The organism is Methylobacterium sp. UNC300MFChir4.1 (genome assembly GCF_900110155.1).
Lineage (GTDB): Bacteria > Pseudomonadota > Alphaproteobacteria > Rhizobiales > Beijerinckiaceae > Methylobacterium.
The window spans coordinates 1-56306 of sequence record NZ_FOCS01000026.1 but is presented as its reverse complement, the minus strand read 5'-3'; the positions used below and the strand labels follow the sequence as shown (position 1 = coordinate 56306).

Annotated in this window: 49 protein-coding genes and 2 riboswitches (1 of these 51 running past the window's edge); of the genes, 27 read left to right on the top strand and 22 right to left on the bottom strand. The window is 73.4% G+C overall.

Going from position 1 to position 56306, the window contains the following annotated elements; all coding sequences use genetic code 11:
- Positions 1-1185, top strand: partial view of an efflux RND transporter periplasmic adaptor subunit gene (locus BMY19_RS25490; protein ID WP_100253332.1) — the 3' portion only. The gene continues 84 nt to the left of window position 1, outside the view; only the last 1185 of its 1269 coding nucleotides appear in the window; its start codon lies beyond the left edge, outside the window; the stop codon is at positions 1183-1185.
- 137 nt (positions 1186-1322) lie between these two features.
- Positions 1323-3752: a membrane-bound PQQ-dependent dehydrogenase, glucose/quinate/shikimate family gene (locus BMY19_RS25485; protein WP_100253331.1), complete on the top strand. Its 2430-nt coding sequence runs from the start codon at positions 1323-1325 to the stop codon at positions 3750-3752.
- A gap of 90 nt (positions 3753-3842) precedes the next feature.
- Here the strand turns inward: BMY19_RS25485 and BMY19_RS25480 are convergent, their stop codons facing one another.
- The 6 genes from BMY19_RS25480 to BMY19_RS25455 form a co-directional block, all read right to left on the bottom strand.
- Positions 3843-4778, bottom strand: a complete 936-nt coding sequence (locus tag BMY19_RS25480; protein WP_100253330.1) for a dihydrodipicolinate synthase family protein — start codon at positions 4776-4778, stop codon at positions 3843-3845.
- 115 nt (positions 4779-4893) lie between these two features.
- Positions 4894-7158 carry a xanthine dehydrogenase family protein molybdopterin-binding subunit gene (locus tag BMY19_RS25475; RefSeq protein WP_100253329.1) on the bottom strand — a complete coding sequence of 755 codons (2265 nt, stop codon included), beginning with the start codon at positions 7156-7158 and terminating at the stop codon, positions 4894-4896.
- 174 nt (positions 7159-7332) lie between these two features.
- Positions 7333-8376 (bottom strand): FAD binding domain-containing protein, encoded by a 1044-nt coding sequence (locus BMY19_RS25470; protein ID WP_100253328.1) that lies wholly within the window; start codon positions 8374-8376, stop codon positions 7333-7335.
- Positions 8373-8867: a (2Fe-2S)-binding protein gene (locus tag BMY19_RS25465; RefSeq protein WP_020095535.1), complete on the bottom strand. Its 495-nt coding sequence runs from the start codon at positions 8865-8867 to the stop codon at positions 8373-8375. Before BMY19_RS25465 ends, BMY19_RS25470 begins: the two co-directional genes overlap by 4 nt.
- Positions 8868-8983: 116 nt before the next feature.
- Positions 8984-9214, bottom strand: a complete 231-nt coding sequence (locus tag BMY19_RS25460; protein ID WP_100253327.1) for a hypervirulence associated TUDOR domain-containing protein — start codon at positions 9212-9214, stop codon at positions 8984-8986.
- A gap of 103 nt (positions 9215-9317) precedes the next feature.
- On the bottom strand, positions 9318-9581 hold the full coding sequence (locus tag BMY19_RS25455) for a hypothetical protein (RefSeq protein WP_020095533.1): 264 nt from the start codon (positions 9579-9581) through the stop codon (positions 9318-9320).
- A gap of 207 nt (positions 9582-9788) precedes the next feature.
- On the opposite strand from BMY19_RS25455, the gene BMY19_RS25450 reads away from it, so the two are divergent.
- The 3 genes from BMY19_RS25450 to BMY19_RS25440 all read left to right on the top strand — a co-directional run bounded on the left by BMY19_RS25450 (position 9789) and on the right by BMY19_RS25440 (position 13310).
- Positions 9789-11045: a sensor histidine kinase gene (locus tag BMY19_RS25450; RefSeq protein WP_100253326.1), complete on the top strand. Its 1257-nt coding sequence runs from the start codon at positions 9789-9791 to the stop codon at positions 11043-11045.
- A 97-nt stretch (positions 11046-11142) separates the two neighbouring features.
- Entirely contained in the window at positions 11143-12276 is a 1134-nt protein-coding gene (locus tag BMY19_RS25445; RefSeq protein ID WP_100253325.1) for a hypothetical protein, read from the top strand.
- A gap of 89 nt (positions 12277-12365) precedes the next feature.
- Complete coding sequence (locus BMY19_RS25440; RefSeq protein ID WP_100253324.1) at positions 12366-13310, top strand: alpha/beta hydrolase; 945 nt, start codon at positions 12366-12368, stop codon at positions 13308-13310.
- An 801-nt stretch (positions 13311-14111) separates the two neighbouring features.
- On the opposite strand, the gene BMY19_RS25435 is transcribed toward BMY19_RS25440, so the two are convergent.
- The 6 genes from BMY19_RS25435 to BMY19_RS25410 form a co-directional block, all read right to left on the bottom strand.
- A complete protein-coding gene (locus BMY19_RS25435; protein ID WP_100253323.1) occupies positions 14112-15836 on the bottom strand; it encodes a DEAD/DEAH box helicase in 1725 nt (574 codons plus the stop codon).
- A 9-nt stretch (positions 15837-15845) separates the two neighbouring features.
- Positions 15846-16634, bottom strand: coding sequence for a precorrin-6A synthase (deacetylating) (gene cobF, locus BMY19_RS25430; RefSeq protein ID WP_100253322.1), 789 nt, complete (start codon positions 16632-16634; stop codon positions 15846-15848).
- A gap of 43 nt (positions 16635-16677) precedes the next feature.
- On the bottom strand, positions 16678-17616 hold the full coding sequence (locus BMY19_RS25425) for an ornithine cyclodeaminase family protein (RefSeq protein WP_100253321.1): 939 nt from the start codon (positions 17614-17616) through the stop codon (positions 16678-16680).
- A gap of 125 nt (positions 17617-17741) precedes the next feature.
- Complete coding sequence (locus BMY19_RS25420) at positions 17742-18863, bottom strand: DSD1 family PLP-dependent enzyme (protein WP_056529946.1); 1122 nt, start codon at positions 18861-18863, stop codon at positions 17742-17744.
- Between the two features lie 47 nt (positions 18864-18910).
- Positions 18911-20050: a pyridoxal-phosphate dependent enzyme gene (locus BMY19_RS25415; protein ID WP_100253320.1), complete on the bottom strand. Its 1140-nt coding sequence runs from the start codon at positions 20048-20050 to the stop codon at positions 18911-18913.
- A gap of 154 nt (positions 20051-20204) precedes the next feature.
- Positions 20205-21467 (bottom strand): D-amino acid dehydrogenase, encoded by a 1263-nt coding sequence (locus BMY19_RS25410; protein WP_100253319.1) that lies wholly within the window; start codon positions 21465-21467, stop codon positions 20205-20207.
- Between the two features lie 67 nt (positions 21468-21534).
- Positions 21535-21644: riboswitch (glycine riboswitch) on the bottom strand.
- Positions 21645-21647: 3 nt separating this feature from the next.
- A riboswitch (glycine riboswitch) is annotated at positions 21648-21750 on the bottom strand.
- A 218-nt stretch (positions 21751-21968) separates the two neighbouring features.
- On the opposite strand from BMY19_RS25410, the gene BMY19_RS25405 reads away from it, so the two are divergent.
- From BMY19_RS25405 to BMY19_RS25395, 3 genes are all read left to right on the top strand, one after another.
- Positions 21969-22304 carry a hypothetical protein gene (locus tag BMY19_RS25405; protein WP_056529955.1) on the top strand — a complete coding sequence of 112 codons (336 nt, stop codon included), beginning with the start codon at positions 21969-21971 and terminating at the stop codon, positions 22302-22304.
- Positions 22305-22492: 188 nt separating this feature from the next.
- On the top strand, positions 22493-22750 hold the full coding sequence (locus tag BMY19_RS25400; RefSeq protein WP_100253336.1) for a hypothetical protein: 258 nt from the start codon (positions 22493-22495) through the stop codon (positions 22748-22750).
- Between the two features lie 97 nt (positions 22751-22847).
- Positions 22848-23453 (top strand): glutathione S-transferase, encoded by a 606-nt coding sequence (locus BMY19_RS25395; RefSeq protein WP_091981296.1) that lies wholly within the window; start codon positions 22848-22850, stop codon positions 23451-23453.
- A gap of 70 nt (positions 23454-23523) precedes the next feature.
- Here the strand turns inward: BMY19_RS25395 and BMY19_RS25390 are convergent, their stop codons facing one another.
- Positions 23524-23997, bottom strand: a complete 474-nt coding sequence (locus tag BMY19_RS25390; RefSeq protein ID WP_042673314.1) for a DoxX family membrane protein — start codon at positions 23995-23997, stop codon at positions 23524-23526.
- Between the two features lie 470 nt (positions 23998-24467).
- Between BMY19_RS25390 and BMY19_RS25385 the strand changes: the two genes are divergently transcribed.
- A complete protein-coding gene (locus tag BMY19_RS25385; protein WP_100253318.1) occupies positions 24468-25265 on the top strand; it encodes a glycosyltransferase family 2 protein in 798 nt (265 codons plus the stop codon).
- 77 nt (positions 25266-25342) lie between these two features.
- Here BMY19_RS25385 and argE read toward each other — a convergent pair whose 3' ends face one another.
- Entirely contained in the window at positions 25343-26575 is a 1233-nt protein-coding gene (gene argE / locus BMY19_RS25380) for an acetylornithine deacetylase (RefSeq protein WP_100253317.1), read from the bottom strand.
- A 295-nt stretch (positions 26576-26870) separates the two neighbouring features.
- Here argE and BMY19_RS25375 point away from each other — a divergent pair, with 295 nt between their 5' ends.
- The 7 genes from BMY19_RS25375 (at position 26871) to BMY19_RS25345 (ending at position 34115) form a co-directional block, all read left to right on the top strand.
- Positions 26871-27206, top strand: a complete 336-nt coding sequence (locus BMY19_RS25375) for a hypothetical protein (protein ID WP_100253316.1) — start codon at positions 26871-26873, stop codon at positions 27204-27206.
- Positions 27207-27273: 67 nt separating this feature from the next.
- Positions 27274-28140: an alpha/beta hydrolase gene (locus BMY19_RS25370; RefSeq protein WP_100253315.1), complete on the top strand. Its 867-nt coding sequence runs from the start codon at positions 27274-27276 to the stop codon at positions 28138-28140.
- A gap of 189 nt (positions 28141-28329) precedes the next feature.
- On the top strand, positions 28330-30255 hold the full coding sequence (locus BMY19_RS25365) for a sensor histidine kinase (protein WP_100253314.1): 1926 nt from the start codon (positions 28330-28332) through the stop codon (positions 30253-30255).
- 325 nt (positions 30256-30580) lie between these two features.
- Positions 30581-30928 carry a hypothetical protein gene (locus BMY19_RS25360; protein WP_244492266.1) on the top strand — a complete coding sequence of 116 codons (348 nt, stop codon included), beginning with the start codon at positions 30581-30583 and terminating at the stop codon, positions 30926-30928.
- A 168-nt stretch (positions 30929-31096) separates the two neighbouring features.
- The gene (locus tag BMY19_RS25355) at positions 31097-31774 is read left to right on the top strand and encodes a carbonic anhydrase (RefSeq protein WP_020095513.1); all 678 of its coding nucleotides are present in this window, start codon (positions 31097-31099) and stop codon (positions 31772-31774) included.
- 2 nt (positions 31775-31776) lie between these two features.
- Entirely contained in the window at positions 31777-33357 is a 1581-nt protein-coding gene (locus BMY19_RS25350; protein WP_244535015.1) for a SulP family inorganic anion transporter, read from the top strand.
- Positions 33358-33740: 383 nt separating this feature from the next.
- On the top strand, positions 33741-34115 hold the full coding sequence (locus tag BMY19_RS25345) for a hypothetical protein (RefSeq protein ID WP_091677294.1): 375 nt from the start codon (positions 33741-33743) through the stop codon (positions 34113-34115).
- 42 nt (positions 34116-34157) lie between these two features.
- Here BMY19_RS25345 and BMY19_RS25340 read toward each other — a convergent pair whose 3' ends face one another.
- The 3 genes from BMY19_RS25340 to BMY19_RS25330 all read right to left on the bottom strand — a co-directional run bounded on the left by BMY19_RS25340 (position 34158) and on the right by BMY19_RS25330 (position 36415).
- A complete protein-coding gene (locus tag BMY19_RS25340) occupies positions 34158-34373 on the bottom strand; it encodes a hypothetical protein (RefSeq protein ID WP_100253313.1) in 216 nt (71 codons plus the stop codon).
- 165 nt (positions 34374-34538) lie between these two features.
- On the bottom strand, positions 34539-35198 hold the full coding sequence (locus tag BMY19_RS25335) for a hypothetical protein (protein WP_100253312.1): 660 nt from the start codon (positions 35196-35198) through the stop codon (positions 34539-34541).
- A gap of 122 nt (positions 35199-35320) precedes the next feature.
- Positions 35321-36415 carry a replication protein RepA gene (locus BMY19_RS25330; protein WP_091677303.1) on the bottom strand — a complete coding sequence of 365 codons (1095 nt, stop codon included), beginning with the start codon at positions 36413-36415 and terminating at the stop codon, positions 35321-35323.
- 890 nt (positions 36416-37305) lie between these two features.
- On the opposite strand from BMY19_RS25330, the gene BMY19_RS25325 reads away from it, so the two are divergent.
- Both BMY19_RS25325 and BMY19_RS25320 read left to right on the top strand, forming a co-directional pair.
- Positions 37306-38151, top strand: coding sequence for a TrmH family RNA methyltransferase (locus BMY19_RS25325; protein WP_082558017.1), 846 nt, complete (start codon positions 37306-37308; stop codon positions 38149-38151).
- Between the two features lie 209 nt (positions 38152-38360).
- The gene (locus tag BMY19_RS25320; protein WP_026605300.1) at positions 38361-38615 is read left to right on the top strand and encodes a hypothetical protein; all 255 of its coding nucleotides are present in this window, start codon (positions 38361-38363) and stop codon (positions 38613-38615) included.
- A gap of 275 nt (positions 38616-38890) precedes the next feature.
- On the opposite strand, the gene BMY19_RS25315 is transcribed toward BMY19_RS25320, so the two are convergent.
- Positions 38891-40939: a methyl-accepting chemotaxis protein gene (locus BMY19_RS25315; protein WP_100253311.1), complete on the bottom strand. Its 2049-nt coding sequence runs from the start codon at positions 40937-40939 to the stop codon at positions 38891-38893.
- Positions 40940-41041: 102 nt separating this feature from the next.
- The gene (locus BMY19_RS25310; protein WP_020095505.1) at positions 41042-41401 is read right to left on the bottom strand and encodes a winged helix-turn-helix transcriptional regulator; all 360 of its coding nucleotides are present in this window, start codon (positions 41399-41401) and stop codon (positions 41042-41044) included.
- 109 nt (positions 41402-41510) lie between these two features.
- On the opposite strand from BMY19_RS25310, the gene BMY19_RS25305 reads away from it, so the two are divergent.
- Together BMY19_RS25305 and BMY19_RS25300 are read left to right on the top strand one after the other, a co-directional pair.
- Positions 41511-42530 carry a zinc-binding alcohol dehydrogenase family protein gene (locus BMY19_RS25305; RefSeq protein ID WP_100253310.1) on the top strand — a complete coding sequence of 340 codons (1020 nt, stop codon included), beginning with the start codon at positions 41511-41513 and terminating at the stop codon, positions 42528-42530.
- 10 nt (positions 42531-42540) lie between these two features.
- Complete coding sequence (locus BMY19_RS25300; protein ID WP_091677311.1) at positions 42541-42966, top strand: cupin domain-containing protein; 426 nt, start codon at positions 42541-42543, stop codon at positions 42964-42966.
- Between the two features lie 4 nt (positions 42967-42970).
- On the opposite strand, the gene BMY19_RS25295 is transcribed toward BMY19_RS25300, so the two are convergent.
- On the bottom strand, positions 42971-44149 hold the full coding sequence (locus tag BMY19_RS25295) for an MFS transporter (RefSeq protein ID WP_091981281.1): 1179 nt from the start codon (positions 44147-44149) through the stop codon (positions 42971-42973).
- 464 nt (positions 44150-44613) lie between these two features.
- On the opposite strand from BMY19_RS25295, the gene uvrA reads away from it, so the two are divergent.
- The 7 genes from uvrA (at position 44614) to BMY19_RS25260 (ending at position 54236) form a co-directional block, all read left to right on the top strand.
- Positions 44614-47715, top strand: coding sequence for an excinuclease ABC subunit UvrA (gene uvrA, locus BMY19_RS25290; RefSeq protein WP_100253309.1), 3102 nt, complete (start codon positions 44614-44616; stop codon positions 47713-47715).
- Positions 47716-48330: 615 nt separating this feature from the next.
- Positions 48331-49311: a transporter gene (locus tag BMY19_RS25285; RefSeq protein WP_100253308.1), complete on the top strand. Its 981-nt coding sequence runs from the start codon at positions 48331-48333 to the stop codon at positions 49309-49311.
- A gap of 275 nt (positions 49312-49586) precedes the next feature.
- Positions 49587-50561 (top strand): S1C family serine protease, encoded by a 975-nt coding sequence (locus BMY19_RS25280; RefSeq protein WP_020095499.1) that lies wholly within the window; start codon positions 49587-49589, stop codon positions 50559-50561.
- A gap of 166 nt (positions 50562-50727) precedes the next feature.
- Positions 50728-50997 carry a GCG_CRPN prefix-to-repeats domain-containing protein gene (locus tag BMY19_RS25275; RefSeq protein ID WP_020095498.1) on the top strand — a complete coding sequence of 90 codons (270 nt, stop codon included), beginning with the start codon at positions 50728-50730 and terminating at the stop codon, positions 50995-50997.
- Positions 50998-51280: 283 nt separating this feature from the next.
- Entirely contained in the window at positions 51281-51427 is a 147-nt protein-coding gene (locus BMY19_RS25270) for a DUF1127 domain-containing protein (protein ID WP_020095497.1), read from the top strand.
- Positions 51428-51517: 90 nt separating this feature from the next.
- A complete protein-coding gene (gene trmFO, locus BMY19_RS25265) occupies positions 51518-52957 on the top strand; it encodes a methylenetetrahydrofolate--tRNA-(uracil(54)-C(5))-methyltransferase (FADH(2)-oxidizing) TrmFO (RefSeq protein WP_100253307.1) in 1440 nt (479 codons plus the stop codon).
- Between the two features lie 76 nt (positions 52958-53033).
- The gene (locus tag BMY19_RS25260) at positions 53034-54236 is read left to right on the top strand and encodes a Zn-dependent hydrolase (protein WP_091677322.1); all 1203 of its coding nucleotides are present in this window, start codon (positions 53034-53036) and stop codon (positions 54234-54236) included.
- Positions 54237-54303: 67 nt separating this feature from the next.
- Here the strand turns inward: BMY19_RS25260 and BMY19_RS31680 are convergent, their stop codons facing one another.
- A complete protein-coding gene (locus BMY19_RS31680) occupies positions 54304-55023 on the bottom strand; it encodes a CatB-related O-acetyltransferase (RefSeq protein ID WP_042671319.1) in 720 nt (239 codons plus the stop codon).
- Positions 55020-56306: glycosyltransferase (locus BMY19_RS25250; protein WP_139215697.1), on the bottom strand; the 1287-nt coding region annotated here is incomplete at its 5' end. The genes BMY19_RS31680 and BMY19_RS25250, both read right to left, overlap by 4 nt.

The window sequence follows — 56306 nt, the reverse complement described above, 5'->3', positions numbered from 1 at the left end:
GCGGGCCTCGGCGTCCTCGGATACCGCCTGTGGCCGGACGCGTCGCGCGCGGCGAGTCCGCCCGCCGCCGAGGCGAAGCCGCCGACCGTGCGGGTCGCCGCCGCGGCCCGGGCCTCCGACACCCTGAGCCTGACCCAGACGGGCACCACCCAGGCGTTCGACATCGCGAGCCTCTACCCGCGGGCGACCGGCTACATCGTCGAGCGCAAGGTCGATATCGGCTCGCACGTGAAGGCGGGCGACCTGCTGTTCCGGATCAGCGCGCCCGACCTCGACCAGCAGCTGGTCCAGGCCCAGTCGCAGGTGCTGCAGCTCCAGGCGGCGCTGATCCAGGCGCGGGCGATGGTGGATCAGGCCGAGGCCAACCGCCACCTCGCCGACGTGACCAACCGGCGGACCTCGACGCTCGCCGGCACCGGGGTCGAGACCCGGCAGAACGCCGACACCTCCCAGGCCGGGGTGCTGGCGCAGACCGCCAACGTCGACGCCGCCAGGGCCGCCGTGAAGGTCGCGGAGGCCAACATCGCCGCCCAGGAGGCGCAGGTCGCCCGGCTCAAGGTCCTGACCGGCTTCGAGGAGATCCGCGCGCCCTTCGACGGGGTGGTGACGGCCCGCAACAACGACGTCGGCGACGCGGTCACGGCGGACACGAATACGGGGGCGCCGCTCCTCACGCTGAACCGGGACGACGTGCTGCGCATGGCGGTGAACGTGCCGCTCTACGCCGCCGACGGCGTCCGCGACGGGCTGGCCGCCTCGGTCGAGGTGGCGCAGATCCCGGGCCGGATCTTCCCCGGCACGGTCTCGCGCTCGTCGACGACGCTGCTCTCGGCCGCGCGCACGCTGGTCACGCAGGTCGACATCCCCAACCCCGACGGGGCGCTGCGGCCGGGACTCTACATCACGATCACGCTGGAGATCCCGCGGGTCTCGCCCGCCGTGACGGTGCCGAACGACGCGCTGATCTTCGACCAGCACGGGACCCGCGTGGCCGTGGTCGAGGCGGCCGGGGACGGGGGGGGCGTGGTGCGGATGCGCCCCGTCACGATCTTCCGCCAGACCCGCACGCTCCTGGAGCTGCGCGACGGTCTGAACGGCGGCGAGCGCGTCGTCGTGGGGCCGCCGGCCTCGCTGCGCGACGGCGACCGGGTCACCCTGCGTCCGGAGGACCGGGCCGGAGCGTGAGCGGCGGCGCCCGGCAGCCTTGTCCAGCCTTGGGACAGCTACGGCGGCGATAAGCCGTCGGGCATGCGGCGGCGCCGTGGGGGCTCAGCTTCCGGCGCCGCCGTGACCGGCCGGCTCAGGAAGCGGATACCACCGCCGTGGCACTCGGAACGATAGCGCTGTCGATCGCGCTGCTCGGGCTCGCCCTCGCGAGCTTCGGTCTGACACTGGCCCTCGCGGGCGGGTCCTGGTTCTACGTCGCCCTGGGCTTGGGCGTGCTGGTCTCCGGCGTCGAGCTGCTCCGGCGACGCCAGAACGGCCTCCGGATCTACGCCCTGGTGCTGGCGGCGGCCTTCGTGTGGACGCTCGGCGAGGTCGGATTCGACAAGTGGCAATGGATCCCGCGCGGGGGCCTGCTCCTCCTCGTCGGGCTCGTGCTCTGCCTGCCCTCCGTGGTGCGGCGCCTGCGCGACGCGCCCGAACGGCCCTGGACGCCCGGCCTCGGGAACGGTCCGCTCGCCCTCCGGGTCGTCGTCCTGCTGATCGCGGCCTCGGGCGCCGCGTCCTGGTTCGTCGACCCGGTCGAGACGCGGGGCAGCCTGCCGAAGGTCGCGGGGGCGGGGCCGGCCGCCGTCGATCCGAGCGGCGTTCCCTATCCGGCCGACGACTGGGTCGCCTATGGCGGCACCAATCTCGGCCAGCGCTACTCGGCGCTGGCGGATATCGGCACCGCCAATGTCCGGGGCCTCGCCGTGGCCTGGGAGCACCATACCGGCGACCTGCGCGGCGACAGCCGGGCGGATCCGAAGGAATTCACCTTCGAGGCCACGCCGATCAAGGTGAACGGGCTGCTCTACCTCTGCACGCCGCACAACATCGTCCAGGCCCTGGAGCCCGAGACCGGCCGGCTGGTCTGGGCCTTCGACCCGAAGATGGCGCGGGACGGCCAGTACCAGCACCAGACCTGCCGCGGCGTGTCCTACAACGACTCGGCCGGCTACGCGCCGCCCGCCGAGACCGACGCCGACCGGGCCGCCGCCGTCGCGGCCGCGGTCGCCGAGTGCCCGCGCCGGATCATCGCGGCCTCGGTCGACGCCCGCCTCTACGCGCTGAACGCCGAGACCGGCGCCCCGTGCAGGACCTTCGGGGCGGACGGGTTCGTCGACCTGAAGGCGCAGATGCCGAACCTCCGGCGCGCCGCCTATCAGCAGACCTCGGCGCCGCTGGTGACCCGGAACCTCATCGTCCTCGGCAGCGCGATCGCCGACAACTACTACGCGGACAACCCCTCGGGCGTGATCCGCGCCTTCGACGTGCGCACCGGCGCGATCGTCTGGAAGTTCGACGCCGGCAAGCCCGACGCGACCGCGCCGCTGCGGCCCGGCGAGTCGTACGAGCCCAACTCGGCGGTGGCCTGGACGCAGTTCTCGGCCGACGAGGCGCTGGGGCTCGTCTACGTGCCGTTCGGCAACCGGGCGCCCGATCAGGTGGGCGTGGCCCGGTCGAAGGCGGACGAGGCCCTCATCGACGCCCTGGCGGCGCTGGATCTGGAGACGGGCGCGCTGCGCTGGGCGTTCCGGACCGCGTATCACGACCTGTGGGACCGCGATAACCCGTCCCAGCCGGTCCTCCTCACCCTGCCGCAGGGCGAGGAGACGGTGCCGGCGATCCTGATCCCCACCAAGGTCGGCAACGTCTGGGTCCTCGACCGCCGCACCGGCGCCCCGGTCCGGCCGGTCTCCGAAATTCCGGTCTCGACCCGGACCGACATCCCGGGGGAGACGCCGTCCCCGGTCCAGCCGATGTCGTCCCTCCGCTTCACGCCGGCGCCGCTGACGGAGGCCGGCATGTGGGGCGTCACGCCCTTCGACCAGATCCAGTGCCGCCTCGCCTTCCGGTCGAATCGCTACGACGGCAACCCGTTCACACCGCCCCAGGCGTCGGAGGGCGCGATCGTCTGGCCCGGCAATATCGGGGTGTTCAACTGGGGGTCGGTGGCGGTCGATCCGGTCCATCACTGGATGATCGCGACGCCGCAATACCTGCCCTACATCTACCGCCTGCTCCCGCGCCCGCCGGGCGAGCCGGAGAGGCGCCTCCTCGGTGCCGATCCCGAGGCGAGCCCGGTCAACGAGAATCTCGGCGGCCGCTACGCGATCTCGATCGCGCACATGCGCTCCGCCCTCGGCATCCCCTGCAGCGCGCCGCCCTGGGGCATGCGCGTCGGCGTGAATCTCGCCGACGGCACCGTCGCCTGGAAGCGCCGCAACGGCACGGTCGCGGGGCAGAAGGTCGGCGGTCTGGCCGTCCCGCTTCCCCTGGAGATGGGCATGCTGGCCCACGGCGGCACCCTGACCACGGCGGGCGGCGTCGCGTTCACGGCCGCCACGCTCGACGACCGCATCCGCGGCTACGACATGCAGACCGGGGAGATCCTGTGGTCCACGACGTTGCCGGCCGGCGGCCAGGCCACCCCGATGACCTATCGCGGCAGGGACGGCCGGCAGTACGTGGTGATCGCAGCGGGCGGGCACGGCTCGCTCGGAACCACGCCGGGCGATTCGGTCATCGCCTACAGGCTCGAGTGAGCCGTCGCGCGCCGGACGCAACCCGGCAGCCGCGGCGGGTTGAGCGAGGGCCCCGGCCTTCCGGCCGGGGCAGGGCGCGGCGGGGGCGGTCTAGGCCGCGAGACGGGCCCGCGCGTCGGTGCGGGCGAGGCGGGCCAGCAGGTACTCGACCTCGGCCTTCGCCTGCGCGGTCAGCGCCTGCGACGGCTTGCGCTGCGCGTCGGACGCGAAGATCCCCCGGCGCATGAACACGTATTTGCGGACCGCGAGCCCCAGCGGGCCCTGCTGCTGCTCGTAGCGGAGATAGGGGAGGTGGGCGTCGAACAGGTCGTGGGCGGCGTCGCGCTCGCCGGCCCGGCCGAGGCGGACCACGTCGACCAGCATCTCCGGGAAGGCGTAGCCGGTATTGGCCCCGTCGGCGCCGCGCTCGGTCTCGAAATCGAGGAACAGGCCGCCATTGCCCACGAGGATGGAGATGTGGCGCATCGAGCCGTCCGCCTCGAAGCCGCGCAGCGTCGAGATCTTCTCCAGTCCCGGCCAGTCCTCGTGCTTGAGCATCACGCAGGAGGGGTTTTCCGACACGATCCGGCGGATCACGCCGGGGGTCATCTGGACCGAGAAGGTGAGGGGATAGTCCTGAAGCACGAAGGGCACGTCCGGGCCCACGGCCTCGGCGGCATTCCGATAATAGCCGACCACCTGGTCATCGGTGCGGAGCGTGTTGGGCGGCGCGATCATCACCCCGGCCGCGCCCAGCTCCATCACCTCCCGGGCGAGCGACCGCATGGCCGCGAAGCCCGGCGCCGTGACACCGACGATCACCGGCAGCCGGGTGCGCCCGAGGACGCGCCGCGCCACGGCGATTCCCTCCGCGTGGTCGAGCTTGCCGGCCTCGCCGAGCTGGCCGAGGATCGTCAGGCCGTCGACGCCGGCCGCCCCGAAGAAGTCGGTCATCCGGTCGAGGGAGACCTCGTCGATCCGGCCGTCCGGATGGAACGGGGTCGGCGCGATCGGGACGACGCCGCCGATGTCGCTGGTGAGGGGCATGCCGGTCTCCGCGCTGCTGCGGCGGCCGCCGGCCGCCGGGTGGCATGCCCCATACTAAAAAAACCCGGGCGGCGCGACGCGCCCGGGACCGGTTCCACGCGACCGACGCGCTGGATCAGCCCAGCAGCTTGTCGAGGGTGATCGGCATCTCGCGGACCCGCACGCCGGTGGCGTGCCAGACCGCGTTGGCGATGGCGCCCACCGTGCCGGTGATGCCGATCTCGCCGACCCCCTTCACGCCCAGGTTGTTCACCACCGCGTCGTCCTCGTGGACCAGGATCGCCTCCATGGCGGGCACGTCGGCGTTCACCGGCACGTGGTACTCGGCGAGGTTGTCGTTGAGGAAGCGGCCGGTGCGCGGATCCATCTCGGCCCGCTCGTGCAGGGCGAAGGACAGGCCCCAGATCATCCCGCCGTAATACTGGCTCTGGACGAGGCGCGGGTTGATCACCCGGCCGGCCGCGAAGGCGCCGACGAGGCGGCTCACGCGGATCTGGCCGAGATCGGGATCGACCTTCACCTCGGCGAAGACCGCGCCGTGGGCGTGCATGGCGTAGGAGGCCTGCGCGGCCGGGTCGGCGCCGGCCTTGCCCTGGCCCTCGATGCGCGACCGGCCGGCCCGCCGGAGGATGTCGGTGAAGGACTCGCTCCGGCCCGGGTCGTCGCGCCGGGTCAGACGCCCGCCCGCGGCGGTCACGCCGGCATTGCCGGCGCCGTAGAGCGGGGAGGCGGGGTCGTTGGTGGCGAGCTCCGCGAGCTGCCGGATCACGTCGCCGGCCGCCGCGTGGACCGCGCCGCCCGCCGTGGCGGTGTGGCCCGAGCCGCCCGCGATGCCGGCATTCGGCAGGTCTGACGAGCCCATCCGGAAGGTGAGGGCGTCCATCCCGATCCCGAGCCCGTCGGCGGCGATCTGGGCGAGCGCCGTCCACGAGCCCTGGCCCATGTCGATCGCCCCGAGCTCCACCGTGCCGGTGCCGTCGGCGCGGATCTCGGCCCGGGCCATCCCCTCGAAGATCAGCGCCGGGAAGGTGGCGGTGCCCATGCCGGTGCCGACCAGGAACCCGTCCCGGTCGCGGGTCTGGCGGGGCTGCAGCGGGCGACCGGCCCAGCCGAAGGCCTCGGCGCCGCGCCGGTAGCAGTCCCGCAGGGCCTTCGAGGAGAACGGCTTGCCGGTGATTGGCTCGACCTCGGCGTAGTTGGCGAGCCGGAACTCCAGCGGGTCCATGCCGAGCTCGTGGGCCATCTCGTCCAGCGCGCTCTCCAGGGCGACGCTGCCGGTCGCCTCGCCGGGCGCGCGCATGAACAGCGGCGTGCCGGTGTCGAGCCGCACGGCCTCGTGCCGGATGGCGATGGCCGGGCTCGCGTACAGGGTGCTGGTCGCCCGGCCAGCCGGCTCGAAGAAGTCGTCGAAGCTCGACGAGGCGGTCCGGATGTGGTGGTCGAGGGCCGTCAGCTTGCCGGAGGCGTCGGCGCCGAGCCGGAGGGTCTGGCGGGTCGGCCCGCGATGGCCCATCGGGCCGTACATCTGGGTGCGGGTCGGGACGAGCTTCACCGGCCGGCCGACGAGCTTCGCCGCCATGCAGGCGAGCACCTGCGGCCCGGCGGGGACGCCCTTCGAGCCGAAGCCGCCGCCGAGATAGGGGCTCTCGATGTGGATGTCGTCGGGGCCGATGCCGAACAGCCCGGCGAGCCTTGCCTGCGACATGGCGAGCGCCTGGGTCGGCATGAACAGCGTCAGCCGGTCCCCGTCCCAGCTCGCCACCGCCGCGTGGGGCTCCATGGCGTTGTGATACTGAGCCGGCGTCTCGTAGGTGGCGGCGATCGCCTTGGACGCGGCCGCGAGTCCGGCCTCGACGTCGCCGTCCGTCTCGACGGGCGGCGCGCCGACGCCGACCGAATCCGGCGTGAAGGCCTCGCCGGAATCGAGCCCGATCCGCGGCGTCTCGGCCGCGTAGGTCGGGGCGAGCAGCCGGGCGCCCTCGGTGGCCGCCTCCAGGGTCTCGGCGATCACCACGGCGATGGGCTGGTTGGCGTAGCGGACGCGGTCGTTCTGCAGGAGGTCGAGGCGGAACGTGAACGGCCCGTCCTTGGCGTCCGGGTCCTTGGCGAGCGTCGGGGCGTGCCCCGGCCGCATCACCGCGACGACGCCGGGATGCGCCTCGGCGGCGGCCACGTCGAGGCCGGTGACGCGTCCGCGGGCGATCCGGGCGACGCAGAGCGCCGCGTGGAGGGTTCCAGGGGGCAGGTTGTCGGCGGAGAAGCGGGCCTGGCCCGTCACCTTGAGCGGGCCGTCGCGCCGGGTCAGCGGCTGGCCGATGCTGGAGCCGTGCCGGATCGCGCCGGCGGGGAGATTCGGGGCGGGCGTGGAGGTCGCGGTCATGCGGGTCTCCTCAAGACGGGTTCCGGTTGAAGCCTTCGGTTGCGGTGACCCGCTCCGTCATCACGAGCGCAGCGAAGTGACCCAGGGCAGCGCGACACCGGGCATCGTGGCGCCGCCTGGGTTGCTTCGCTCCGCTCGCAAAGACGGCCCTGGAGCCGCCGACCGGGGGCAGGGTTAGACGATGCCGAACGGGGAGGCGGGGAGGGCCGGGATCCGGGCGGGCGTGCCCGCGGCGGCCTGGGTTAGCGCGCGGATCGCCACCCGGCGGCCGAGCTCGACCTTGAAGGCGTTGGCCTCACCGGTGGGCTTGGCGCCGGCGAGCGCGGCCTCGGCGGCCTTCGCGAAGGCCTCGGGGGAGGGTGCCTGCCCGGCGAGCGCGGCTTCAGCCTCCGCCACCCGCCAGGGCTTGAGCGCCAGCCCGCCCAGGGCGAGCCGGGCCTGGCCGATCCGGCCTCCGGCCTCCAGGGTGAGGGCGGCCGCCGCCGAGACCACCGCGAAGGCGTAGGAGGTGCGGTCGCGGACCTTGAGGTAGCGGGCGTTGCCCCGGAACGCGGCCGCCTCGGGGGGCAGGCGCAGGGCGGTGATCAGCTCGCCGGGCCGCAGCTCGGTCTCCCGCTCCGGGTGGTCGCCGGGGAGCAGATGAAACGCGGTGAGCGGCACCTCCCGGGCACCGTCCGGCCCGGCGATCTCGACCACCGCGTCGAGGGCGGCGAGCGGCACGCAGAAATCGGACGGGTGGGTGGCGATGCAGTGCTCGCTCCAACCCTGGACCGCGTGGATGCGGGTGGCGTGCCCCAGGGCCGCGCAGCCGGAGCCGGGCGCGCGCTTGTTGCAGGGCGAGACCGCGTCGGTGAAGTACTGGCAGCGGGTGCGCTGCATCAGGTTGCCGCCGACCGTGGCGGCGTTGCGCAGCTGCGCCGAGGCGCCGGCCAGCAGGGCCTCGGCCACCATCGGGTAGGCCTTGGCGAAGGCCGGGTCGTGGGCGAGGTCGCTGTTGCGGACCAGAGCCCCGACCCGGGCGGTGCCGTCTGGCAGCCGCTCGATGGCCGAGAGACCGGGGAGGCGGGTGATGTCGACGACCCGCTCCGGGGTGGCGACACCGCCCTTCATCAGGTCGACGAGGTTGGTGCCGGCGGCGAGGAAGGCGGTCCCCGGCTGCTGGCCGGCCGCCACGGCCTCGGGCACGCTCGCGGGGCGGATGTAGTCGAAGGTCCTCACGCCGCGTCCTCCCGCTGCTCCGAGGTCCGGGCGGCCGCGTCCTGCACGGCGTCCAGGATCCCCGCGTAGGCGCCGCAGCGGCAGAGATTGCCGCTCATGCCCTCGCGGATGCGCTCCGGATCGGTGCCGGCCTGGCCCTCGCGGATCAGGCCGACCGCGCTCATGATCTGGCCCGGCGTGCAGAAGCCGCACTGGAAGCCGTCATGGGCGATGAAGGCCGCCTGGACCGGGTGCAGCCGGTCGCCCTCGGCGAGCCCCTCGATGGTCAGCACCTCGGCGCCGTCGAGGCTCGCGGCGAGGGTCAGGCAGCTGTTGATCCGGCGCCCGTCCACCAGGACCGTGCAGGCGCCGCACTGGCCGCGGTCGCAGCCCTTCTTGGCGCCCGTCAGACCGAGGCGCTCGCGCAGGAGATCGAGGAGGGTGACGCGCGGATCGTCGAGGGCGATCTCGCGCGGCTGCCCGTTCAGGGTGAGCCTGAGGGGAATGGTCATGCGGGGGTCCCGGCTACCGAGGCTGGAACCGTTACAGATAGCCGCCGCCCCGCTTCCGGCGAGACCTTAAGCAGAAAGCGATGTGCGCAAGATCACGGCACGCGAAGGTTGCGCGCTTACGCCGACTTGACCCGGACCTCAGAGGCCGATTTCAGCACGGTCTTGCCCTTGCCGGTCTTGATCTCGAGGGCGGGCTCGGCCTTCGAGGCTTCGCGCTTCACCGTGTTGCCCTTGATGGTCTTCTCCACGTCCCGCGTGTGGACCTTGGTCACCTCACCCGAGACGGTGCCCTTGCCCCATTTGTAGGTGACGTCGTCCCCGGTCTTCACCTTTGCCTTGGCGGTCATGCGCGTCTCCATCGTGGATATGAGCGTGAATGAGGGCGTGGATGCGGGGAAAGGCGCCCGGCGGCGGGCGCGTTCCCGGGTTTCCACGGCCGGGATGCCGCACTCAGCGGCCGACCTCCCGGCGCAGGGCGGTGACCATCGTCTCGACCGCCGCCTGCGCGGTCTCGCCGAGGTCGATGGCGCTCTCGCCGGCGGTGACGAGGCCGCGCCCCTCCAGCTCCTTCACGCCCTCCGGGTCGGCCTCGTGGCCGGCGCCGTCACGGCGGATCACCGAGGTGACCGTCTCGCCGCTGACGAGCCGGTGATAGGCCGCGAAGGCGAGGATCGAGAGGGCCTTGTCGGAGAGTCCGTTCAGGTCGTCGGCCATGCGTGCGTTCCTCCGCGCGTTTCTCCACGCATTCGTCGAAGCGTGCTCGACGGACGAACGCCGTACGGGGCCGGGGGGTCCGGGCGGCCGCCGGGGTGCGACGACACGTGCGACGACACTCGCGGCGACGGGTGCGAGGACGGGTGCGCTCCTCCGGGCGACGACGCTTCGCGTCGGGGCCACCTTCCTGCTACCCTGCCGCCCTCCATGACTCCGCAGACCGGCCAGACCGAAGTGGAACCGAGCCCCGAGCCGCGCCGCGCGCCCGCGCCGCCCGATCTCGACTATCGCCTGCGCCAGCAGGCGATCCTGTCGGAGTTCGGTGTCGAGGCCCTGCGCGGCACCGATGTCGATCACCTGCTGCAGCGGGCCGCGGAGCTGTGCGCGCAGGGCATGGGTGCCGAGTTCTGCAAGGCCCTGGAATATCGGCGCGGCGCCGACACCCTGCTGGTCCGGGCCGGTGTCGGCTGGGGGCCCGACGTGATCGGCAAGGCCCGGATCGGGGCCGATCTCGCCTCCCCGGCCGGATTCGCCCTCAAGACCGGCCGGCCTGTGATCTCCAACCACCTCGCCGACGAGACCCGGTTCCGCACGCCGCAGCTCATGGCCGAGCACGGCATCCGCCGGGCGATCAACGTGCTGATCGAGAACCGGGACGGCGCCTTCGGGGTGCTGGAGGTGGACGATACCCGCGAGGGCATGTTCGCGGAGGCCGACATCGCCTTCATGCAGGGCTTCGCCAACCTGCTCGGCGGCGCCATCGAGCGCCAGCGCACCGAGAGCCTGCTGCGGGCCGCCCTCGCCCGGCAGGACCTGCTCGCCCGCGAGATGAGCCACCGGGTCAAGAACAGCCTCGCCATCGTGGCGAGCCTCCTGGCCCTGCAGGCCCGGGCCGCCGAGGAACCCGCCGTTCAGGCGGCTCTGTCGGACGCGCGCAGCCGCGTCGAGGCGATCGCGGGCGTGCACGACCAGCTCTGGCGGCAAGGTGACAAGGTAGAGGGTGAAGGGGAGGGGGTGCCGGGCGAGCTCGACCTCGCGCCCTTCCTGGAGAAGCTGGTGGCCAACCTCGCCAGCGGCGTGCCGGGTCAGCGGCTTACCTGCACGGCCTGCCCGCAGCGGATCTCGGCCGACCGGGCGATTCCCATCGGCCTCCTGGTCAACGAACTCGTCACCAACGCGCTGAAATACGCCTACCCGACCGAGACGCACCCGGCGGGCGGCGAGATCCGGGTCCGCGCCGAGCGGCGGCCGGAGGGGCTCGTGGTCGAGGTTGCCGACGACGGGATCGGCCTTCCGGCGGGGTTCGAGATCGGGCGCAGCTCGAAGAGCCTGGGCATGCGGGTGGTCGGCAGCCTCACGCGCCAGCTCGGCGGCAGCCTGACGATCCCGGCCCGAGAGAAGGGCGCCTGCTTCCGCCTGGAAGTGCCCCTGGAGGTAACCCCGGAGGCGCCCCCGGCCGGCTGAGCGTGGGGCGCGCCCCGACGACGGGGCGGGGACTGGACAATGGCCCTACCCCGCCGCGATCGAGGTGCGACGGGCGCGGCGAGACAGAGCGGATGCAGTGACCGAGAACAGGACGACGGCGGCGCTCCTCGCCGAACGGCTCCACGCCTTTCGGAGCCTCGGCGACAATTGCGAGTTCGGGTTCGTGCAGCGCTACGGCGGGGTCGAGCCTTCCGGCCTGCTGCGCTTCTCCTACACGCCCATGGAGGACCTGATCCGCGGCCTGCGCTGCGGCTTCGCGGATTTCGGCGTGCCGGGCGACCTGCGGCTCTCCGTGAGTTCCGGCGGCACCTATTACTGCCACAGCGTCGCCTACAACATCTGGGCGAATACCGGGCATCCGGCCGGCTCGATCGAGCCGGAGGTGCTGCTGGAGCGGGAGTACGGCCGGCTGGCCCATCTCAAGCGCAAGCTGCTGGACGAGCTCGCCGACGGGTCGAAGATCCTGGTGCGCAAGGTCGGCCGCGACGAGCCCGAGGCCGATTTCGCCCGCCTGGCCGAGGCAGTCCGTGCGCACGGGCCCGCGACGCTGCTCCGCGTGACCGAGGCCGGGCCGGACTGGGTTCCCGAGCCCGCCCGGCGCGTCGCCGACCGGCTGATCGAGGGACGGGTCCGCCGGTTCGCGCCGGTGGAGCAGGCGTGGGAGGTCGATCTCGAACCCTGGATGCACCTCGTGGACAGCGTCTACGCGCTGGAGCGCGGCGCGGCACCGACCCGCTTCGACGCCGCCGCCTTCCCGGAGGCGCTGGCGCTGCCGGGGCGCCTGCGCCGGCATGTCGGCCGGCACCGAGCGACGGCTCTGAGCGCCTACACGCGGGCGGTGGATCCGGCCGGCTTCCGCGCCGACACGGTCCACGTGTTCTCGAGCTGGGTTTGGATTCCGGAGGATTTCGCCGGGGACCGGGTCTTCGCGGCGGCCGGCTACGCGCGGCTGGGCTGGCGGGACGCCGACCTGTCGCGGCGCCGGTGCTGGCAGCGCGTCTGGGCGGCGGGACGGCTGCGCCCCGACGCGACGCGGGAGCCCGTCGGGCTCGGCATGATCGGCACGCGGCGGGACGGGTTCTGGTCCGCCGGGGCCCGCTTCGCCGAGGGGCCGATCCCCGGCGATGAGCCGGCGCCGGACCTGCGGATGCCGCCGGTCCGGTTCCCGGGGCGGGATCTCCTCGGCCGGCTGCTGCCGCGGGTCCTGTAGCCCCGGACCGGCGCCCGACCGGGAACCGATCCGGCACGGCGGTCTTGCCTACCGGGCCGCACGGGACCGCGCCCGTCGCGAGGGGGCCCATGCCCGGTTTCGTGCCCGACCGCCGCTCTCTGCTCCTCACCCTGGCCACGGGTTCGGCCGTCCTGTCGGCGCGGGGGGCCGACGCCGTCGGGGCACCGGAGCGGATCCCGCTCTGGCCGGGCGAGCCGCCGGGCGGCGGCGGTCCGCAGGGTCCGCCGGTCCGCGACGACAGCGGCGCCGTGAAGAACGTCGCCGTGCCGGTCCTGGAGGTGTACGCCCCGGAGACGCCGACCGGCGTGGCGGTCCTCGTCGCCGGCGGCGGCGGCTACGCCCGGATCGGGATGGTCAAGGAGGCGCTCCCCGCCGCGCTCTGGCTCGCCGCGCAGGGCATCACGGCCTTCGTGCTCACCTACCGCCTGCCGGGTGAGGGCTGGGCGGCGGGCCCCCTGGCGCCGCTCCAGGACGGGCAGCGGGCCCTGCGCCTGATCCGCGCCGCGGCCGCGCGCTTCCGGATCGACCCGGCCCGCGTCGGCGTGCTCGGCTTCTCCGCCGGCGGGCACCTCGGCGGCCTCATCGCCGCGCGCTCCGCGTTCCGGGCCTACGACCCCGTCGACGCGGCCGACGACCTGTCGGCGCGGCCCGACTTCGCGACGCTGATCTACCCCGTGGTGAGCCTGGAGCCGCCCTACGACCGCACGACCACCCGGCGGTCCCTCGTCGGCGAGACCCCGAGCCCGGCGGCGAGCCGGGACTGGTCGCTCCAGACCCATATCCGGTCCGGTTGCCCGACACTGTTCCTCGTGCAGGCGGACGACGACGCGGTCATCAGCCCGGAGCACAGCCGCATCCTGGACGCGGCCTGCCGCGAAGCGGGCGTACCGGTCGAGTACCACCGCTTCGCGGTCGGCGGCCACGGTTTCGGGATCGGCCGGTCGGAGGCGCCGGTCGCCCTCTGGCCGCGGCTCTGCCGGCTCTGGCTGACCAGCGTGTCGGTGATGCGCTGACGCGGTGCGCGCACCGCCGGCCTGGATGGCCCCGCCGGGTTGGCCATCCGGCTCGGGAGCCGTCAGACAGGCAGGTCAGACAGGCAGGGCAGGGGACCGGTGAGCCCGGCCGGACGCGCAGGTGCCCTCGCCCGCGCGGACAGGACCGCGCCGGGCGCGTCGGAGATCGCCGCCGGGTTCGCGGGCGGCCACGCCCGAAGAGCCGGGCAGCCACCGCGCGCGACGCTGAGCTAGCCGGAGCGCCGCGGCAGCGCTCGGCCGTGCGTCGTTCCAGTCCGTCCGCCGCGGGGAGGGGCCTCCGGCCCCTGACCCGACCGCCCTGCCCGGGAGCGTCGGACTTCGGCGCCCGTCGGCCCCTTCGTCCCCGCGCCCGCCGTGGCGATCACGCCGCGTCGCGCGCGACGACGGGCGCGTCGCGGCCCGGGTCGGAGCCGAACATGCCCGGCGGCGGCGCGCGGCCTTTCAACCCTGCGGCCTCGACCTGACGACCGATCAGCAGCCCTGATCCAACCGCGCGGCCTCCAGGTCGAGGCGCCCAGCACCCGACAACCCAGCCCCCACAGCTGCTCCCTTGTTCGCATAAGATATATTATGGAATGTAACGAGTAAACCGGGCTGGGTGAGGGGTGGTCCGCCGGCTGAGCCGCTGTGAGTGGCCGGCTGCGAGCCCGGATGGGATCTCGTCTCCGGCCGCCTCCGGATCCGGGCGGTGCGGCCCGGCGTCGAGGCCCGCTCGGCTCGGCGGCATCCGGATCGGGCGAGGGCGGTCCGAGCCCCCTCCCCGCCGCGACTCGCGCCGCCTCACGCGGCGCGCCCGCCCAAGCGGCGCACGTCGCCGAGGATCCGGCCATCCCGGGTCCGACAGTCGATATGCTCCGACAGCCGGCCCGGCCGGATCCGGATCGAGGCCGGCCGGGCCAGGAGCGCGGCGCGCTCCAGGAATTCCGCGGCGCTCATCGGCGCGTCCCGGCCGCCGCCGAGGCCGCGCCACCAGGACACCGCCTTCTCCCGCTCGTAGCCGCTGCGTTCGGGCCGCAGGCGGACGCGCCACGCCGCCTCGGCGGGGCCGTCCCGCCAGCCGAGGACGAGGTCGAGCCCGTCGGGTGCGGCCTCGAGCTTCAGGGCCGTGACCGGATGCCAGGCGGCCTCCTGCCGAGCAGCCTCCTGCCCGCCGGCCTCCGCCACCGGGGCAGGGCCCGCCGGCTCGGGACCGGGCAGCCCGGGATCCGCCGAGAGGATCGCCAGCTCGTCGTCGGCGGCGGCCTCGTGCGGGGCCTCGGCGTCCGGGTCCGCCTCCGGCTCGGTCCAGCACGCCTCGCAGGTGGAGGCGTTCAGCGGGATCAGGGCGCCGCAGCCGGGGCAGGGCTTGGCGCGCGGGGCCCCTGCCCCGCCCAGTCCCTGGGTGGCGCTCCGGACCGTCACGGCGTCCACGGGCCCGTGCATCCGCACCAGACCGGCGTAATCGAGGATCAGCGCGTCGGCCTTGCCGGGCGCGCAGCGCAGCGCCCGGCCGACCTGCTGCACGTAGAGGCCGGTGCTGCGGGTCGGGCGCAGCAGCGCCACGAGATCGACCTCGGGCACGTTGAAACCGGTCCCGAGCACGCCCACCGAGGTCAGGCAGCGGATTTTTCCCGCCCGGAACGCCGCCACGATCCGGTCGCGTTCCCGGCGGGGTGTCTCGCCCGAGACGCTCTCGCAGGAATACCCTTCCGCCCGCACCGCGTCGCGCACGGCCTCCGCGTGGGCGAGGCCGGCGCAGAAGGCGAGCCAGGCCCGGCGGGCACGCCCGTACTCCGCGAGCTCCGCGACCGCCGCCCGGGTGATCCAGTCGCGGTTGACCGCCGCCTCCAGCTCGCCCGGGATGTAGTCGCCCCCGCGCCGGCCGACCCCCGAGACGTCGAGCTGGGTGAGGGTCGCCTTGGAGACGAGGGGCGCCAGGAAGCCGCGCCGGATCAGCGTGAACGTGTCGGCCTCGTAGGCGATGCCGGAGAACAGCCGGTGCTCGCCTTCGTCGAGCCGGCCCGAATCGAGCCGGTAGGGCGTGGCCGTGAAGCCCGCCACCCGCAGCCCGGGGGTCCGCGCGCGCAGGCCCGCCAGGAAGCGGCCGTATCGGGTATCGGCGGCGCGGGGGATCAGGTGGGCCTCGTCGACGATCACGAGGTCGCGCGGGCCCACCGTGTCGAGCCGGTCGGCCACCGACTGGATGCCGCAGACCAGCACCTGCGCCCCGGCCTCCCGCCGCCGGAGCCCGGCCGAGAAGATCCCGGCCGGCGCCCCCGGCCAGGACCGGGTCAGCTCGGAGAAATTCTGGGCGACCAGCTCGCGGCTGTGGGTGACGATCGCCACCCGGGCGAGGGGGTTCTCCTCAAGGGTTTCCCGGGCCAGCGCCGCGATCACGAGCGCCTTGCCCGCCCCGGTGGGCAGCACGATCAGGTGGCCGGGCGCCGCGTCGTCCGCCCCTCCCCGCGCCCAGGCGGCCGAGAGCGCGTCGAGGCTGGCGCGCTGGTAGTCCCGCAGGCGCAGCATGGCGGCGGTCTAGCCGGCCGCGCCGGCCCTGTCCGTGGCGGCGCGGTCACGGCGCAGCAGGTAGATGTCCATGATCCAGCCGTGCCGGGCCCGGGCCTCGGCGCGGACCCGGCGGATCTCCTCGCCCGCGTCGCCCAGCCGGCCCGAGACCAGGATCTCGTCCGGGCTGCCGAGATAGGCGCCCCAGTGGATCGTCAGGTCCGGGTCGAGATGCGCGAAGGCCGGGTCGCCGTCGAGCATCACCACGACGCTCTCCGCCTCCGCCGGCCACCCCGCGGCGAGGCGCCGGCCGGTGGTGATCAGCACCGACCCGCCGATGCCGTTCAGCGGGACGCCGTGGCGGGCGGCGAGGACCTGCACGCTGGACAGCCCGGGCACGACGAGGCGCCGGAACGGTACGCGCCCGCGGGCCAGGATGTGGTCGAGGATGCGCAGGACGCTGTCGTAGAGGGCCGGGTCCCCCCAGGCCAGGATCGCCCCCACCTCCCCGGCCCCGAGATGGGCCGCGAAGGCCGCCTCCAGCCGCTCGGCCCGGGCGGCGTGCCAGGCCTCGACGGTGCGCCCGTAATCGGCCGGGCGGCGCTCCCGGGGCGGGTCCTCGACGGTGACGAACCGGTGTGGCTTGGCGATATGGGCCGCGCAGATCCGGCGGCGGATCTCGACGAGGTCGGCGGTCTCGGCGCGCTTGTCGAGGAGGAACACCGCGTCGACGTCGGCGAGCGCCCGCACCGCCTGGAGGGTCAGGTGCTCGGGATCGCCCGTGCCGATGCCGATGACCCGGATCTGCCTGTCCTGCATGCCGTCCTCCGCCGGGGCGGGGAGGGCCGGCGCCGGCCTCCCCCTACAGGCGCGCGTCGGCTTTGGCGAGGATCGCCCGGGCGATGGTCAGGTCCTGCAGGGCGATGCCGGAGGAATCGAACACGGTGATCGCCTCCGGATCCGTCCGGCCCCCCTCCCCGCTCCGGAGCACGTCGCCGAGCGCCCGCATTCCGGCCTGGGCGTCCGCGGAGGCGTGCTGGAACTCGCCGATGGTGCGCGACTGCTCCGGCAGGTCGCAGAACAGGGCCGCCCGCTCCAGCAGGGCGGGGGGCAGCTCCTGCTTGCCCTTCGCGTCCGCCCCCATGGCGGCGACGTGCGTGCCGGGGCGGACCCAGTCGGCCTCGAACAGCGGCGCGCGGGCCGGCGTCGCCGTGACGATCACGTCGGCCGCCGCGCAGGCCTCCCGGGGCGCGGCCGCCCGCACGTCGAGCCCGGACGCCCCCTGCCCCGCCAGGCGCTCGGCAAAGCCGGCGACCTTGGCGGCGTCCCGGGCGACGACCAGCACCGTCCGGATCGGCAGGACCCGGGCGAGCGCCGCGCACTCGAACTCGGCCTGGTTGCCGGCCCCGAACACGGCGAGCACCGCCGAATCCGGCCGCGCCAGGACGCTCGCCGCCACCGCGTCGGCGGCGGCGGTCCGGTAGGCGTTCACCCGCCCGGCCTCGATCACCGTGTCGACCCGGCCGACGGCCTGGTCGAACAGCAGGATCACCGAATTGTGCCGCGGCAGGCCCCGGTCCGGATTGCCGGGCCAGAACGAGCCGACCTTCAGGCCGGCATAGTCAGCCGTGGAGCCCGACTTGATCGAGAACCGGTTGGCCGGCTCCGAGCCGTGGCCGAGTACCGCCGGGAACAGGGTGGTCCCCGGCGCCACCGCGGCGATCAGCGCCTCGCGGGCCGCGTCGAACGCCATGGCGTGATCGACCAGGGCGGCGGAGTCCTCCTCGGAGATGAAGCGCATGGATTCAGGGACCTCCCGAGTCATGGTTTCGAAAGGTCGAGACCTTTCGCGGGTATCGGGCGGAGCCCGATGTCGGGGCGCCGCCCCGACGCCCCGCCGAAGGGCCTCGGCCCTTCGGAATCCCGTTACAACGTCATGCCGCGGGCGGTGACCGGCCAGATCGCCTCGACGCGGCCGTTCCGCACGCCCACGTACCAGTCGTAGACGTTGACCGTCGGGTCGCAATGGCCGGGGATCAGCTTCAGGCGCTCGTTGAGCTTCAGCACGTTGCCGGGATCGCTGATCACCCCGTGCTCGTCCGAGCACTTGACGTACTCGACGTCGTCCCGGCCGAAGACCACCGGCAGGCCGCTGTCGATGCTCTGCGCCTTCAGGCCGGCATCGCAGATCGCGACGTCCGCCTTCGCCTTGCTCATGATCGCCGTGTAGATGAACAGGCTGTTCTCGAACTCCGCGATCGGCCGTCCGTCCGCGTCCTTCACCCGCTGGTAGTCCGCGTCCATGAAGACGTAGGAGCCGCATTGCAGCTCGTTGTAGACGCCGCTGCCGCCCTCCATGGCGAAGCTGCCGGTGCCGGCCCCTGCCACGATGGCGCAGTCGAGCCCCTCGGCCTTGAGCAGGTCGACAGTGCGCTTCGTCTCGTCGATCGCCGTCTGGATCAGGGCCTTCCGCTCGCCGAAATCGCGCACGTGCTGGGCCTTGCCCTGGTAGGCCTGCAGGCCCGCGAAGCGCAGGCCCGGCGCCGCCGCGATCTTCTTCGCGATCGCCACGGCGGGCTCGCCCGGCGCGACGCCGCAGCGGCCGGCGCCGACGTCGATCTCCACGAGGCACTCGAGGGTGACGCCGTACCGGACCGCCGCCGCCGAGAGGTCGTCGACGTTGCCGAGGTCGTCGACGCAGACCAGCACCCGCGCGCGGGTGGCGAGCGCCGCGAGGCGCTCGATCTTCTTCGGCGCCACCACCTGGTTGGAGACCAGCACGTCGCGGATGCCGGCGCTCACCAGCGCCTCGGCCTCGCTGACCTTCTGGCAGCAGACGCCGCAGGCGCCGCCCCGCTCCATCTGCAGGACCGTGATGTCGGACGACTTGTGGGTCTTGGCGTGCGCCCGGTGGCGCAGGCCGTGCGCCTTCATGAAGCGTCCGAGCGTGTCGACGTTGCGCTCGAGGGCGTCGAGGTCGACCAGCAGGCAGGGGGTGTCCACCTCCTCGACCGGCATCCCGACGGTGGCGGGGATGTTGTTGCGCATGGTGTGTCCTCCTGATCGGCTGCGGATCTCGTGGCGGGGGGCCCGGATTACGGGGCGAGGCCCAGAAGCTCGGCGATGCGCGGCGTCGCCTTGATGCCGGTGCCGGTGAGCACCACCACGGTGGTCTCATCGGGCCGGATCGCGCCGCGCGCGGTGAGATCGGTGAGCGCCGCCGCCGCCATGGCGCAGGTCGGCTCGACGTAGAGGCCCGACCGGGCGAGCTCCATCAGGGCCGCCTCGATGGCGTCCTCGGAGACCGCCACGGTACCGCCGCCGGAGCGGCGGAGCGCAGCCAGCACCTCCCGGCCGCGGACCGGCTGGGCGATCGAGGCGCCCTCGGCCAGCGTCGGGCGCGGGGTGACCGGCACGAAATCCGCGGCGCCGGCCTCGAAACCCGCGTGCAGGGGGGCGCAATGGGCCGGCTGGACCGCGTAGAGCCGCGGCAGGCGGGCGATCGCCCCCCGGCGCAGCAGCTCCGAGAAGCCGATATCGCAGCCGAGGATGTTGCTGCCGGCCCCGCACGGGATGATCACGGCGTCGGGCGCGGTGAAGCCCAGATCCTCCCACAGCTCGTAGGCCAGCGTCTTGGTGCCCTGGAGGAAATGGGCCTGCCAGTTGTGGCTGGCGTAGAAGATCGACTCCGCTTGGGCGACGGCCGCGTCGGCGGTGTCCTGACGGGTGCCGGGCACCAGCTCGACCTCGGCGCCGGCGGCCCGCATCTGGACGGTCTTGGCCGGCGAGGTCGAGGCCGGGACCAGGATCTTGGCCCGCATCCCGGCGGCCGCCGCGTAGGTCGCCACCGCGGCGCCGCCGTTCCCGGAGGAATCCTCCAGCACCGCGTCGATCCCCTGCTGGCGCAGGATCGACAGCATCACGGCGGCGCCCCGGTCCTTGAAGCTGCCGGAGGGCGCGAACCACTCGAGCTTGAAATGGGCGTGGCCGCCCCGCCAGGGCCGGCGCACCAGCGGGGTGCAGCCCTCGCCCAGCGTGACCGGGTCGGCCACCGCCACCGGCAGGGCGGCGGCGTAGCGCCAGAGGGAGCGCCGGCCCGTGTCGATCTCCGCCCGCCCGATTCCCGGCAGGTCGGTGATCATCAGCGGACCGCCCGTCTCGGAGCGCCAGCGCGGCGTCTCGATCGGGTAGGTCGCCCCGGTCGCGGGGTCGAGATAGGCGGGAGACGAGGGCATCGCGGCTCGGGTTTCGGGGTGGTTCGGAAAGAGAATACAAAATAATCTTCGACGGCGCGCCCCCTGTTCGAGGATGGGACGGCGCGCCGCGCTGCGCGTCAGGGCTCTGCCCTGACAACCTGCCGAAGGGCCTCGGGCCCTTCGGAGACCCGGGTCAGGCCGCGAGCGGCAGGATCGTCGGCTCCGGGGCGTGCTCGGCGGCGACCGCCCCGGCGACGAGCTCGGCGGTGGCGCCCGAGAGGGTCCATCCGAGATGGCCGTGCCCGGTGTTGTAGAAGATTCCGGGCAGTCGGCCGCGGCCGACCTTGGGCAGCATGGTCGGCAGCATCGGTCGCAGCCCGCTCCAGGCCACCACCCGGTCGGTGTCGACGCGCGGGAACTGCTCGCGGGTCCAGTCGACCAGCGGCTCGATCCGGTCGTGGCGGATGTCGCGGTTGAAGCCGTTGAACTCGGCGGTGCCGGCGACCCGCAGGCGCTCGTCGCCGAGGCGGCTGGTGACGATCTTGGCCGCCTCGTCGAGGATGCTCACCTCCGGGGCCGCCGCCTGCGCCTCCGGGGTCAGCAGGTTCACGGTGATCGAGTAGCCCTTCACCGGGTAGACGTTGACCCGGTCGCCCAGCATCGCCGCGAAGTGCCGGCTGGCGCAGCCCGCGCAGACCACCACCGCGTCGGCCCGCAGGACCCGCGCGTCGCCGGCCGGCCGGCCCGCTTCGCGCCAGCCGACGGCGTAGCCCCCCTCCCCGGGCGCGATCGTCTCGACGCTGGCGTCCTGGACGAAGCGGACGCCCATGCGCGCGCAGGCGGCCGCGAGGCCGCGGGTGAATTTGTGGATGTCGCCGGTGGCGTCCGAGGGCGTGAAGAAGCCGCCGTGGTAGCGCCCGGCCAACGTCGGCTCGATCGCCCGGATCTCCTCGGGGGTCACGGCGTAGCGCTCCAGGCCGCCCTCCCGCAGCAGGGCGTTGACGGCGGTCGCCTTCTCGAAGCTCGCCCGGTCCCGGTAGAAGTGCAGGATGCCGCGGGTCTTCAGGTCGAAGTCGATCCCCTCGGCCTCGGCCATGGCGAACAGGGCCTCCCGGGCCTTCAGCGCCAGCCGCACCGTCTCCACGGTGTTCTCCCGGTAATGGGCGATCTCGCGGACGAACTCGGCCATCCACGACAGCTTGTGCCAGGAGGGCTTGGGATTCATCAGCAGCGGCGCGTCCCGGCGCAGCATCCAGCGCAGGCCCTGCATCACCGTGGAGAGCTTGTTCCAGACCTCGGCGTTGCAGGCCGAGAGCTGGCCGCCATTGGCGAAGGAGGTCTCCATGGCGGCGTAGCGCTGCCGGTCGAGGACGGTGACGCGGTAGCCGCGTCGGCTAAGCGCGTAGGCAGTCGTCACGCCGGTGATGCCGGCGCCGATCACGGCGATGTGGGTCATGGTTCGGGACTCCGAGACGTCGGGACGCGGGAAGGCCGCCCTGTGCGGTCGGCCGGTTGCGCGCCCCATCTGTCCCGGTGCCTGAGAGCTTGATCCGACCCGCCCTGGCGAGGCGAGGCACGGACGTCCCCTTCGGCGGGTGCCCACGGTTTCAGCCCGCTGCACCACTCTCCAGATCGCCCTGACGACACGGTTCCGGTGCCTGAGAGTTTCCGGGGCGGTTGCTCCGTCGGCGCCGGGTCCCCTCTGCTGGGAAGATCCCGGTCTCTCCCGCATCGTCACGATGGGCTGTCCCTGGATACGCCGACCGGCCGCGGGGGAGAAGCCCGTCCGTCCCGCCGGCGGCCGATTCCGCCGACAGCCGGTGCGCGTTGTCACCGCCGGAGCGCTGCCGGAGCGCTGCCGGAGCGCTGCCGGAGCGCTGCCGGATCATCGCGGGGAGCGATCCCCGCCGCCGGCGGTTGACCCGGGGGTTTGACGGGGACTTCCGGGGGACGGCCGATGCTGACCAGGACCGCGATCTACGAGGGCACGGTGCGCGACGGGCGGGAGGAGGAGTTCTTCCGCCGGGTCCGGGACGAGCTGGAGCCGTTCTGGCGGCGGTTCCCGGGCGTCACCGCCGTGCGGGTCCAGCGCCTCGTCTCCAAGGACGACGACGCGCGGCCGATCGCCATGATCCTGGAGATGGACTTCCCCGACCAGGCGGCCCTGGACGCCTGCCTCGCCTCGTCGATCCGCCCGGAATCGCACGCCGCCACCGAGGCGGTGATGCAGATGTTCGACGGCCGATTCTACCATCTGGTCAGCGCCGGACGGACCTTGTCGCTGGTGGATTGAGATCAGGTCCCGGGACGCCGCTGACCGACCATATTCACCGCTGTATTTACCGTACATAAACCGAGACTGACAGATTCATATCTTCTAGAGACAAAACTATTCGCCTACACACCAGTCGAACCAACCCTCTTAAGGGTCTCGGTGCAGCTTGTGCCCGAGCGACACCCTTGGTTCAGGCGGACGGCGCGATGGCGAAGTGGATACCTGGCGCGGCCGTCTTCGGTCTCCTGTGCCTGATGATCATCCCGGCCCCCGGGATCTGGGGCGTCCTGATCGGGGCCGCCTGCGTGCTCGCCATCGTCGGCAGCCTGTGCATGCTCGTCCTCGATCGGGTGGCGAGCGCCATCCTCGTCTGGCGCCAGCGGGTGCGGGTGCGACGCCCGAGCCCGGGCCGGAGCCGCAGCCGGGTGGTCCATGCCGGCTCCAGGGTGACCCGGAAGGTCTGAGCCTCCGGCGGGGCGCCGGGGACTGGATTCCCCGCGGTATCGGTGCAAGGTCCCGGCGCCGCGATCACGGCGCCTGAGACCAAACCGGGACGGTCCGATGAAGCTCCTCTACTCCCCCGCCTCTCCCTACGCCCGCAAGGTGCTGGTCCTCGCCCACGAGACGGGACTGATCGACCGGATCGCCGTCACCGTCGCGGGGGCCTCGCCGACCGGCCCCTCCGCGGAGGTCGCCGCCCACAATCCGCTGGGCAAGATCCCCGCCCTGGTGCTGGAGGACGGCACAGCCCTCTACGACAGCCGGGTGATCTGCGAGTATCTCGACAACCTCTCCGCCGGCCCGCGCCTGTTCCCCGAGGGCGCCGCCCGCTGGGACGCGCTGACCCGGCAGGCGCTCGCCGACGGCCTGCTCGATGCGGCGCTGCTCACCCGCTACGAGCGGGTGCTGCGTCCCGAGCCCCACCGCTGGGACGCCTGGGAAGCCGGTCAGGTCGGCAAGATCCGCGCGGCGCTGGACCGGTTCGAGAGCCTGGTCGGCGGGATGCCGGCGCTGGATATCGGCACGGTCGCGCTGGGCTGCGCGCTCGGCTACCTGGACCTGCGCTTCCCCGATCTCGCGTGGCGGGAGGGCCGCCCGGCGGTCGCCGCCTGGTACGCGGAGTTCGAGCGCCGCCCGTCCATGGAAGCCACCGTGCCGAAGGGCTGAGGGGCTCTGAGGGGCTGAGGGCCCCGCCGCGCCAAGCCCCGCCGCGCCAAGCCCCGCAGACCGCGCCCCGCTACGGCCGGGCCCGGTCGGCGATCGCGTAGGGATGGGTCGATCCGAGCGGATCGGCGAGGAAGTCCTGGACCGTCCCGGCGCCGGTGCCGAAGGTGATGAGCAGGAAGCCGCCCGCCAGCGCGAAGTTCTTCAGGAAGTCCCAGAACAGCTCGCGGCCCCTGCCCCCGGCCCAGAAATCCCCCGGCACCCAGAACTGCTTCCACAGCAGCGCCGTCACCCCGCAATAGCCGGCGAGCACGAAGGCGGCGGCCCGGTCGGCGGTCCCGGTCAGGATGCACAGCGACATCCCGATCTCGACGCAGAGCCCGATCAGGATCAGCGCCGCCGCGGGCGCGGTGGCGTGCACGGCCTGCCGCGCCTGCCCGACCGCGCCCCTGAAGTTCAGGATCTTGTCGAGGGCGCTGAACGGCAGGAACAGCAGCACGAGGAGCAGGCGGACGCCGAACGCGATCGCGACGCTGAGGCTGGCCATGCTCTGAAGGGTCTCCCTCAACCCGGCCCGGTGCGGACCGCTGATCCAAGGCGGTGATCCAAGGCGCTGATCCAAGCCGCGAGCGGCGCGAAGGTTTCCTCCGCGACGGGCCGGTGCCGGCCGGGAGTGACTCTGCCGCCCGGCATGCCGCGCTTCTTCGAGCGAGGGTGGCATCGCGGCAACAATGATTCAAGCCGTTTCGCGAAAATAATGGAACACCGGAAATTTTCAGAATTTCGGATCGATTCTCGGCCGACCGATCGATCGCGATGTATACAGTAACTCGAAACTTTTTCGATCATTATTGAACTCTACCCGAACCGATCGTCCGAGACTTGACAGGCACGGTCCCGTCTCGGCTCCAGTTCTGCAAGTCTCTCTCGGTCGACGCGCGGTGATCACGCGTGACGGCGCGCAGATCGGGGGAACCGGACCGCAAACCGTATCCGCAGAACCGGCGAGCCTTGACCATGCGAATCGCGATCATCACGCCGTCGCGGCTCAAACCCTCGACCCTGGCCGGAGAGGCCGGCCCGTACTTCCTGGAGCACGCGATCGCGAGCGCCAACGCCCAGGAGCTCGACCGGCCGGCGACGATCCACTTCTTCGTCGGGACCGATCCCGGGACCGAGATCCCGGCACGGCTCGCCGCGCACCCGCAGGTCACCTTCGCGCGCGGCGCGCGCAAGGGCCAGATCCCCGCGCTGAACGCCGCCATCGCCGCCGTCGACGACAGCTGGGACCTCGTCGGCTTCCTCGAGGACGACGATCGCTGGCTGCCGCCCTATCTGGGCGTCGCCGTCCGCGCCCTGGACCGCTTCGATTTCGTCTCCTCGACGCAGCTCGAGACCGACGAGGCCGGCGAGGTGGTGCGGATCAACGACTTCGCGACGCCGTCGGGCTGGCTGATGCGGCGGGCCACTTTCGCGCAGGTCGGCGCGATCAGCCCGGCCGCGAAGTGGCACTACGACAACGAGTGGCTCGGCCGCCTCGCCGAGACCGGCCTGCGCCGCGCCCACCTCGTCGAGGCGACGGCGCCCGTCACGCTGCAGCACGCTTCCCTGGTCCGCCCGTGGCTCGCCAACGTCCTCCAGCTCGGCGGCCCCAACGTGCAGCTCGCGCGCCACGGCTTCGTCCTGCCGCTGGTGTGCCGCCTCGTGCATCCGGGCTCCGGAAGCTCGGATGTCGGCCAGGGCGGGACGTCGAGGGCCGAGAGCGAGGCCGAGTACCGGCGGCTGGTCGACCGCTTCGGCCGCATCCCCTGGTGAGATCGCCCTGGTGAGATCGCGCCGCGCGACGGACGCTCCGCGGACCGGCGGCGCGCCCGACCGGCGCGGTGGCCGGTTCAGCCCGGGAGCGCACCCTGGGACGCCGCCGCGGAGCCGGTCACGCAGGCGCCGATCAGCCGCCGCACGAAGCCCGCGCAGGCCTCGAGTTCGTCGCGGGTGACGTACTCGTCCGCCCGGTGGGCGCGCGCGATCGAGCCCGGCCCGATCACCACGGCCGGCACGCCGCCGAGCCGCTCGAACAGCCCGCCCTCCGTGCCGTACGAGACCTTGGCGTGGCCGTTGCGGCCCGCGAGGCGCTTGGCCAGGGTCACGATCGCCGCCTCCGGATCGGTGTCGAGGCCCGGATAATCGATCAGCGGCTCGACCGCGACGCCGCAGGCCGGATCGCCGGCCCGCATCAGCGGCGCCAGCGTCCCGGTGGCGTAGGCGATCGCGGACGCCGCCAGCGCGGCGGCATCGTCCGCGCCGATCGCCCGGTACTCGAACTCGACGCTGCAGCTGTCGGGCACGATGTTGAGCGCCGATCCGCCCCGGACCACGCTCGACAGGCCGGTGGTGTGGGGCACGTCGTAGAGCGCGTCGCGGGCGCCGTCCCGGGCGATGGCCTCCGCCGACAGGCGGACATGCTCGATGAAGCGGGCGGCGTACTCGACCGCGTTGACCCCCTGGGGCGCCAGGGCCGAGTGGCTGGCCTTGCCGCGGAAGGTGAGGCGGGCGGCCGATTTGCCCTTGTGGCCGACCACCACGTCCATTCCGGTCGGCTCGCCCACGAAGCAGCCGAGCGGCCGCGGCACGCGCTCGAGCATCCGGGCGATCAGCGGGCGCACGCCGAGGCACCCGATCTCCTCGTCGTACGAGATCGCGATGTGGATCGGGGTGGCGAGTTCCGCCGCGACCATCTCGGGCAGGAGCGCGAGGCAGACCGCGAGGAACCCCTTCATGTCGGAGGTGCCGCGCCCGTAGAGCCGCCCGCCCTCCTCCCGCAGGACGAACGGGTCCGACGACCAGGGCTGGCCGTCGGTCGGCACCACGTCGCTGTGGCCGGAGAGCACGTAGCCGGGGCGCGTCTCGAAAGGCCCGACGCTGACCAGCAGCGCCGCCTTCCGGCCCGTCGGATCCGGCACCCGCTCGACCGCGGCGCCGAGGTCGCGGCAATAGGCCTCCGCCCAGTCGATCAGAGGCAGGTTCGAGCGGGCGCTCACCGTGTCGAAGGCGACGAGCGCGGCGAGCAGCGCCGCCGGATCGGGCGTGCCGGGGCGCGGCGTGGCGGTCTGTGCGGACTCTGTCATGGATCCCATGTCGTGGGGAGGCCTTGGGGAGGTCTTGGCTGGGTCTTGGCCAGGTCTTGGCTGGGTCTTGGCTAGGTCTTGGCTAGGTCTTGGCTAGGTCTTGGCCGGGCCGCGGCCGGCACACCGCCCCTCCCGAATCGGTTTCGGAGGGGCGCGGCATCCGCCGGAGTTCTCGGCCTTCCGGGGATCCAGGGCAATGCCCGGCGCCCGGCGGCGCAGACCCGGAACCGGGACGACGTTCGGGCGTAGCCGCCGGGTAGGGCCCCTTCGGCCCGCTCGTCCCGGAGCCCCGACCATGCGTCCCGGTCCCGCCCCGATCCTCGCCGTCCTCCTGTCGACGCTCCTCTTGCCGACGCTCCTCCTGCCGACGGCCCTGCTGCTGGCCGCCCCGGCCGAGGCCCGCCGGCAGGCCGCGCGCCCCGCCGGGCGACCGCATCACCGCGCGGCCTCCGACATGGACCTGACCCTCGCCCGCATGGCGGCGCGCGACCGTCCGCTCTGGCGGGTCTGGCAGCGGCCCCGGCCCCTCGCCCGCACGGTCGCGCCGGCGACGCGCGAGCGGGTCGCGGCGCCGCCGCTCACGGGCTGGGGCTACGGCGGCACCGTCCCGGGTGCCACGCCCGGCTTCTGAACCGCCTCGACCCGGGCCCGGCCGCCTGCCATGGTGCGGGCGACCGCAGCGGCCCGAGACGGACACGATGGTGCTGGAGTTCCGCCTGGACGATCCGACCCCCGCGGATCCGCGCCGCCGCTGGGACATCCTCGCGCAGGAGGCGCGGGACGCCTGCTACGACAACACCCGCGCGGTGGCCGACAGCGCCGCCCAGGTGGCCGCCCGGGACGCGGCCTCGGCCGCCTATCGGGCGGCGCATCCGGCCGGCCTCGACGTGCCCTACGGCCCCGGCGCCCGCAACGCCCTCGACCTCTACCCGGCGCGGGACGCGGCGGCGCCCTGCCTGGTCTTCATCCACGGGGGCTACTGGCAGCGGGGCGCCCGGGAGCTGTTCGCCTGCTTCGCGGAGGGCCCGAACGCCGCCGGCTGGTCGGTGGCGATGGTCGGCTACACCCTGGCGCCGGAGGCGGGCCTTTCCCGGATCGTGGCGGAGATCGGCGCGGCCCTCGACTGGCTGGCCGCCCACGGGACCGCGCGCGGGATCCGCGGTCCCCTGATCCTGTCGGGCTGGTCGGCGGGCGGGCTGCTCACCGCGATGCAGCTCGGCCATCCGGCGGTGGCGGCGGGTCTGGCGATCTCCGGCGTCTACGACCTCGCGCCGATCCGCCAGACCTCCCTGGACGCCAAGCTGAGCCTCACCGACGGCGAGATCGAGACCCTGTCGCCCCTGCGGCTCCCGGTGATCGCGAAGCCGCTCTGCATCGCCTACGGCTCCCGCGAACTGCCGGCGCTGATCCACGACGCCCGCAACCTGCACGCCCTGCGGGCGGCGGCCCACGCCCCCGGCTCCCTTCTGCCGGTCCCCGGGGCCGAGCACTTCTCGGTGCTCGACGCCCTGCGCCGGCCGGGCGGGCTCCTGGTCCGGGCGGCCCACGCCCTTCTCGAGGACTGAGGCCCCGGCCGGCAGCCCGGACCGCACCCAGACGCCGGGGGACGACGGGGTGCAGATTTGCAACTCCCGATAGAAATTCTGCATCGCCGAGGCCCGTTTCCGCCTTGCTGAGGCCTGCCCCGCGTGCTGAGACGGGATCGCGGGCACGATCTCCCTCCACCGGGAGCCGGCCGATCCCAGGGAGATCGGATGCAAGCGGTCGCGCGATCGGAATCCCTTGCGGCGCCCTGCGCCGGCCCCGCGGACAGGACCGGCCGCCGCGGCGGATGGCGTGACCGGTGGCGCGCGCCGCGGCTGCGCGTCGTGCTGGCCCTGGGTTTCGGCACGCTCAGCTTCCTGACGACCCTGACGCTCGCCGCCCTGGTGAGCCGCGAGGCGACCCGACGGCTCGAGGCGGAGGTCGGCGGCCAGCTCGCCGAGATCGCCGGTCAGATGGCCCGGGGCCTCGATATCGGGATGTTCGAGCGCTGGCGCGACATCCAGATCGCCGCCGCCTCGGACAGTCTGCGCGATCCCGGGACCGGAACGGCCGCCAAGCGCGCCGTGATGGAGCGGCTCCAGGCGACCTACCCGGCCTACTCGATCATCGGGCTGATCGACGCCGACGGGCGCTTCTCCGTCACCAGCACCGGCGCCCTGGAGGGCGCCGACGTCTCCGGCCGCGACTATTTCCGCGGCGGCCGCGCGGGCCCCTACGTGGGCGACGTGCACCCGGCCAAGCTCCTCGAGGCGCTGATGCCCCCGGACGAGGCCGCCGCGCGCGCGGCGTCGCGCGAGCCCCTGCGGCTCCTCGACGTCGCGGCGCCGGTGCGGGCGCCGAACGGCCGCGTCCTCGGGGTGCTGGCCGCCCATCTCGACTGGACCTGGGCGCGCGACATGGCCCGCATCCTCGAGGCTGGCCTCCGGGGCCACCGCCAGGGCGCCGAGATCCTGATCCTGTCCCGCGACGGCACCGTGCTCCTCGGGCCGCCCGCCCTGCAGGGCGCCCCCCTGCCCCGCTCGGTCCTGGCGGGCGGCCGGCCCCTCGATCCGGAGGGCACGAGCCGGGTCGGCCCCTGGCCGGACGGCGCCGCGTATCTCAGCGCCCGCGCGTCCACGGCCGGCCACCGCGACTATCCGGGCCTCGGCTGGCAGGTGGTGGTGCGGCAGACGGCCGACCGGGCCCTCACCTCGGTGGCGGCCCTGCGCGGGGGCATCCTGGCGGCGGGCAGCGCGGTGGCCCTCGCGGCGGCGCTGCTCGCGTGGCTGCTCGCCGGCCTGATCGCCCGCCCCCTGCTGGATCTGGCGGCCGCCGCCGAGACCCTGGGCCGCGACCAGCCCCTGCCGACGCTGCCCCGCTCCCTCGTGCGCGAGGGCGCGACGATCGCCGACGCCCTCGCGGCGGCGGCGGACGAGCGGGCCCGGCGCGCCGAGACCCACCGGCTGCTGATCGACGAACTCAATCACCGGGTGAAGAATACCCTCGCCACCGTGCAGGCGATGGCGGCGCAGAGCCTGAAGAATCTGGGCGCCGGCGCGGCGGCCGGGCGCGACGCCTTCGAGGCGCGGCTCCTCGCCCTGTCGCGCGCCCACGACATCCTGACCCGCGAGAGCTGGGCGAGCGCGGATCTGCGCGGCATCGCCGCCCAGGCGGTGCGGCCCTTCCTGGGTCCGGACCCCGTGGGCGGCGATCCGTCGAACCGGGATTCCTCCGGTCGGGAGACTTCGGATCGTGACCCTGCGGAACGGGACGCTCCGGGTGCGAACACCCCGCGCATCACCCTGGACGGCCCCGACCTGCGGCTGCCGCCCGAGGGCGCCCTCGCGCTCACGATGATCCTGCACGAATTGTGCACCAACGCGGTCAAGCACGGCGCCCTGTCGGTTCCGGGCGGGCGGGCCGCGCTGGCTTGGACGGTGGAGGCGGGTCCCGACACCGAGACCCTGCGGCTGACCTGGCGCGAGTGCGGCGGCCCGCCGGTCGTCTCGCCGTCGCGGAAGGGGTTCGGCACCCGCCTGCTCGAGCGGGGCCTCGCCGGAGGCAGGACGGCCAGCCTCACCTACGAGGCCGGCGGCCTCGTCTACGTGGCGGCCAATCCCCTGCCCGCGGCGCGTCTCCACACCGGACGGGCCTGACCCCGCTCCGGCCCGGGCGACCGTCGTCCCGACCGCACCCGACCGCACCCGACAGCGCGCGCGTCCGCGGTGCGAGGGCGGCCGCGCGGCCCTGCGCGCCGCGGACCCGCGCCGTCGGCGCCAGATCTGTCCTTAATCCCGGCCCCTCTATCAAGATGGACAAAGACGTGCGCGGACGCACACGATAGTACTTACGCCACGGATTAAAGCTTTCGTCGATACAATGTGCCGATGCGCACACGCTATTCCGAAAATGTAGACTAGGGTCGACTTATCGGCAGGGATGCGGTGTCCCTCGCCACAAGTCGAACAGCGAGGAAACGCCATGATCCAGTCCCGCACCCAGTCCCGACATCTCCCGGTTCGCGGCCGCGCGGCCGGTCCCGCCTTCGGCCTCGCCCTCCTGGCCGGGATCCTCGGAGCGCCCCTGGCGGCGCAGGCGGGCGAAGGCGGCGGCGGGAGCCGGCAGGCCGCCGGCGGCGGCCACATGAGCTCCTACATCAACGACCCGCACCACGACCCGCGCTCGCTGCACTCGCAGCGCTCCGGGTCCGGGCAGCTCCTCGGGGCGCCGATGGTTCACGACAGGGCCGGGGCCACCGTGGCGCGCGGCCAGGTCGTCGACCCGCACTGGGCCTCCGGAACCGCGGAGCGCCGCCGGGTCCGTCGCTGAGACTTCGGAGGCCGGGCCTCCGACGCGACACCCGACACGTCACCCGACACCGAGACCCGCCGCCCGGCCCCTCCGGCCGGGCGGAGCCGACCGAACACCGCTGCGCGCTCCGGCGCATCGCCCTTCCCCGTTCTCGCCTTCCGGTTCTCCCGGCCTCAGGGACCCTTCATGAACAACCTCATCCAGGGCATCGCCAGCTTCCAGGGCAGCGTCTTCCCCGGCCAGCGGCAGATGTACCAGCAGCTGGTGCGCGACGGTCAGCACCCGAGCGCGCTGATCATCGCCTGCGCGGATTCCAGGGTCTCGCCCGAGCACATCACCCAGGCGGGGCCCGGAGACCTGTTCGTCTGCCGCAACGCCGGCAACATCGTGCCCCCGGCCTCCGACGTGGTCGGCGGCGTCTCCTCGGCGATCGAGTACGCCGTGGTGGCCCTCGGCGTGCGCGACATCGTGGTCTGCGGCCACTCGGATTGCGGCGCCATGAAGGGGCTGATGAACCGGGACCTGCTCAAGCGGATGCCCAGCGTCGCGGCCTGGCTGCGCCACGCCGAGGCCGCCGAGCGGATCGTCTGCGAGGCCTATCCCGAGGGGATGGACGCCCAGGCCCGCCACCACGCCCTGGCCCTGGAGAACGTGGTGGTCCAGCTCGCCAACCTGCGCACCCATCCGAGCGTCGCCGCCGCCCTGGCCAAGGGCTCCCTGCGGCTGCACGGCTGGTTCTTCGAGATCGAGACCGGTGCCCTCCTGGCCTACGACGGCGCGAGCGGACAATTCCGGCCGATCGCCGGGGCCGACATGCCCGTGGCGCAGGATTCCTCCGCCAGCAGCCGCCTGCAGGCGGCCTGACCATGCGCGCCCCCGGCCGCCTGACCACGAGCCTGCAGAGCGCCCTCGCCCCGGACGGCGCCGTCCGGGCGAGCCTCGCCCGGGACCTGCCCGCCTCCGTGGTGGTCTTCCTGGTGGCGCTGCCCCTGTGCATGGGCATCGCCATCGCGTCCGGCGTGCCGCCGGAGCGCGGCCTCATCACCGGCATCGTCGGCGGCATCGTGGTCGGCCTCCTCGCCGGCTCGCCGCTCCAGGTCAGCGGGCCCGCCGCCGGGCTCGCCGTGATTGTCTACGGGTTCGTGCAGGCGCACGGTCTCGACGCCCTGGGTCCCGTCCTGGTGGTGGCGGGCCTCGTCCAGCTCGTCGCCGGCGCCCTGCGGGTCGGCGGCTGGTTCCGGGCGATCTCGCCGGCCGTGGTGCACGGCATGCTGGCCGGCATCGGGATCCTGATCGTGCTGGCCCAGATCCACGTCCTGACCGACGCCCTCCCCCGGGCGAGCGGCCTCGACAACCTCGTGGCGATCCCGGCCGCGTTCTTCAACTTCGTCAGCGGCACGGGCGACCGCACCGGGGCCGTGATCGTCGGCGGGATCACCATCGCGGCGATGATCGCCTGGGAGCGGCTGCGCCCGGCGCGGCTCCGGCTCCTGCCCGGGGCGCTCGTCGGCGTGCTGGCGGGCAGCCTCGTGGCGGGATTCGGGGATCTCGCCGTCAAGCGCGTGGCGGTGCCGGAGGCCCTGTTCTCCGGCCTCGCCCTGCCGGCGGCCGAATCCTGGGCGCGCCTCGCCGAGGCCGAGATCCTGATCATGGCCCTGGTCATCGCGGTGATCGCCAGCGCCGAGAGCCTGCTCTCGGCGGCCGCCGTCGACCGGATGCACGACGGTCCCCGCACCCAGTTCAACCGGGAACTCGGCGCGCAGGGCATCGGCAACCTGATCTGCGGGCTCGTCGGCGCGCTGCCGATGACCGGGGTGATCGTGCGCTCCTCGGCCAACGTGCAGGCGGGCGCCGTGAGCCGCGCCGCCACGGTGATGCACGGGACCTGGATCCTGGCGTTCCTGCTCGCGCTGCCCTGGCTGCTGGCCCTGGTGCCGACCGCGAGCCTCGCCGGCATCCTGGTGGTCACCGGCTGGCGGCTGGCGAGCCCGGCCCACGCCCTGCACCTGCAGGCCCGCTACGGCTGGCTGACCGCGGCGATCTGGCTCGCCACGATGGCCACCGTGGTGGCGGTGGACCTGCTCACCGGGGTGCTCACCGGCCTCGCCCTGAGCCTGATCCAGGCCCTGCCGAGCCTGCGCAAGGGACGGCTCCGGATCGAGCACGCGGCGGCCCCCGAAGTGCCCGGCGTGCCGGAGCTGCGCCTGTCGGGGGCGGCGACCTTCCTGCAGCTGCCGAGCCTCACGGCGGCCCTGGAGCGGACCCCCGCGGGCGGCGAGGTCCGCCTCGCCACCGACAACCTCGCGGCCATCGACCACACCTGCCTGGAGATGATCGGCGACTGGGCGAGCCGGCGCAGCGCCGGCGGCAGCCGGATCGCCGTGGTGGGCGGGTCGGGTGTCCCGCACGACCGGCTCGCCGCCGCGGTGGCGGCCCCGGCGCACTGAGGGCCCTGGCGCACTGAGGGCCCTGGCGCCCTCCGCCGGCGGCGAGACCCGTCGGGCGGAGGGCGCGCCGCCCACCCGGGGCGGTTCGCGGCGACACGGCCCGAACCGACGGCCCGAAACGACGGCGCGGAGCCGTTCCCGGCGCGATCGGGAGCGGCTCCGCGCCGCGTCCGCACCCGGTCGCCGGGCCTCCATTCCCGGACGACGGCGGCCCGCCGCGCGGGCCGTCAAGGCTGTCCGCCTCCGGGGAGACGGCGATCTTCAAAACCGGTTAATCCTGAATCTTCGCGCCCCTTTAACGAGCGGGAGGCCAGACTCAGCCTCACGGCAGGTCCGGCCCGCGGGACCGGCCGGCGGAATGGTTCTCGTCAGGAGCTTCGTCGATGATCAGGTTCCTCGCGGCCTCGGCCGCCTGCCTGGTCCTGTGCGGCGCCGCGGCGGCGCAGGACATGCCCGGCCTCGCGACCCTGAGCCCGCCCGACCCGGTGCAACCGGTGGCGGCGAGCCCCGCGCTCCCGGCACCGGACGGCGCGGTCGCGCCGGGATCGCGAGCGGAGGCCGGCTCCGATCCGGTCGCGCTCCGGCCCGCGCCCGGCCGGGTGCCCGTCGGCAGCCTCACCCTCCGCGGCACCGCCGCCGACCCCGCGCAGACGACCGCCAGCCTGAAGGTTCCGGCGACCGGCCCCGGCGCGTCCAAGCCCTGGTGCGCGCAGGAGCGCCGGATCGGCACCGGTCAGGGCTTCTGCCTGGTCAACTGAGCGGCCCCTGATGGGCCAAGCGGCCGGATCGGGCGGCCCGGATCAGGAGGCCGCGTAGACGGTGACCTCGTCGAAGGTTCCGCCTTCCGGCGCGTAGTCGAGGGACGCGACGAGAAGCACCAGCACGGCCGCGCCGACCGCCGTGACGGCGAGGAGCCGCGTGATCAGATCGGCGTGGCCGCGGGCGACGTGGACCAGCGCGCAGCCGAGCATGAAGGCGCAGACCTGCGTGGCCGGCGCGGCGAGCGCCGCGGTCATCGCGCCCGCCCGATCATCCGATCACGGCCGATCCTGTTCATGCACGTCCTCCCCGGCCGGGACGCCGTCTGCCGGCGCGCAGCCAAGCAGATCGCCCGTCGCGGCGCCCCCCCAATAGGGGGGAGCCGGCGGGGTCCGGCCTCACGTCTTCGTGACCGGCGCCCCTCAGGCGGGCTCCGGTCCCGGCCATGCCGGGGCGGATCCCGGGATGGATGCCAGGGCGTAGGTGGCCTCGGCGACCCGGTTCAGGGGGCCGCCCGGCCCGGACCGCTTCCACAGGCGCGTGTTCAGGGCCGCCACCGGATCCCGGCCGGGAAGGGTGAAGCCCTGCCCGGCGAGCACCTCCAAAATCTCGGCCGCGTGCAGCGGCCGGCCCGCCCGCGCGATCGCCGCGCAGGCCGCCTGCACCACGGCCCGGCCGTAGCGGCGGGCGCCGGCTGCGTCCTCCGTGAAGGCGATCGCCGGCGGGATCGGTCCGGCGGCGCCGACGGGACCGGGCGCCCCCGCGGACCGCGCCGCCGGACCGGCCCGCGCGCCCCAGTGCCCGGGGGCCGCGCCCGCCGCGTCGGCAAGCGATCCGGACCGGGCCTCTAGGACGTCCCGTACGTCCCGCCCCCGCGGCGGCTCGTCGGCCGGGTCTCGGCGTGGCCCTGCCGGCGGATCGGGCTTCGGGGCCGGGTCCGGCCGCGCGTCCGCTCCGCCGGCCGCGAGCCGGCGGCCGAGTTCCTGGTAGAGGACGAGATCGGCGATCTCCCGATCGAGCGCCTCGCGCTGGCGTCGCAGCGCGGCGAGCCGCGCCGCGATCTCGGAATCCGACAGGGCCACGTGATGTTCCTTCCAGGCGGACGGAACACATATCTCATTCCGCGCCATTCAGGGAATAGCCGCCGTCACATATTCCGTCAGGCAGCCATTCCCTGAGGGAATGAGAGGCAGCGATCCCTGTTCTATTCCTTGAGGCGTTTCCGTATTCCCTTAGCCGCAGGGCGAGGCGGCACGAGCAGCGTGCTGGGATCGGCCGGGTGCAGGGTCAGCCCGCCGTCGTCGAGCACCAGCGGCAGCCGCGGAAACACCTCGCGCAGATGCGCGAGATCGGCCTTGAACGCCTGGCGGAAGCTGCGGATCGAGGCGTTCTCGGCCCCGAACTGCGCGTGGAGGTTGGCCCAGGTCAGGCGGAGCGGCCGCTGCAGGGACCGCAGGCGGTAGCCGGTCCAGAACAGCAGGTCGAGCTTGCGCGCCGAGCCCGAGAAGGCCCGGGCCGCCCGCAGGTCCACCGGCAGGGCGTGCCGGATCAGGGTCTCGTAGAATTCGGGATCGAAGCGCACCGTGCGGCCGGCCTCGTCGTCCCCCTCCCCGGCGCGGGGGCGCCACAGTTCCAGGCTGCGGAACGGCGGGACGTTGAGGGTGGTCGCGCTGTCGCGCCCGTCCCAGAGGCCGATCTGCATGGAGCAGGCGGCCAGCCGGTTCAGCTGCTCCTTGAACTGGCGGATGGTGCCCCGCTCGCCCCCCGTGACCGCGAAGCCCATCTCCCGCATGAAGCCCGACAGGGTCTCGGCCACCTTCACGGTGGGGCTGCGCTGGCGCACGGCCTCGGTGCAGAGGTGCAGCAGCACCAGCCGGGCCTTCGGGCCGTAGGGCAGCCCCTGGGGCTCGAAGGCGCCGGTCTCCGGGTCCTTGATCCGGCCGGCGATCAGGTTGAGCGAGTTGCGGCCGTAGCTGCGGGAGAATTCCCGCACCGGCCCGGGGTCCCGGTAGGGCAGGCCGCACAGCGCCAGGACCGAGTGGATGTGCTGGAGGCTCGACGGGACGGCCGGCTCGTTCTCGATCACGAGGCGCACCGCGTCGCGGCGGCGCTGGTCGCGGGACAGCCCGGCCCGGCGGCTCTCCTCCTCCCCCAGGAGGGCGGCCTGGGCATCGCGCTCGCGCTGACGGTGCAGGACGTGCTCGACGATCTGCGCGAACAGGAAGCCGCCGCGCGCCGCCTCGATCTCGGCCCGCAGGTCCGGGTCGTGGATCCCGGCGATCTTCTCCTCGATGCTCATCGCCCCTCGGCCCGCGGTACACGGGCCGTCGATCCGCCAGGCGGACGGACGGCCCGATCCTGCCATGCCACGATTCGCCCGCCGCGGCCCCCGTCCGATCGGCCTTGTCCCGGCAATCCACGCTTCCCCGGTCGCGGGGACGCGCCGGAAAGCGGGCCGACACTGCTCCCTTCACGGCCGGCTCCCGGGCCGGCACGCGCAGAGTTCGATACGGGCCCCGCTCCCCCGGCGATCCCACGCAGAGTCCGATACGCGGGACCGCTCGGTGTCCGTCCCCGTTATTCACCGCTCCGGGCCCGGATTCGCGCCGAATCGGATACGCCGCCGCGCAGATTCCGATACGCCGACCGGCCGTCCGGGCGCAGAATCGGATACGCCGCGACGCAGAGTCCGATGCGGGCCGGCGCAGAGTCGAATGCGCGAATGCAGGCCAAGGCCCTGGCACAGATGCGGAATTCGCCACCCCATATAACTTGCTGAACTGACTCTCTGAGAGATTCTCCCAGATAATCTTCCTACTGCGGACCAGCCCGTTCGTTCTGACGAACGACCGTGTCGCGCCCGCACATGCACAGGTCACAAAGGGAATATGAGTTCGTTTTCCACATTCCTACGCGGGAGGACCGTCCCGACTTGACGGGTCGGCGACGGAATCCGGTGCCGTGCCGGCGCGCTCCGTCAATCGTCCTGGCCCTGGATCCCCGAGGGCTGCCGGCAGTTCCCGGTGTGATGCCGGCTTGACGCGCGCGATGCCGCCCGGTTTCTCGGCTCCTTCCGACAGGGCCCTCAGAGAAGAGCGCGCCGATGCCCCCCTTGCCCGAATTCGTCTGGCCCAGCCTCGCCCGACCCAGCCTCGCCCGACCCAGGGCCCCTTTGCCGATCGCGGCCCGATGACGGATCGCCGCGACGACGCCCGGCCGCCCGGCGGACGCCCCGCCCGGCCCCGCCCGCACGGGCCCCGGCGCCCCGCCCCCCGGTCCGGAGGTCGCCCGGGCGGGGCGTCCCGCCCGTGGGAGGAGGGCGGCGACGGGCCGACCGTGCTCTACGGGTGGCATCCCGTGGTGCAGGCCCTGGGCAACGCCCAGCGCGGCCTGCACCGGCTGCTCGCCACCGAGAACGCGGCCGCGCGGCTGGAGGCCGAGTTCGGCGGCGCCGTGCGGATCACCCCGGAGCTGGTGCGGCCGAGCGACATCGGCCGCCTGCTCGGGCCGGACGCCGTCCACCAGGGCCTGTACCTGGAGGCCGAGCCCCTGCCCGCGCCCGGCCTCGACGACCTGCCCGCCGACGCGCTGCTGCTGGCGCTCGACCAGATCACGGACCCGCACAATGTCGGGGCGATCGTGCGCACCGCCGCGGCCTTCGGGGTCGCCGGGATCGTCACCACGGCGCGCCACGCGCCGGGCGCCACCGGAGTCCTGGCGAAATCCGCCTCCGGCGGCCTGGAGCACGTGCCCTTCGTGACCGTCCGGAACCTCGCCGAGGCCCTGATCGCCCTGGGCGAGCGCGGCTTCACCCGGGTCGGCCTCGATTCGGACGCGCCCGAGAGCCTCGACGCGCTGACGATCGCGCGGCCGCTGGTGATCGTGCTGGGTGCCGAGGGCAAGGGCCTGCGCGAGCGGACCCGGGGCTGCTGCGACGTCCTGGCCCGGATCCCTTTCTCGGGCGCGATCCGCAGCCTCAACGTCTCGAACGCCGCCGCCATCACCCTCTACGCCCTCGGCCGCGAGAGAGACTGACAAGAGACTGACAGGGGAGCGACAGGAACCCGCCGGGGCCGTGACGGACGCGCGACGGGGACGCGGCCGGACCGGCACCCGATCGGTCCCGGCGAGACACGTTCGGAAACACGGAACCGCCACCGGAAGCCCTTCTTCCGCCTAGGCAATCTTCGCAACTTCCCGTAGAATAAGTCGCGAGGGGGGCGTCGTCTCGAGGGCTGCGCCGGATGTTGGACGATGCGTTTACCTACGGCGGTTGGGTCCTCGGCCTGATCGCCGTCGGCGTGTGGATCTGGCTCGCGCGGCGCGCCTTCCCGAGTTTCGAATCCTTCGTGACGGGCTTCGACGACGAGCTCCAGCTCGGCGCCAGCCCGGAGGAGCGCGCGCGCAGCGCGCGCTGGCGTCAGGTCCGTCAGGCCGCCATGGCCCTGACGGCCGTCGCGGCCCTGTGTCTGTCGATCGGTTTCGCGATTCCCGACTGATTCCCGACGGGGCCGGAAACCCGGAGGCGATCCGGCCCGGATCCCGCGCTGAAGCCCCGGGGTTCCGGGCGTGCACCGTCCCCGTGCCCTCTCGCGGCCGGCGCGGAGCCTTCGTGGCGGTGGGCTCGTTCGGCCTCGAAGCCCTGGATCGCCGTGCCGCCCAGGGAGCGCGGCGTGTCGTGGCGGCCGCAAGCCCGTCATCGGTTCCCCGGGCCGCCTCGCGCCGAGACGGTTCCCGACGCCGCCAGGGGGCTCGACCCGCCGGAAGCCTCTCTTCAGGCCGCGCGGACCCGGGCCAGGAAGCCTTCGACGGCGCCGCGCAGGTCGCCCGCCTGCCGGGACAGGTCGGCCGCCGCCCGCAGCACCTGGGCGGAGCCCTGGCTCGCCGTGCCGGCCGCCGCGCCGACACCGGCCATGTGGCCCGAGACGCCGCGTGTGTCCTGCGAGGTCTGCGCGGTGGTCCGGGCGATCTCCGCGGTGGCCGCCCCCTGCTGCTCGACCATGGCGGCGATCTCGGCGCCGATCCGCGCGAGGTCGCGGATCACCGCCGTGATGCCGCCGATCGACCGGACCGAGGCCTCGGTCGATCCGGTGATCTCCGCGACCTTGCCGGCGATCTCCTCGGTGGCCCTGGCGGTCTGCTCCGCGAGCGTCTTGACCTCGGCGGCCACCACCGCGAAGCCGCGGCCGGCCTCCCCGGCGCGGGCCGCCTCGATGGTGGCGTTGAGCGCCAGCAGGTTGGTCTGGCCGGCGATCTGCGAGATGATCGCGACGATCTCCCCGATGCTGCCGGCCGCCTGGGCGAGGCGGTGGACTTCCCCGGCCATGCCGTCGGCGCTCCGCGTGGCGTTCGCCGCGAGGTCCGCCGAGGACCCGACCTGCACGCCGATCTCCCGGACCGAGGCGGTGAGCTCCTCGGTGGCCGCCGCCACCGTGTCGGCCGAGCGGGCGGCCGAATCGGCCGACACCGCCACCGCCCGACTCAGATCGGTCGTGTCCTGGGCGGCCCGCGCCATCCCGTGCGCGGAGGCCTCCAGCTGGGCCGCCGCCGCCGAGACGGCCTCGACGATCCCGCCGACCTGGCGCTCGAAGCTGTCGGCGAGGCCGAGGGCGGCCGCGCGCTGGGCCGCCGCGGTCTCGGCGGCGAGCCGCTCCTGCGCGGCCCGGGCCGCCCGGCGCTCGGCGACGCTGTCGCGGAACGCCAGGGCGGCCGCGGCGATCGCCCGGACCTCGCGCGGCCCGCCGGTCGGGATGGTCAGGTCGGCCGTGCCCGCGTCCCGGCCGATCGCGGTCAGCACCCCGGCCATCCGGGAGAGCGGCCGGGCGATGGCCGTGCCGAGCCAGACCGCGAGGCCGGCCGAGAGGGCGAACAGGGCGAGCCCGCCGGCGGCCCAGAGGGCCAGCATCCGCTCGGCGCGGGCGTGCGCCGCCCCCGCGGCCGCCACCAGGTCGGCGGTGAGCCGATCCTCCACGCCCTTGAGGGCGTCGATCCGCTGCGTGGCGAGGCGGAACCACCCCGGCGCGTCGCGGAAGGCCGGGGGTGTCCCCGGCATCGTCTCCTGCACGCCCGCGCGCAGGCGGGCGACCGCGCGGGACGGCTCGGTCGCCTCCGCGGCGTCGAGCAGGTTCGCCTGCCCCGCTTCGGCGCCGGCCCGGAACAGGCCGGCATAGGTCGCCTGGTCGGCCGCGAGGGTCGCGAGGCGGCGGGCGGCCGCGAGGTCGAGGGTGCCGGAGGCGAAGACCGCCGAGGCGGCGGCCCGCTCCTGGCCGGCGGCCTCCTTCAGCGCCAGGAAGGCCGCGTAGGCGTTCGCCCGGGCGGCGAGGCCGGCCTCGTCGATCGCGCCGCCCATGGCCCGCACCAGGCCGAGCCCCTCCCCGATCAGGCCCGTGTAGTAGGCCACGGCCTGCGGCGGGGCCGCCGTCAGGGCGTCGACCGCCCGGCGCTGCGCGGCCAGCCCGGTGAGCGCCCGCGCGAAGCCCTCACCGCGCGCCTGGAAGACCGGCCCGAAGCCCGTCGCGGCCTTCATGGCCTCGGGAAGCCCGGCGAGGGCCGCGTCGGTGCGCACGCGCTGGGCCGCCAGTTCCGGGCCGAACTGCGCGCCCTTCGCGCCCAGGAACAGGCTCGAGGCGCCGCGCTCCCGCTGGGCCTCGTGCACGAAGGCGCTGATCCGGGAGGCGAGGCCGACCAGGCCCTCCACCCGGCCCATCTCGGCGCGGCGCGCCCACTGGTCCGACACGGCGAGGCCCGCCGCCCCCGCGAAGGCGAGGCACGGGGCGAGCGCCACCGCCAGGATGCGGGCGCGGAGCGAGGCGAGGATCGGCATCGGAAGTTCTGGAACCGTCCGGCAGGAGATGCGCCACCTTCCGGCCAAGTCATAAAGATCCGGTTATGTGGTCGCGCCCATATTCGGCACCGGTTTGCCCAATCAGGCGGCGTTTTGAGTCGTATCTGCCAATTCCGCGTGCAGATCACCCCAGGTCTTCAGCGCGCGGATGACCGGATCGAGGGACCGCCCCCGCTCGGTCAGGCTGTATTCCACCTTCGGAGGAACCTCGGCGTAGACCGTCCGGGTGATCAGGCCGTCGGCTTCCATTTCGCGCAGCTGGTTGGTGAGCATGCGCTGGGTCACGCTGGCGAGGCGCCGCCGGATCTCGTTGAAGCGCAGGGTCCCCTCCAGCAGGTGGTAGAGGATCACGCCCTTCCACTTGCCGTCGATGAGCCGGAGCGTCGCCTCGACGGCGCAGCCGGGGCTGCAGGCGCCCGTGTGGCGGCGGGTGCGGGGCATGGGCTGTCTCCGACGGTATCATTTCCGGCACTAGTGGCGTTTTATGTGCGTACTTGCGGCCCGTGAAGGCGGGCGGCATCTCCTGCGGCGACACTCCGAGGAGATCACCATGCGCGCCGTCGGCTACCGCAAGTCCCTGCCGATCACCGATCCCGAGGCCCTGGTCGACTTCGACCTGCCCCAGCCCGAGCCCGGCCCGCGCGACCTGCTGGTGAAGGTCGAGGCGGTCTCGGTGAACCCGGTCGACACCAAGGTCCGGCGGCGGGCCGAGCCGGAGGAAGGCGGCACCAAGGTGCTCGGCTGGGACGCGGCCGGCACCGTCGTCGCCGCCGGCGCGGAGGTCCAGGGTTTCGCCGCGGGCGACGCGGTGTTCTACGCGGGCGACCTCACCCGGCCGGGGACGAACGCCGAATACCATTGCGTCGATGCCCGCATCGTCGGGCACAAGCCGAAGAGCCTCGACTGGGCGCAGGCCGCCGCCCTGCCGCTCACCGCGATCACCGCCTGGGAGACCCTGTTCGACCGGCTCGACGGGGACAAGCCGGTGCCGGGCGCGGCCCCGGCGATCCTGATCGTCGGCGGCGCGGGGGGCGTCGGCTCGGTGGCGATCCAGCTCGCCCGGGAACTCACCGACCTCACCGTGATCGCCACCGCGTCGCGGCCTGAGACGGCGGCCTGGTGCCGGGACCTCGGCGCCCACCACGTGGTCGACCATTCCAGATCCCTGGCGGCGGAGGTGGCGGCCCTGGGGATCGGCGCGCCGGGCCTCGTCTTCTCCACGACCAGCACCGACGCCCACCTCGCCGCGATCGTGGAGCTGATCGCCCCGCAGGGCCGCCTCGCCCTGATCGACGATCCGGAGCGCCTCGACGTCGGGCTCCTCAAGCGCAAGAGCCTGTCGCTGCACTGGGAGTTCATGTTCACCCGCTCGATGTTCGCCACCGCCGACATCGCCGCCCAGGGGGCGCTCCTCGACGAGATATCCCGCCTCGTTGATTCCGGGCGCCTGCGCACCACCCTGGGGGAGCATTACGGGCGGATCGACGCCGCGAACCTGCGGCGCGCCCACGCGCTGGTCGAGAGCGGGCGCGCCAGGGGGAAGATCGTGCTCGAAGGGTTTTCCGATTGAGGAGGACGTGATGGCGGACGCGGCGGGGACCGGCCTCTTCGACGTGACGGCGCTGGCGGCGGGTCTGCCCGACAGCGCCGAGACCCTCCTGGTCGACACCTACCTGACCGACCGGGAGGCGGCGAGCGCCCGGGTGTTCCGAGTCTACCGGCCGACCCCGCCGCACTATCACGCCACCTGCGACGAGTACCTCTACTGCCTCTCGGGCCGGGGCCGGGTCTGGCTGGGCGATCCGGCCGCCGAGACGGCGTTCGGCCCGGGCCAACTCCTGTTCTTCGAGAAGGGCACGGTCCACGCGATGCCGGCGCTCGAGCCCGGGGACCCGGTGGTGTTCCTGTCGATCGACACGCCCCGGCGGGCGCCGACCGACATCGTCTTCGTGAACCCGGAGGACGGGACGCCCGCCACCTTCATGGCGCGCAACGCCGAGGCGTGAGGGGTCACACCCGCAGGGACCGGCCGGCCGCCGCCACGCCGAGGAGCAGCGCCGCCACGATCAGCAGGGAGGCGGGCAGGCCGAGCGCCTGCGCGGCGAAGCCGATCAGCGCGGGCCCCGCCAGCACCCCGGCATAGCCCAGCGTCGTCACCGCCGGCACCGCCACGCGCGCGGGCATCGCGGTCTGGCGCCCCGCCGCCGTGAACAGGACCGGGACGATGTTGGCGCAGCCCGCCCCGACCAGGGCGTAGCCGGCGAGCGCCGCCTCCCAGGCCGGGATGACGACCGAGAGCGCGAGGCCGGCCGCCGCCAGCAGGCCGCCGAGGATCACCACGGGCCGCCGGCCGAGGCGGGCCACGATCGCATCCCCGCCGAGCCGGCCGGCCGTCATGGTGACCGAGAAGGAAGCGTAGCCGAGCGCCGCCCAGGCCGGATCGAGCCCGCGCTGCTGGATCAGGAACACCGCGCTCCAGTCGAGGGCCGAGCCCTCGGTCAGGAACACCACGAAGCAGAGCAGGCCCAGCACCAGCACCGGGCCGCGGGGCAGCGCGAAGGCCGGCCCGCCGCTTCCCCCTGTCCCGCCGGCCGGAAGGATGCCCGGCCAGGCGGCCGCGAACAGGGCCACGATGCCGGCGACCAGGATCAGCACGCTCCAGCCGGCGCCCAGGCCGGTGCCCATCAGGACGCTGGCCAGCAGCGCCCCCAGGATGCAGCCGAGGCTGTAGAGACCGTGGAAGCCCGACATCATCGGGCGCCCGGCGGCGCGCTCCACCGCGACGGCCTGCAGGTTCATGACGCAGTCCACCGCCCCCATCCCGGCCCCGAACAGCAGCAGCGCCCCGGTGAGCGGCACGAGCCCGGAGCCCACGGCCAGCACCGGCAGGGCGAGGCCGATCGCGAGCGTGCCGGCGAGCAGGACCGGCCGGAAGCCGAGCCGCGCGGCCGCGGCCCCGGCGCTCGGCATCGCCAGGATCGAGCCGACGCCGAAGGTGAGGAGCAGCAGGCCGAGCCCCGCCGCGTCGAGGCCGGCGCGGTCCTTCACCAGCGGCACCAGGGGCGCCCAGGTGGCGTTGGCGAGGCCGACGATCAGGAACAGCAGCCGGGTGGACAGCCTCTGCCGGGCCGCGGTCCGGTCGTCGGCCCCGGGGATGGCGACCGGAGCGGTCAGGTCGAGCGCTGGCATCGATACGGGTCGGGATGTGGATCTGAGGGCGGGATTCGGCGACGTGGATCTCAGCCCCCGCGGTGCAACACCGAAGGTGGGCCAAGGTTTGGCGAAACCCGAGGTTTGGCGGATCCCGAGGTTTGGCGAATCAAGGTACGGCGAACCTGGGGCCGCCGGACTCTGATCGCGGCCGTTGGCTGCACCGCGTCGTCCCGCGCAGCGGAGGGAGCCCGGCGCGCGCCTCGTCCGTGTGGCGCCATCGGGGCCGCCGCGCTGCGCCCGCGGAGACGGCGGCGCGTTCACCGAGCGGTTGCCGACGTACGCGTTTCGTTCTAGCAAGGGCGGCGCATGACGGGCCTGCGTCCCGCCGGCCGCATCTTGCCGTGAGCCCCCTCGGGCTCGACATGAGGCCGGTGCGGCGGCTGGCCCGCGCGCGAAATCCGACTCTGACCGCGTCGACGCCTCGAAAGACCGCCGCCCTCATGGCCAAAGCCCAAGCTGGAAGTCGTGTCGCAAGCCGCGCCGGCGCCGCCAAAGCCGCTCCCAAGACGCCCCTCAAGGCAGCCTCGACGAAGGCAGGCTCAACGAAGGCAGCCCTGCCCAAACCGGCCCGCGCGAAGGGCGAAGCGCCCGCGGCCCGGACCGAAGCCGCCCTCGACGCCAAGCTGGAGGCCCTGTTCGACGCCGCGCCGGCCCCCGTCGAGGACCGGCGGGTCATCGCGATCCGCGGTGCCCGGGAGCACAATCTCAAGAACGTCGACCTGACCATCCCGCGGGACAAGCTCGTCGTGTTCACCGGGCTCTCGGGCTCGGGCAAGTCGTCGCTCGCCTTCGACACGATCTACGCCGAGGGGCAGCGCCGCTACGTCGAGTCGCTCTCGGCCTATGCCCGCCAGTTCCTGGAGATGATGTCCAAGCCCGACGTCGACCAGATCGACGGGCTGTCGCCGGCGATCTCGATCGAGCAGAAGACCACCTCGAAGAACCCCCGCTCGACCGTGGGGACGGTGACCGAGATCTACGACTACATGCGCCTGCTCTGGGCGCGGGTCGGCATCCCCTACTCGCCGGCCACCGGCCTGCCGATCGAGAGCCAGACCGTCCAGCAGATGGTCGACCGGGTGCTGGAACTGCCGGAGAAGACCCGGCTCTACCTGCTCGCGCCCGTGGTCCGCGGGCGGAAAGGCGAGTACCGCAAGGAAATCGCCGAATACCAGAAAAAAGGCTTCCAGCGGCTGCGCGTGAACGGCGAATACTACGCCATCGACGATGTGCCCAAGCTCGACAAGAAGTTCAAGCACGACATCGACGTGGTGGTGGACCGGATCGTGGTCCGGGCCGATATCGGCTCGCGGCTGGCCGATTCCTTCGAGACCGCGCTGGAACTCGCCGACGGCGTCGCCGAGATCGTGTTCGCCGACGCCCCCGAGGGCGAGGCGCCGCGGACCGTCACCTTCTCGTCGCGCTTCGCCTGCCCGGTCTCGGGCTTCACCATCGCGGAGATCGAGCCGCGGCTGTTCTCGTTCAACAACCCGTTCGGCGCCTGCCCGACCTGCAGCGGCATCGGCCACGAGATGCGGATCGATCCCGAGCTGGTGATCTCCGACCCTGGCTTAAGCCTGAAGCGCGGCGCGGTCGGCCCCTGGGCGAAGTCGACCTCGCCCTATTACGGTCAGACGCTCGAGGCGCTCGCCGAGCATTTCGGCTTCAAGACGGGCGTCCCCTGGCAGAGCCTGTCGGAGACGGCCCGCGCCATCGTGCTCTACGGCTCGGGCAAGCAGGCGGTGCGCTTCGCCTACGACGACGGCTTGCGCAAGTACACGGTCAACAAGCCGTTCGAGGGCGTCATCCCGAACCTGGAGCGCCGCTACAAGGAGAGCGACTCGGACGCCGTGCGCGAGGAGATCGGGCGCTTCATGAGCGAGACGCCCTGCGCCGCCTGCGGCGGCAAGCGGCTGAAGCCCGAGGCTCTGGCCGTGAAGGTCGCCATGGCAGACATCGCCGACGTGACCGCCCTCTCGGTCTCCGAGGCGCACCGGTGGTTCTCGGACCTGCCCGGGAAGCTGACCGCGAAGCAGAACGAGATCGCGGTCCGGATCCTGAAAGAGATCCGCGACCGGCTGAGCTTCCTGGTGGATGTCGGCCTGGAATACCTGACGCTCGCCCGCGGCTCCGGCTCGCTCTCGGGCGGCGAGAGCCAGCGCATCCGCCTCGCCTCGCAGATCGGCTCCGGCCTGACCGGCGTGCTCTACGTGCTGGACGAGCCCTCGATCGGCCTGCACCAGCGCGACAACGAGCGGCTGCTCGGCACGCTCAAGCGCCTGCGCGACCTCGGCAACTCGGTGATCGTGGTCGAGCACGACGAGGACGCGATCCTGCAGGCCGATTACGTGGTCGATGTCGGCCCGGGCGCTGGCATCCACGGCGGCGAGATCATCGCGCAGGGCACCCCCGCGGAGGTGCTGGCGAACCCCGCCTCGCTCACCGCCAAGTATCTCACGGGCGCGATGGCGGTGCGCACCCCGACCGCCCGCCGCAAGGGCCGGAAGGGCAAGCTCGGCCTGTTCGGCGCGCGGGGCAACAATCTCAAGGACGTGGACGTCGAGATCCCGCTCGGCACCTTCACGTGCATCACCGGCGTCTCGGGGGGCGGCAAGTCCACCCTGGTGATCGACACCCTCTACAAGGCCGTCGCCAAGAAGTTGAACGGTGCCCTGGAGCACCCGGCCCCCTACGGGCGGCTGGAGGGGCTGGAGCACCTCGACAAGGTCATCGACATCGACCAGTCGCCGATCGGCCGCACGCCGCGCTCGAACCCCGCCACCTATATCGGCGCCTTCACGCCGATCCGCGACTGGTTCGCGGGCCTCCCCGAGGCCAAGGCGCGGGGCTACCAGCCCGGGCGCTTCTCGTTCAACGTCAAGGGCGGGCGCTGCGAGGCCTGCTCGGGCGACGGCGTCATCAAGATCGAGATGCACTTCCTGCCGGACGTCTACGTCACCTGCGACGTCTGCAAGGGCAAGCGCTACGACCGCGAGACTCTGGAGGTGAAGTACCGGGGCAAGTCCATCGCCGACGTGCTCGACTCCACCGTCGAGGAGGCGGCCGAGCTGTTCAAGGCGGTGCCGGCGATCCGCGACAAGCTCGAGACCCTGAAGCGGGTCGGCCTGCACTACGTCCATGTCGGCCAGCAGGCCACCACCCTGTCGGGGGGCGAGGCGCAGCGCGTGAAGCTCTCCAAGGAGCTGTCGAAGCGCGCCACCGGCCGCACCCTCTACATCCTCGACGAGCCGACCACCGGCCTGCACTTCCACGACGTCGCCAAGCTCATGGAGGTGCTCCACGAGCTGGTCGACCAGGGCAACACCGTGGTGGTGATCGAGCACAACCTCGAAGTGATCAAGACCGCCGACTGGGTGATCGACATGGGTCCCGAGGGCGGCGACGGCGGCGGCCGGGTGGTGGCGCAGGGCACGCCGGAAGAGATCGCCCGCGCCAAGGCCAGCCATACCGGCCGGTTCCTGCGCGAGGTGCTGGAGCGGCGGCCAGCCTCACCCGCGAGCCGCGGTCGCGCCGCGGAGTAGCGCGGCGGCGGAGGGGGCGGGCATCGCACGCACCGGCGACCGTGCCGGACGCGCCACCGCCCCCGCCCCCGCCCCCGCCCGTGCAGTGCGGGCGCGGGTCCGACGCGACGGATCACCCGCTCCCGGGCCGGCGCGGCAGTTTCTGCCGGGTCTCGGCCGGACCCCGCGCCCGCGGACGGTGATTCGAGCGGCCGGATCCGGCTCCGGACCCGCCGCCGACCGGCTCGGAGCCGGATCCCGGCCCGCGCGTCCGGACCGGCGGCCTGCCCGATCACCCTCCCTCCTTTGCCGGATTCTCCCGCGGCCCGGGCCGGCAACAGCTTGACCGTTCAACGATATTTTGCCGAAACCGCGATCCGAGCAGGGTCTGTGGACAGTGTTGCATCGCCGCAAAAATGCGGCTTTTGCGCAACGGTTCGGCCGGTTGTGGCGTTTCGGCGAGCATTCCACTGTCTTTCCGCAGGTCTCTGTAGAATAGTCGCAGACGTTGAGACGGGCAGGCTCCGTGGGGGCGCTCGGCAGGTCCGAAGCCGGCAGCCGCGATAGGCGAGCAGACCGGCAGGGAAGTGCCGAATGCGGGACGGACGCCGTATGACCTTGGGAAGGAATGAGAAAATGATGAAGAACTGGCTCGCGGCCGGCACGGTCGCGCTCACGGTCGGCATGACCTCGACGATCGCGCAGGCGCAGACCACGACGGTTCCGGGCGAGCAGGTCGGCCTCGCCGTCGGCGCGCCGCTGCCGGAGGGTCTCTACGCGATCAACACGTTCACCTATCGCCGCACCGATGGCCGGAACGATCCCGACACGGCCGTCAACATCCCGGTCCTGGTCTGGTCGACCCCGTTCGTGCCGTTCGGCGGCCGCGTCGAGCTGCTCGTGGCGCCCCCGACCGTGTTCGCCTTCACCCGCAACCCGGCGGGCGTGCGCAACAAGGACATCTCGATCAACGTCGGCACCTTCGTCGGCGGCATCTGGGCCTTCGACCTCGGCAACAACTTCGGCGTCAGCTTGCTCGGCGGCGCCTACCTGAACGACCTGAACGGCGACCGCGGCTCGATCATCACCGCGAACGGCACGACGGCCACCCCGGTCCTGCCGCAGCTCTCCTCCAACACCTACCGCTTCGGCATCGCCGGCAGCTACACGGGTGACGGCTGGAACATCACCGCCAACCTGACCGCCAACATCTACGACTCGCCCGGCCGCTTCCCCGGCCAGGTCGGCGCCGCCATCGGCCCGATCCGCCTGTCGGACGCCCTTAACTTCGACCTCACGGCGACCAAGAAGTTCGGCAACTTCGAGATCGGCCCGATCGCCTACGGCACCTACAACTTCGACATCAGCCAGGCCAGCGCCGCGGCCGGGAACCGTGGCCGGTTCGCCCTCGGCGGTCTCATCGGCTACGACTTCAAGATCTTCACCGTCCAGGCCTACGTTGCCCGCGACGTCGTGACCGGCGCGCAGTACACCAACGCGTTCGGCCGCACCCGCGACAACTACTCCACCGACGGCTGGATCCGGTTCATCGTGCCGCTCTACTCGCCGACCCCGGCCGCCGCGCCGGTCCCGGCGCCGCTGGTCCGTAAGTACTGAGATCCTTCCGAGACACCGGGCTCCCCGCCGCCGCGCGGCGGGGGCTCCCGGATCTCCGACAGGCCGTCCTCCGGGACGGCGCGCCGCCCGGCTCCGCCGGGCGGTTTTTCTTTGAGCCGGTGCCGCCGCGGGCCGCACCCGGCCGCTCCGGGCGGGCCCGTGCCACGGGTCGCAGCCGGCCGCGGGTGACGCGGGCGGCGCGGACATCCTATGGTGTGCCGATGGCGCGGCTCCGGGGCCGACCGGAGCGCAGGCGGACGAGCCGAAGGATTGTCATGGCGACGCAGGGCGAGTGGAAGATCCCCGCGCAGGCCCAGCCCAGGCCCGCGGATTACGGCTACGACCTCGACCGGGCGCTCTCCGCGGTCCTGGCCCTGTCGGCGCGGATCCCGGACAGCGCGTTCACGGCCGAGACGCTCGGCACCGAGCGCGCCGGCAACGGCGTGGTGATCCGCGAGGACGGCCTGGTGCTCACCATCGGCTACCTCGTCACCGAGGCCGAGAGCGTCTGGCTCACCACCCGGGACGGCCGCTCGGTGCCCGGCCACGTCCTCGGCTTCGACGCCGCCACGGGCTTCGGCCTGGTCCAGGCGCTCGGCGATCTCGGCGTGCCGGCCCTCCCGCTCGGCCACTCGGCCGGGCTGAAGACCGGCGACCGGGCCGTGCTGGCCGGGGCGGGCGGGCGCCAGCGCTGCGTCGCCGTCGAGGTCGTGGCCCGGCAGGAATTCGCCGGCTACTGGGAGTACGTCCTCGACGAGGCCCTGTTCACCGCCCCCGCGCACCCGCACTGGGGCGGGACCGCGCTGATCGGCCCCCAGGGCGACCTGCTGGGCATCGGCTCGCTGCAGCTGCAGCAGGGCGGCGGCGGCGCGGCGCGGCCGATCAACATGGTCGTGCCCATCGATCTGCTGACGCCGATCCTCGAGGACCTCGCCACGCGCGGGCGGGCCGACCGGCCGCCCCGCCCCTGGCTCGGCCTCTACGCCACCGAGAGCGAGGAGGGCATCGTCGTGATGGGCCTCGCCGATAACGGCCCGGCCGAGACCGGCGGCCTCCAGGCCGGCGACGTGATCGAGGCGGTGGCCGGCGAGCCGGTGGCCGACCTCGCCGCCCTGTTCCGGAGCGTCTGGGCCCTGGGCGAGGCCGGGGTGCGGGTCCCCCTCACGATCCGCCGGGAGGGGCGCGGCGTGAAGCTCGCCCTCGTCTCCGGGGATCGGGAGCGGTTCCTGCGCACGCCCTCGCTGCACTGAAGTCGCGACCCGGAGCGTGCAACCTTCGCGCTCCGAGCGGCGTTGCCGCGGCGCCGTCGCGGGCCTGTACCGGACACAACCTACGGCTCAGCGACGGTTCAGGTGGCGGGACCGAATCTCGAACGACCGGCTCCCGATCCGCCGGAAACGTTGAGGAGATCCAGTCATGACGATTCTGAGCGCACCGCGCGCGAAGGCACTCGTGATGGCCGCCGCGATCGCCGGCGGCCTCGGGCTCGCGGGGTCTGCCGAGGCGGCCGGGGGCTGCGGCCCCGGCTTCCATCCCAATCCGTGGGGCATCTGCCGGCCGAACTGGGGCCCCCGGCCCTACGGATACTGGCGGCGCCCGGTCTATTACGGTGGGTACGGCGGTTACTACCGGCCGCGGCCCTTCTACCGGCCCTACGGCTTCTACGGGCCGCGCCCGTTCTACTGAGCCCCCGTCCGAGCCCGTCAGACGGCATGCAGGGCGTCCCGCCGACCGGCGGGGCGCCCTTCGCGCGTGCGGGAGGCCCCTCGGCGCCCTGCATGCGCACAAAGAATGACCATCCGGAAACCTTGCCGGTTTCTTAAGCCGGTTATGCGATTTTCGCAGGTCTGGTGCTTGACCTTACGACTCCTGCTGCGCTGCGGCGCGATTATATGTGCGTTGCACCAACAAGAGGCAGCGATGCGCAATGGGGCGCCATCGTCTGCCCGAGCAGAGGTCACAGCACACCATGTCCGCCGCCCGTAGCGTCCTGAGCCGCGTCCGCGCCTATCTCCGGTACCGCGACACCGTCACCCAGCTGTCCCGCCTGTCGGACCGCGATCTTGCCGATCTCGGCATCAACCGCAGCGAGATCCGCGGCGTCGCCCGCGTCTGATCCCCGCGTCCGCGCCACAGCGCCCGAGACGAATGCCTCGAAGGACCGCCGCCCGTTGATCCGGACGGCGGTCCTTCGCTATTCTCGGACATGACACAGACCATCCACATCGTCGGCGGCGGCCTCGCCGGATCCGAGGCCGCCTGGCAGGTGGCCGAAGCCGGGCACCGCGCCGTGATCCACGAGATGCGCCCGGTGCGCGGCACCGAGGCGCACCGCACCGACGGGCTGGCCGAGCTCGTCTGCTCCAACTCGTTCCGGTCGGACGACCCGGAGGGCAACGCCGTCGGGCTGCTGCACCAGGAGATGCGCTCCTTGAGCTCGCTGATCATGCGGGCGGCCGACGCCAACCAGGTGCCGGCGGGCGGGGCGCTGGCGGTCGACCGCGAGGGCTTCTCCGCCGCGGTGACCCGGGCCCTGGAGCAGCACCCCAACGTCACCCTCGTCCGCGGGGAGGTCGAGGGCCTGCCGCCGGAGGAATGGGGCCCCTGCATCGTCGCCACCGGCCCGCTCACCGCGCCGGCGCTGGCCGAGGGCATCCGCGGGCTCACCGGCGCCGAGTCGCTGGCCTTCTTCGACGCGATCGCGCCGATCGTCCACCGCGACTCGATCGACATGGACGTGGCGTGGTTCCAGTCCCGCTACGACAAGCCGGGACCCGGCGGCACGGGCGCGGACTACCTCAACTGCCCGATGACCCGGGAGCAGTACGACGCCTTCGTGGCCGCCCTCGTGGCGGGCGAGAAGATCGGGTTCAAGCAGTGGGAGGGCACGCCCTATTTCGACGGCTGCCTGCCCGTCGAGGTCATGGCCGAGCGCGGCCCCGAGACGCTGCGCCACGGGCCGATGAAGCCCGTGGGGCTCACCAATCCCCGCGACCCGCTGGTCAAGCCCTGCGCGATCGTGCAGCTGCGCCAGGACAACGCGCTGGGCACCCTGTACAACATGGTCGGCTTCCAGACGAAGCTGACCTACGCCGAGCAGGTGCGGGTCTTCCGCATGATCCCCGGCCTGGAGCGGGCCGAGTTCGCCCGCCTCGGCGGCCTGCACCGCAACACCTACCTCGACAGCCCGCGCCTCCTCGACGCCACCCTCCGGCTGCGGGCCCGTCCGACCTTGCGCTTCGCCGGGCAGATCACCGGCTGCGAGGGCTACGTCGAGAGCGCCGCGGTCGGGCTGATGGCCGGCCGCTTCGCCGTCGCGGAGGCGGCCGGCGCCCCCCTCGCCCCCCTGCCCCAGAGCACGGCCCTCGGCGCGCTTATCGCCCACATCACCGGCGGCCACCTGATGGCGGACGGGGAGGCCAACGCCCCGCGCTCGTTCCAGCCGATGAACGTGAATTTCGGCCTGTTCCCGCCGCTCGAGCGGGCCCCCCGCAACGAGACCGGCCGGCGCCTGCGCGGGCCCGAGAAGGCGGCGCTGAAGAAGCGCGCGCTCACCGACCGGGCCCGGGCCGATCTCGCCGCTTGGCTGGAGGGCGCGGGGGGCGGTGCGCGGGGCGCGGCCTCGAGACCTGCGGCGGCGGAATAGCGGGCCGCACGGGGCTTGCACCGCCGGAGGCCTCCTCACTTGGCCTCCTCACTTGGCCTCATCGCCTGGGCTCACCATGACCGCGATCGACACCCGGGCCTTCCTGGCCGACCTGTACGAACTGCGCGAGATCGGCCGGTTCCGCACCGGCGTCCACCGGCCGACCTTCTCGGCCGACGACATGGAATCCCGGCGCTGGCTGATGGCCCGGCTCGAGGCCTGCGGCCTGGAGGCCTCCATCGACGGGATCGGCAACGTGCTCGGGCGCCACCGCGGGCCGGGCCCGCACCTGCTGGTCGGCAGCCACATCGAGACGCAGAACGAGGCCGGCTGGCTCGACGGGGCGCTGGGCGTCGTGGCCGGGGTCGCGCTGGCCCGCGCCGGGCTGCCCGTCGACGTCGTCGCCTTCGCGGACGAGGAGGGGCACTTCTCGGGGGGCTTCCTGGGCAGCCGCTCGGCGATCGGCGACCTGACCGAGGCCGAGATCGACGAGGCCCGCAACCGCACCGACGGCACGCCGCTCCGCGCGGCGCTCGCGAGCGCCGGCCTCGCCGGCCTGCCCCGGACGCGGCTCGACCCGGACCGCTACCGCGGCTTCCTCGAGATGCACATCGAGCAGGGCACGCAGCTCGAATCCGCCGGCCTGCATCTCGGCGTGGTGAGCGGCATCGTGGCGATCTGGCAGTTCCGGATCGACTTCGCCGGCAACCAGGACCACGCGGGCGGCACCACCATGGCGGAGCGCCGGGACGCGGGTCTCTCGGCGGTGCGGCTGCTCGCGGCGATCGACCGGGAATTCCCGAAGGTCTGCGGGCCGCGCAGCACCTGGACCACGGGACGGATCACCCTGGATCCCGGCGGCTTCAGCATCATCCCGGGGCGGGCCGAGGTGTATTTCCAGTTCCGCGACGTGGCGATGCCCGTGCTGGAGCGGATGGAGGCCTGCCTGGAGGCGCTGGTGCGGGACTCGAACCGGCGCGAGCGCTGCCCGGCCACGCTGACGGCCCTGGCCAAGGCGATCCCCGCCCCCTGCGACCCGGCCCTGATGCGCGCCCTCTCGGAGGCGGCCGAGAGCGTCTGCCCCGGCGGGTGGCAGGTGATGCCGTCGGGGGCCGGGCACGACGCCCAGAACGTCGCCCGGATCCTGCCGGCCGCGATGCTGTTCGTGCCCTCGATCGGCGGCATCAGCCACCACTGGGCGGAGGATACCAGCGACGCCGACCTCGCCCTCGGCGTGCGGGCCCTCGGCGACGCGGCGGCGCGGGTGCTGGCGGGCTGAGCGTGCCGCCCCGGACGCCCCGGCGCGGGGCGCGTCCCGGCGGGCGCCCGGCCTCAGGTGCCTGGGCTCAGGCGCCCGGCACCAGCGACCGGATCGGGATCAGCTCCGGCCGGTATTCCTGCATGCCCCCGGCGATCCGCTCCTCGACGGCGTCGATGAACGTCTCCGGGTCGGTGATCGAGCACTGGCGCAGGTCCCAGAAGGCGTAGCGCCACCATTGCACCTTCAGGTAGCGCTCGATCAGCGCGTCCGGGAAGCGCATCTTCACGATCCGGGCGGGGCTGCCGGCCACGATCGCGTAGGGCGGCACGTCCTTGGTCACCACCGCCATGGCGCCGATCACCGCCCCGTCGCCGATCGTGATGTCGGGCATCAGGAAGGCGCCGTGGCCGATATAGACGTCGTTGCCGATACGCACGCGCTTGGGCCAGAGATACGGGCCGGAGATCTCGTAATCCTCCGCCCGCGGGTCGATGCGGTCGAACACGGCCGAGTGGTGCGTGTAGAACAGCGGCGAGGTCGAGCCGCACTGGACCGGGTGGCTGCCGCGCCCGACCTGGACGCTCTCGCCGATCGAGCAGTAGCGGGCGATGTCGGCCCCGAAATAGTAGCCGCTGACCGCGTACGAGAACGCCCCCATGGTGAGGCAGTAATCGACGCCCATCCACTTGATGCTGCACGGCGGCTCGAAGACGCAATCCTCCGGCAGGCCGAACGGGGCCGGGTGCAGCACCGAGATGCCGCGGCGCAGCATCTCCTGCTTCATGTCCTCGTTGACGGAGATCATGCGGCGTCCTCGTCGCTGGGGTGCCCGGTCCCGGCCGGCGCCGGGTCCAGGCCGTAATAGTCGCCCATCAGGTCGCCGTAGGTGGCGGCCCGGATCGGCACGGTGAGCCGGCCCGCGGCCGAGACGTCGATGGCGAGCAGGCGGTCGTTGAAGGCGGCCGGATCGGTGGCCAGCGCGCCGGGGAGCAGGTGCCCGTTCGGGTAGGCGCGCAGCCGCTCGGCCGGCGCGCCGAGGTCGAAGGCCGCCACCGGCAGGCCGGTGCGCAGCGCCAGGGTCAGCGCGTACGAGTAGGTCTCGGGCCAGATCGCCGGCAGCAGCACGAGGTCGGCCGAGAGCCGCCAGACCAGGTCCAGGGCCTCGTGGTCCCCGGAATAGCGCCCGGTCTGGGCGACCCCGACGCGCTCCAGGCCGATCGCCAGGGCCGGGTCCGAGTAGCCCACGATCGCGAAGTGCAGCGGCAGGTCCCGGTCCTGCGCGTCGGTGGCGAGCGCCTGCAGGAACAGGCCGCCCTTCGTGGCGCTGATCGCGCCGAGCACGGCGACGCGGCGGATTCGGCCGGGCCGCTGGAGGGCGGTCGAGCGCACCGACCGCTCCGGCTCGACATGCGGCCGCACCGTGACCGCGAGGTCCGGGTACACCGTCCGGATCCGGCCCGCCGTGTCGGAGGACGGCGCGAACACCCGCGCGGCGCCCGCCAGGAACGCCCCGAACGCGGCCCGCCGCTCGCCCGGATCCGGCTCCTCGAACCCGTCCGCGTCCACCGCCAGGCACGACCGGCACTCGGTGACCGGCGCCAGGCCGCAGTAGCGCCCGTCCGGCTGCACCAAGTGGTTGCGGTGGCACACCGGCGAGTAGTCGTGCAGCGTCCACGCGTAGGGCCGCCCCGCGCCCGCCACCACCGCCATCAGCGCCCGCGCCGCGCCCCAGCGCAAGCCCGCCAGCGAGTGCACGTGGATCAGGACCGGCGCTAGCTGCCCGACGAACTCCGCGAGCTCGGCCGCGTCGCGCGGCAGGTACAGGCTGTCGAGGTTGGGCAGGTACAGGAACTCGGGGCCGCGATACGAGACGTGGACCTCCAGGTTGCGGGTCCGGTCGATCTGCAGCAGCACCACGCTCAGGCCCTCGGCCCGGGCCTGCGCGACCATGTCGTCGATGTGCCGCTGGATGCCCCCGCCCCAGCTGTGCGTCACGTACAGCAGCGCCCGGCCGGCGAAGTGCCGGGCGAGCCGCGCCCGGTCGAGCCGCGCCCGCCCGCGCCGGCCGGGATCGGCCTGGACGAACTG

Bases quoted from the DNA above. Each gene is read 5' to 3' on its own strand.
- BMY19_RS25480 (WP_100253330.1), bottom strand. From the start codon at position 4,778: ATGCCCCTCACCAGCGACATCGGCGGCGTCGTCCCGATCGCGCCGACC.
- BMY19_RS25475 (WP_100253329.1), bottom strand. From the start codon at position 7,158: ATGACCGCGACCTCCACGCCCGCCCCGAATCTCCCCGCCGGCGCGATC.
- BMY19_RS25465 (WP_020095535.1), bottom strand. From the start codon at position 8,867: ATGACCATTCCCCTCAGGCTCACCCTGAACGGGCAGCCGCGCGAGATC.
- BMY19_RS25460 (WP_100253327.1), bottom strand. From the start codon at position 9,214: ATGACCGCCAAGGCAAAGGTGAAGACCGGGGACGACGTCACCTACAAA.
- BMY19_RS25455 (WP_020095533.1), bottom strand. From the start codon at position 9,581: ATGGCCGACGACCTGAACGGACTCTCCGACAAGGCCCTCTCGATCCTC.
- BMY19_RS25450 (WP_100253326.1), top strand. From the start codon at position 9,789: ATGACTCCGCAGACCGGCCAGACCGAAGTGGAACCGAGCCCCGAGCCG.
- BMY19_RS25440 (WP_100253324.1), top strand. From the start codon at position 12,366: ATGCCCGGTTTCGTGCCCGACCGCCGCTCTCTGCTCCTCACCCTGGCC.
- BMY19_RS25435 (WP_100253323.1), bottom strand. From the start codon at position 15,836: ATGCTGCGCCTGCGGGACTACCAGCGCGCCAGCCTCGACGCGCTCTCG.
- cobF (WP_100253322.1), bottom strand. From the start codon at position 16,634: ATGCAGGACAGGCAGATCCGGGTCATCGGCATCGGCACGGGCGATCCC.
- BMY19_RS25425 (WP_100253321.1), bottom strand. From the start codon at position 17,616: ATGCGCTTCATCTCCGAGGAGGACTCCGCCGCCCTGGTCGATCACGCC.
- BMY19_RS25420 (WP_056529946.1), bottom strand. From the start codon at position 18,863: ATGCGCAACAACATCCCCGCCACCGTCGGGATGCCGGTCGAGGAGGTG.
- BMY19_RS25415 (WP_100253320.1), bottom strand. From the start codon at position 20,050: ATGCCCTCGTCTCCCGCCTATCTCGACCCCGCGACCGGGGCGACCTAC.
- BMY19_RS25410 (WP_100253319.1), bottom strand. From the start codon at position 21,467: ATGACCCACATCGCCGTGATCGGCGCCGGCATCACCGGCGTGACGACT.
- BMY19_RS25405 (WP_056529955.1), top strand. From the start codon at position 21,969: ATGCTGACCAGGACCGCGATCTACGAGGGCACGGTGCGCGACGGGCGG.
- BMY19_RS25400 (WP_100253336.1), top strand. From the start codon at position 22,493: ATGGCGAAGTGGATACCTGGCGCGGCCGTCTTCGGTCTCCTGTGCCTG.
- BMY19_RS25395 (WP_091981296.1), top strand. From the start codon at position 22,848: ATGAAGCTCCTCTACTCCCCCGCCTCTCCCTACGCCCGCAAGGTGCTG.
- BMY19_RS25390 (WP_042673314.1), bottom strand. From the start codon at position 23,997: ATGGCCAGCCTCAGCGTCGCGATCGCGTTCGGCGTCCGCCTGCTCCTC.
- BMY19_RS25385 (WP_100253318.1), top strand. From the start codon at position 24,468: ATGCGAATCGCGATCATCACGCCGTCGCGGCTCAAACCCTCGACCCTG.
- argE (WP_100253317.1), bottom strand. From the start codon at position 26,575: ATGACAGAGTCCGCACAGACCGCCACGCCGCGCCCCGGCACGCCCGAT.
- BMY19_RS25375 (WP_100253316.1), top strand. From the start codon at position 26,871: ATGCGTCCCGGTCCCGCCCCGATCCTCGCCGTCCTCCTGTCGACGCTC.
- BMY19_RS25370 (WP_100253315.1), top strand. From the start codon at position 27,274: ATGGTGCTGGAGTTCCGCCTGGACGATCCGACCCCCGCGGATCCGCGC.
- BMY19_RS25365 (WP_100253314.1), top strand. From the start codon at position 28,330: ATGCAAGCGGTCGCGCGATCGGAATCCCTTGCGGCGCCCTGCGCCGGC.
- BMY19_RS25360 (WP_244492266.1), top strand. From the start codon at position 30,581: ATGATCCAGTCCCGCACCCAGTCCCGACATCTCCCGGTTCGCGGCCGC.
- BMY19_RS25355 (WP_020095513.1), top strand. From the start codon at position 31,097: ATGAACAACCTCATCCAGGGCATCGCCAGCTTCCAGGGCAGCGTCTTC.
- BMY19_RS25350 (WP_244535015.1), top strand. From the start codon at position 31,777: ATGCGCGCCCCCGGCCGCCTGACCACGAGCCTGCAGAGCGCCCTCGCC.
- BMY19_RS25345 (WP_091677294.1), top strand. From the start codon at position 33,741: ATGATCAGGTTCCTCGCGGCCTCGGCCGCCTGCCTGGTCCTGTGCGGC.
- BMY19_RS25340 (WP_100253313.1), bottom strand. From the start codon at position 34,373: ATGACCGCGGCGCTCGCCGCGCCGGCCACGCAGGTCTGCGCCTTCATG.
- BMY19_RS25330 (WP_091677303.1), bottom strand. From the start codon at position 36,415: ATGAGCATCGAGGAGAAGATCGCCGGGATCCACGACCCGGACCTGCGG.
- BMY19_RS25325 (WP_082558017.1), top strand. From the start codon at position 37,306: ATGACGGATCGCCGCGACGACGCCCGGCCGCCCGGCGGACGCCCCGCC.
- BMY19_RS25320 (WP_026605300.1), top strand. From the start codon at position 38,361: ATGTTGGACGATGCGTTTACCTACGGCGGTTGGGTCCTCGGCCTGATC.
- BMY19_RS25315 (WP_100253311.1), bottom strand. From the start codon at position 40,939: ATGCCGATCCTCGCCTCGCTCCGCGCCCGCATCCTGGCGGTGGCGCTC.
- BMY19_RS25310 (WP_020095505.1), bottom strand. From the start codon at position 41,401: ATGCCCCGCACCCGCCGCCACACGGGCGCCTGCAGCCCCGGCTGCGCC.
- BMY19_RS25305 (WP_100253310.1), top strand. From the start codon at position 41,511: ATGCGCGCCGTCGGCTACCGCAAGTCCCTGCCGATCACCGATCCCGAG.
- BMY19_RS25300 (WP_091677311.1), top strand. From the start codon at position 42,541: ATGGCGGACGCGGCGGGGACCGGCCTCTTCGACGTGACGGCGCTGGCG.
- BMY19_RS25295 (WP_091981281.1), bottom strand. From the start codon at position 44,149: ATGCCAGCGCTCGACCTGACCGCTCCGGTCGCCATCCCCGGGGCCGAC.
- uvrA (WP_100253309.1), top strand. From the start codon at position 44,614: ATGGCCAAAGCCCAAGCTGGAAGTCGTGTCGCAAGCCGCGCCGGCGCC.
- BMY19_RS25285 (WP_100253308.1), top strand. From the start codon at position 48,331: ATGATGAAGAACTGGCTCGCGGCCGGCACGGTCGCGCTCACGGTCGGC.
- BMY19_RS25280 (WP_020095499.1), top strand. From the start codon at position 49,587: ATGGCGACGCAGGGCGAGTGGAAGATCCCCGCGCAGGCCCAGCCCAGG.
- BMY19_RS25275 (WP_020095498.1), top strand. From the start codon at position 50,728: ATGACGATTCTGAGCGCACCGCGCGCGAAGGCACTCGTGATGGCCGCC.
- BMY19_RS25270 (WP_020095497.1), top strand. From the start codon at position 51,281: ATGTCCGCCGCCCGTAGCGTCCTGAGCCGCGTCCGCGCCTATCTCCGG.
- trmFO (WP_100253307.1), top strand. From the start codon at position 51,518: ATGACACAGACCATCCACATCGTCGGCGGCGGCCTCGCCGGATCCGAG.
- BMY19_RS25260 (WP_091677322.1), top strand. From the start codon at position 53,034: ATGACCGCGATCGACACCCGGGCCTTCCTGGCCGACCTGTACGAACTG.
- BMY19_RS31680 (WP_042671319.1), bottom strand. From the start codon at position 55,023: ATGATCTCCGTCAACGAGGACATGAAGCAGGAGATGCTGCGCCGCGGC.